This window comes from Azospirillum sp., assembly GCF_035627195.1.
Taxonomy (GTDB): Bacteria; Pseudomonadota; Alphaproteobacteria; order Azospirillales; family Azospirillaceae; genus Azospirillum.
The window spans coordinates 1-50986 of sequence record NZ_DASPMG010000278.1; the positions used below are offsets into that span (position 1 = coordinate 1).

At 70.4% G+C, this 50986-nt stretch carries 49 protein-coding genes and 1 rRNA gene; 31 read left to right on the forward strand and 19 right to left on the reverse strand.

Features of this window, described 5'->3' with window-relative positions; genetic code table 11:
• The 13 genes from VED21_RS25665 to VED21_RS25725 all read right to left on the reverse strand — a co-directional run.
• Window positions 1–1049: MFS transporter (locus tag VED21_RS25665; protein WP_324887404.1), on the reverse strand; the 1049-nt coding region annotated here is incomplete at its 3' end.
• Complete coding sequence (locus VED21_RS25670) at window positions 986–2356, reverse strand: FAD-dependent oxidoreductase (RefSeq protein ID WP_324887406.1); 1371 nt, start codon at window positions 2354–2356, stop codon at window positions 986–988. The genes VED21_RS25665 and VED21_RS25670, both read right to left, overlap by 64 nt.
• A gap of 70 nt (window positions 2357–2426) precedes the next feature.
• The gene (locus tag VED21_RS25675; RefSeq protein ID WP_324887409.1) at window positions 2427–2843 is read right to left on the reverse strand and encodes a PadR family transcriptional regulator; all 417 of its coding nucleotides are present in this window, start codon (window positions 2841–2843) and stop codon (window positions 2427–2429) included.
• A 60-nt stretch (window positions 2844–2903) separates the two neighbouring features.
• Window positions 2904–3134 (reverse strand): DUF1127 domain-containing protein, encoded by a 231-nt coding sequence (locus VED21_RS25680; protein ID WP_324887411.1) that lies wholly within the window; start codon window positions 3132–3134, stop codon window positions 2904–2906.
• A 492-nt stretch (window positions 3135–3626) separates the two neighbouring features.
• Window positions 3627–4712: a 1,2-phenylacetyl-CoA epoxidase subunit PaaE gene (gene paaE, locus VED21_RS25685; RefSeq protein WP_324887413.1), complete on the reverse strand. Its 1086-nt coding sequence runs from the start codon at window positions 4710–4712 to the stop codon at window positions 3627–3629.
• A gap of 28 nt (window positions 4713–4740) precedes the next feature.
• Window positions 4741–5283 carry a 1,2-phenylacetyl-CoA epoxidase subunit PaaD gene (gene paaD / locus VED21_RS25690; RefSeq protein WP_324887415.1) on the reverse strand — a complete coding sequence of 181 codons (543 nt, stop codon included), beginning with the start codon at window positions 5281–5283 and terminating at the stop codon, window positions 4741–4743.
• A 4-nt stretch (window positions 5284–5287) separates the two neighbouring features.
• Complete coding sequence (gene paaC, locus VED21_RS25695) at window positions 5288–6046, reverse strand: 1,2-phenylacetyl-CoA epoxidase subunit PaaC (protein WP_324887417.1); 759 nt, start codon at window positions 6044–6046, stop codon at window positions 5288–5290.
• 14 nt (window positions 6047–6060) lie between these two features.
• Window positions 6061–6348, reverse strand: a complete 288-nt coding sequence (gene paaB / locus VED21_RS25700; RefSeq protein WP_324887419.1) for a 1,2-phenylacetyl-CoA epoxidase subunit PaaB — start codon at window positions 6346–6348, stop codon at window positions 6061–6063.
• Window positions 6349–6476: 128 nt separating this feature from the next.
• A complete protein-coding gene (gene paaA / locus VED21_RS25705) occupies window positions 6477–7478 on the reverse strand; it encodes a 1,2-phenylacetyl-CoA epoxidase subunit PaaA (protein ID WP_324887420.1) in 1002 nt (333 codons plus the stop codon).
• 170 nt (window positions 7479–7648) lie between these two features.
• Entirely contained in the window at window positions 7649–8434 is a 786-nt protein-coding gene (locus tag VED21_RS25710; protein ID WP_324887422.1) for an SDR family oxidoreductase, read from the reverse strand.
• 4 nt (window positions 8435–8438) lie between these two features.
• On the reverse strand, window positions 8439–9140 hold the full coding sequence (locus VED21_RS25715; RefSeq protein WP_324887424.1) for a GntR family transcriptional regulator: 702 nt from the start codon (window positions 9138–9140) through the stop codon (window positions 8439–8441).
• A gap of 97 nt (window positions 9141–9237) precedes the next feature.
• Window positions 9238–9543: a 2Fe-2S iron-sulfur cluster-binding protein gene (locus VED21_RS25720; RefSeq protein WP_324887426.1), complete on the reverse strand. Its 306-nt coding sequence runs from the start codon at window positions 9541–9543 to the stop codon at window positions 9238–9240.
• 347 nt (window positions 9544–9890) lie between these two features.
• Entirely contained in the window at window positions 9891–10919 is a 1029-nt protein-coding gene (locus VED21_RS25725) for a catechol 2,3-dioxygenase (protein ID WP_324887428.1), read from the reverse strand.
• A gap of 215 nt (window positions 10920–11134) precedes the next feature.
• On the opposite strand from VED21_RS25725, the gene VED21_RS25730 reads away from it, so the two are divergent.
• The 7 genes from VED21_RS25730 (at window position 11135) to VED21_RS25760 (ending at window position 17090) form a co-directional block, all read left to right on the forward strand.
• Window positions 11135–11968, forward strand: coding sequence for a hypothetical protein (locus tag VED21_RS25730; protein WP_324887430.1), 834 nt, complete (start codon window positions 11135–11137; stop codon window positions 11966–11968).
• 29 nt (window positions 11969–11997) lie between these two features.
• Window positions 11998–12390 carry a carboxymuconolactone decarboxylase family protein gene (locus VED21_RS25735; protein WP_324887432.1) on the forward strand — a complete coding sequence of 131 codons (393 nt, stop codon included), beginning with the start codon at window positions 11998–12000 and terminating at the stop codon, window positions 12388–12390.
• 67 nt (window positions 12391–12457) lie between these two features.
• Window positions 12458–13621, forward strand: coding sequence for an ABC transporter substrate-binding protein (locus VED21_RS25740; protein WP_324887434.1), 1164 nt, complete (start codon window positions 12458–12460; stop codon window positions 13619–13621).
• Between the two features lie 36 nt (window positions 13622–13657).
• On the forward strand, window positions 13658–14521 hold the full coding sequence (locus VED21_RS25745) for a branched-chain amino acid ABC transporter permease (protein ID WP_324887436.1): 864 nt from the start codon (window positions 13658–13660) through the stop codon (window positions 14519–14521).
• Between the two features lie 64 nt (window positions 14522–14585).
• Window positions 14586–15587: a branched-chain amino acid ABC transporter permease gene (locus tag VED21_RS25750; RefSeq protein WP_324887438.1), complete on the forward strand. Its 1002-nt coding sequence runs from the start codon at window positions 14586–14588 to the stop codon at window positions 15585–15587.
• Window positions 15584–16339 carry an ABC transporter ATP-binding protein gene (locus tag VED21_RS25755; RefSeq protein ID WP_324887440.1) on the forward strand — a complete coding sequence of 252 codons (756 nt, stop codon included), beginning with the start codon at window positions 15584–15586 and terminating at the stop codon, window positions 16337–16339. Before VED21_RS25750 ends, VED21_RS25755 begins: the two co-directional genes overlap by 4 nt.
• Entirely contained in the window at window positions 16332–17090 is a 759-nt protein-coding gene (locus VED21_RS25760; protein ID WP_324887442.1) for an ABC transporter ATP-binding protein, read from the forward strand. The genes VED21_RS25755 and VED21_RS25760 overlap by 8 nt, the downstream gene beginning before the upstream one ends.
• A 176-nt stretch (window positions 17091–17266) precedes the next feature.
• Here the strand turns inward: VED21_RS25760 and VED21_RS25765 are convergent, their stop codons facing one another.
• Together VED21_RS25765 and VED21_RS25770 are read right to left on the reverse strand one after the other, a co-directional pair.
• Window positions 17267–17464, reverse strand: coding sequence for a hypothetical protein (locus VED21_RS25765; RefSeq protein WP_324887444.1), 198 nt, complete (start codon window positions 17462–17464; stop codon window positions 17267–17269).
• The gene (locus VED21_RS25770) at window positions 17461–18372 is read right to left on the reverse strand and encodes a helix-turn-helix domain-containing protein (protein WP_324887446.1); all 912 of its coding nucleotides are present in this window, start codon (window positions 18370–18372) and stop codon (window positions 17461–17463) included. Before VED21_RS25770 ends, VED21_RS25765 begins: the two co-directional genes overlap by 4 nt.
• A 151-nt stretch (window positions 18373–18523) precedes the next feature.
• On the opposite strand from VED21_RS25770, the gene VED21_RS25775 reads away from it, so the two are divergent.
• The 12 genes from VED21_RS25775 to cueR all read left to right on the forward strand — a co-directional run bounded on the left by VED21_RS25775 (window position 18524) and on the right by cueR (window position 29917).
• Window positions 18524–19687: a cytochrome P450 gene (locus tag VED21_RS25775; RefSeq protein ID WP_324887448.1), complete on the forward strand. Its 1164-nt coding sequence runs from the start codon at window positions 18524–18526 to the stop codon at window positions 19685–19687.
• A gap of 20 nt (window positions 19688–19707) precedes the next feature.
• Complete coding sequence (locus VED21_RS25780; RefSeq protein WP_324887450.1) at window positions 19708–20031, forward strand: 2Fe-2S iron-sulfur cluster-binding protein; 324 nt, start codon at window positions 19708–19710, stop codon at window positions 20029–20031.
• Window positions 20031–21260 (forward strand): NAD(P)/FAD-dependent oxidoreductase, encoded by a 1230-nt coding sequence (locus VED21_RS25785; RefSeq protein WP_324887452.1) that lies wholly within the window; start codon window positions 20031–20033, stop codon window positions 21258–21260. Before VED21_RS25780 ends, VED21_RS25785 begins: the two co-directional genes overlap by 1 nt.
• Window positions 21261–21432: 172 nt before the next feature.
• On the forward strand, window positions 21433–22905 hold the full coding sequence (locus VED21_RS25790) for a 2-hydroxymuconic semialdehyde dehydrogenase (RefSeq protein WP_324887454.1): 1473 nt from the start codon (window positions 21433–21435) through the stop codon (window positions 22903–22905).
• 28 nt (window positions 22906–22933) lie between these two features.
• The gene (locus VED21_RS25795; RefSeq protein ID WP_324887456.1) at window positions 22934–23728 is read left to right on the forward strand and encodes a 2-keto-4-pentenoate hydratase; all 795 of its coding nucleotides are present in this window, start codon (window positions 22934–22936) and stop codon (window positions 23726–23728) included.
• Complete coding sequence (locus VED21_RS25800; RefSeq protein WP_324887458.1) at window positions 23725–24669, forward strand: acetaldehyde dehydrogenase (acetylating); 945 nt, start codon at window positions 23725–23727, stop codon at window positions 24667–24669. The genes VED21_RS25795 and VED21_RS25800 overlap by 4 nt, the downstream gene beginning before the upstream one ends.
• A gap of 11 nt (window positions 24670–24680) precedes the next feature.
• Complete coding sequence (dmpG, locus tag VED21_RS25805; RefSeq protein WP_324887460.1) at window positions 24681–25703, forward strand: 4-hydroxy-2-oxovalerate aldolase; 1023 nt, start codon at window positions 24681–24683, stop codon at window positions 25701–25703.
• Window positions 25696–26466, forward strand: a complete 771-nt coding sequence (locus VED21_RS25810; RefSeq protein ID WP_324887462.1) for a 2-keto-4-pentenoate hydratase — start codon at window positions 25696–25698, stop codon at window positions 26464–26466. The genes dmpG and VED21_RS25810 overlap by 8 nt, the downstream gene beginning before the upstream one ends.
• 4 nt (window positions 26467–26470) lie before the next feature.
• Window positions 26471–26665, forward strand: coding sequence for a 2-hydroxymuconate tautomerase family protein (locus VED21_RS25815; protein WP_324887464.1), 195 nt, complete (start codon window positions 26471–26473; stop codon window positions 26663–26665).
• Window positions 26666–26732: 67 nt separating this feature from the next.
• Window positions 26733–26924: a heavy-metal-associated domain-containing protein gene (locus tag VED21_RS25820; protein ID WP_324887465.1), complete on the forward strand. Its 192-nt coding sequence runs from the start codon at window positions 26733–26735 to the stop codon at window positions 26922–26924.
• Window positions 26925–27062: 138 nt separating this feature from the next.
• Window positions 27063–29483, forward strand: coding sequence for a heavy metal translocating P-type ATPase (locus VED21_RS25825; protein WP_324887467.1), 2421 nt, complete (start codon window positions 27063–27065; stop codon window positions 29481–29483).
• Between the two features lie 23 nt (window positions 29484–29506).
• Complete coding sequence (gene cueR / locus VED21_RS25830; protein ID WP_324887498.1) at window positions 29507–29917, forward strand: Cu(I)-responsive transcriptional regulator; 411 nt, start codon at window positions 29507–29509, stop codon at window positions 29915–29917.
• Window positions 29918–29974: 57 nt separating this feature from the next.
• On the opposite strand, the gene VED21_RS25835 is transcribed toward cueR, so the two are convergent.
• The 3 genes from VED21_RS25835 to VED21_RS25845 form a co-directional block, all read right to left on the reverse strand.
• Window positions 29975–33718, reverse strand: a complete 3744-nt coding sequence (locus tag VED21_RS25835) for an AAA family ATPase (RefSeq protein ID WP_324887469.1) — start codon at window positions 33716–33718, stop codon at window positions 29975–29977.
• On the reverse strand, window positions 33715–34947 hold the full coding sequence (locus VED21_RS25840) for an exonuclease SbcCD subunit D C-terminal domain-containing protein (RefSeq protein ID WP_324887471.1): 1233 nt from the start codon (window positions 34945–34947) through the stop codon (window positions 33715–33717). Before VED21_RS25840 ends, VED21_RS25835 begins: the two co-directional genes overlap by 4 nt.
• A gap of 246 nt (window positions 34948–35193) precedes the next feature.
• Window positions 35194–37779 carry a glycosyltransferase gene (locus VED21_RS25845; protein WP_324887473.1) on the reverse strand — a complete coding sequence of 862 codons (2586 nt, stop codon included), beginning with the start codon at window positions 37777–37779 and terminating at the stop codon, window positions 35194–35196.
• 344 nt (window positions 37780–38123) lie between these two features.
• On the opposite strand from VED21_RS25845, the gene VED21_RS25850 reads away from it, so the two are divergent.
• The 10 genes from VED21_RS25850 (at window position 38124) to VED21_RS25895 (ending at window position 49007) form a co-directional block, all read left to right on the forward strand.
• Window positions 38124–38453, forward strand: coding sequence for an STAS domain-containing protein (locus VED21_RS25850; protein WP_324887475.1), 330 nt, complete (start codon window positions 38124–38126; stop codon window positions 38451–38453).
• Window positions 38450–38818: a response regulator gene (locus VED21_RS25855; RefSeq protein WP_324887477.1), complete on the forward strand. Its 369-nt coding sequence runs from the start codon at window positions 38450–38452 to the stop codon at window positions 38816–38818. Before VED21_RS25850 ends, VED21_RS25855 begins: the two co-directional genes overlap by 4 nt.
• Window positions 38815–40815, forward strand: coding sequence for a chemotaxis protein CheA (locus VED21_RS25860; protein ID WP_324887479.1), 2001 nt, complete (start codon window positions 38815–38817; stop codon window positions 40813–40815). The genes VED21_RS25855 and VED21_RS25860 overlap by 4 nt, the downstream gene beginning before the upstream one ends.
• An 11-nt stretch (window positions 40816–40826) precedes the next feature.
• Window positions 40827–41288, forward strand: a complete 462-nt coding sequence (locus VED21_RS25865) for a chemotaxis protein CheW (protein WP_324887481.1) — start codon at window positions 40827–40829, stop codon at window positions 41286–41288.
• 28 nt (window positions 41289–41316) lie between these two features.
• On the forward strand, window positions 41317–43542 hold the full coding sequence (locus VED21_RS25870) for a HAMP domain-containing methyl-accepting chemotaxis protein (RefSeq protein ID WP_324887483.1): 2226 nt from the start codon (window positions 41317–41319) through the stop codon (window positions 43540–43542).
• 24 nt (window positions 43543–43566) lie between these two features.
• On the forward strand, window positions 43567–44058 hold the full coding sequence (locus VED21_RS25875; protein WP_324887485.1) for a chemotaxis protein CheW: 492 nt from the start codon (window positions 43567–43569) through the stop codon (window positions 44056–44058).
• Between the two features lie 16 nt (window positions 44059–44074).
• Window positions 44075–44917, forward strand: a complete 843-nt coding sequence (locus VED21_RS25880; protein WP_324887486.1) for a protein-glutamate O-methyltransferase — start codon at window positions 44075–44077, stop codon at window positions 44915–44917.
• Between the two features lie 8 nt (window positions 44918–44925).
• Window positions 44926–46020: a chemotaxis response regulator protein-glutamate methylesterase gene (locus tag VED21_RS25885; protein ID WP_324887488.1), complete on the forward strand. Its 1095-nt coding sequence runs from the start codon at window positions 44926–44928 to the stop codon at window positions 46018–46020.
• Between the two features lie 79 nt (window positions 46021–46099).
• Window positions 46100–47869, forward strand: coding sequence for a hypothetical protein (locus tag VED21_RS25890; RefSeq protein ID WP_324887490.1), 1770 nt, complete (start codon window positions 46100–46102; stop codon window positions 47867–47869).
• Window positions 47853–49007: an HD domain-containing phosphohydrolase gene (locus tag VED21_RS25895; protein WP_324887492.1), complete on the forward strand. Its 1155-nt coding sequence runs from the start codon at window positions 47853–47855 to the stop codon at window positions 49005–49007. The genes VED21_RS25890 and VED21_RS25895 overlap by 17 nt, the downstream gene beginning before the upstream one ends.
• A 12-nt stretch (window positions 49008–49019) precedes the next feature.
• Here VED21_RS25895 and VED21_RS25900 read toward each other — a convergent pair whose 3' ends face one another.
• Complete coding sequence (locus VED21_RS25900; RefSeq protein WP_324887494.1) at window positions 49020–49250, reverse strand: SlyX family protein; 231 nt, start codon at window positions 49248–49250, stop codon at window positions 49020–49022.
• Window positions 49251–49393: 143 nt separating this feature from the next.
• Here VED21_RS25900 and VED21_RS25905 point away from each other — a divergent pair, with 143 nt between their 5' ends.
• Together VED21_RS25905 and VED21_RS25910 are read left to right on the forward strand one after the other, a co-directional pair.
• Window positions 49394–50014: a class I SAM-dependent methyltransferase gene (locus VED21_RS25905; protein ID WP_324887496.1), complete on the forward strand. Its 621-nt coding sequence runs from the start codon at window positions 49394–49396 to the stop codon at window positions 50012–50014.
• Between the two features lie 729 nt (window positions 50015–50743).
• A 16S ribosomal RNA gene (locus tag VED21_RS25910) occupies window positions 50744–50986 on the forward strand; the annotation flags it as partial.

The window sequence follows — 50986 nt, forward strand, 5'->3', positions numbered from 1 at the left end:
GCGGCGCCATAGACCACCGCGAACACCGCCAGCGACGCGAAGCCCGCCGGCAGCGCCAGAAGCAGCAGCAACGCCACCGGCAGGCCGAGCACGGTCATCGCCCCCACCGCGCGTATCGAGCGCCGGCTTGCCAACAGCCACACCGCCACGCGGCCGGCGACCTGCGCCGGACCGACCACGGCGATGGCGCCGACCACCGTCGCCGCGTCGTAGCCGCGCTCCAGCAGCAGCGGGTAGAGGTGGAAGGTCAGGCCGGAGAAGACGCCGTAGTACACCGTGAAGGCGACCGCCAGCCCCCAGAACGCCGGCCGGCGCAATGCCCAGCCCACCGCCTGCCGTCCGGCCATCGGCGCCGCGGCCGGGGCGGGCGCGTCGGCGTCGGCGTCGATGGCCAGCCGGTTGGGCAGGGCCGCGAACAGCAGGGTCAACCCCGCCAGGGCCAACAGCGTGCCGCGCCATCCGGCGTGGTCGATCAGCAGTTGGATGAGCGGCACGAAGACGGTGCTGGCGAAGCCGCCCCACAGGGTGAGCGCGGTGATTCCGGCGCGCGCGTCGGCGCCGTAGCGCCGCGCCACGACGGCGAAGGCCGGCTCGTACAGCGTCATCGCCTGCGCCAGGCCGATGCCGGCGAACAGCGGGTAGAGTGTCCACAGCCCGCCGGCGAACGACCACGCGCACAGCAGCAGGGCGGCCAGGAGCGCCCCTCCGGCCATGACGGCGCGACCCCGCCCCCGGTCGATGGCCGCCCCCACCGGATAGGCGGCGAGGCCGGCGACGACCAGTCCCAGCGTCGCCGCCCCGTACACCGCCGGTTTGCCGACGCCGAATTCCGCGGCCATCGGCCCGGCCAACAGCGGGAAGCTGTAGTAGAGCGTGCCCCAGGCGACGATCTGTCCGACACCCAGGGCGGCGACGAACCGCCGCCGGCTCCAGCGTCGCCCCCAGCCCGGTCCAGGGCGCGGCGTGGTGTCGGCGGCGGCGTCCATCAGGCGACCTTCGCGCAGCAGCCGGAAGGCTTTGCCGGCGCCGGGGCCGGCGTGCCGCAGCATCCGGCTGCCGTCGTCTCGCCTTCGGCAAGCAGAGCGTCGGTGCTGCACACGCCGGTTTCCGGCAGCACGAGGTGGACGTCGCGCGCCGCCTCGTGGTCGCCGGCGATCTCCGCCATCACGGAGCGCACCTGCTCGTACCCCGTCGCCATCAGGAAGGTCGGGGCGCGACCGTAGCTCTTGCCGCCGACGATGTAGAAGTTGGGTTCGGGGTGCGCCAGTTCCTCCACCCCATGCGGCGGAACGGTGCCGCAGGAGTGCAGGTTGGGGTCGATCAGGGGGGCCAGCTTCGGCGGCGCCTCCACCAGCGGATCCGGATCGACCCGCAGCTCACGCAGGATGGACAGGTCGGGGCGCAGGCCGGTGGCGACCACCACGCGCTGCACCTCCACGACATGGGGCTGCCCGCCCAGGCGCCCGACGATGCGCAGGCCGTCGGTGGCGGGCTCGACCCGCTCGGCGGCGTAAGGGCTGAGCAATTCCAGCCGGCCTTCCTCGATGGCCTTGGTGGCGGCGACGCCCAGCGCGCCGCGCGCCGGCAATTGGTCGTTCAGGCCGCCGCCGAGCAGCCGCGCCAGCCGGTTGCGGCGCAGCGCCCACAGCACCCGCGTGCCCGGCGCCTCGTCCTGCAATGCCAGCAGGTCGAGCACCACGTTCATCGCCGAATGCCCGGAGCCGACCACCAGGACCGTCGCCCCGGCGTAGGCCCCGCGCGCCGCACCCCGCACGTCGGGGATGCCGTAGGCAATGCGGTCGGTGGCATCGCGCTCGCCGGGCACCGGCAGGCCGTCCACGCCCATCGGATTCGGCGTGAACCACGTGCCCGAGGCGTCGAGCACGGCGCGCGCCGCTGTCCGCTGCTCCACGCCATCGCGGTCGCGCCAGCTCACCACGAGGGGGGCGGCGGCGCGGCCGGGCGTGGTGAGCTTGTCGAGGCCGGCGCGGGTGATCGCCAGCACCTCCGCCCCCAGGCGCAGGTGCGGTGCGATGGCGGGGTGCGCGGCCAGCGGCTCCAGATAGTCGCGAACGATCCCGCCGCCGGTGGGCAGGGCGTCGTCGTCGGGCGCCGTCCAGCCGGACTCCTCCAGAAGCGCGCGGGCGGCGGCGTCGATGTTGTAGCGCCAGGGCGTGAAGACGCGGACGTGCGCCCAGTCCCGCAGGGAGGCGCCGACGGCGGCGCCCCGCTCGAACAGGACGGGTGTCAGGCCGCGCCGCACGGCGTGCGCGGCGGCGGCGAGGCCGACGGGACCGGCGCCGATGATGGCGACCGGGAGATCGGCGGGAAGATCGGAGATGGAGCGGTCGGACATTCTCGGGGGCCTCCTTACACCTTGGTTGTCGATGCCTCGATGGGCAATGCATGAAGCCAAAAAAAGGGGCTCAGGAACAGCAGCCGCCGGACGGCGGATCCGTGACGCGCTTGCTGTCGACGAGGATGCCGGTGATTTCCATCCAGGCATCGACGGCGACCTTGAAGGCTTCCCGGCCACGGTCGGTGAGCGTGTAGACCTTGCGCTCGCGGCCCGACACCACCTCGGCTTCCGAGGTGACGTAGCCGCCCTCCTCGAACTCGCGCAGGGCCGGATAGATGGTGCCCTCGGTCGGCGAGCAGCAGCCGTTGGTGGTGCGCTCCACGGCGCGGGCGATGTCGTAGCCGTGCATCGGCCGCTGGTGCAGGACGCTGAGGATGAAGAACTTCGACAGGCTCATCTTGATCGTGCCGTTCCAGTAGGCCCGGCTGGTCAGGTCCGGGGCGGGCTTGGAAACGGGACGGGGGCGTGAGGCTGCGGTGCTCATGGCGATCCTATATACCTTGGTGAGCGATGCATCAAGGGGAAACAGCGCGGTTTGCGCGCATCAGAACGGCTTCCGGATCTCCTGCGCAACGTCGTAGCGGCTCACGCCCATGTCGCGCAGCATGCGGTCGTCGAGGCTGGCCAGTTCGTTGCGGACCCGGCGGCGCTCCATCAAGGCCTTCACCCTGGAGAGAGCGGTCGTGAGGACGGGCAGCGTGCGCGCCAGCGTTTCCCAGAGCGCTTCGAGCGTGGTGGCTGGCGGGGTGCTGCGTAAATGGAGATGCTTAATCATGGGGGACTCCGTTGCTGCCGCCTTACCCCTCGATGGGCAAGGCATGGCTCAACCATATACCTTGCCGACCAATGCATCAAGGGGGAAAGGCCGACGGCAGCTGGAACAAGCACCGGCACGACCGAACTCCGGCATTCCTCGGAACAGATGGCAGACGGCTCCAACCGCCTACGTCTTCAGAAGGGGGGCAACGCGCGAGAAACTGTAACATGGCGTGCGTATGGTCGCGCCCATCGCAACCAGCCACGAACAGTTCCATGCACCGTCCGACAACCCAGAGCCGCCCGCTGTACTGCACCTGCTGCGGCCGGCCGTTCCATCGCCCCAGCCTCCGTGGCCCGGCGCCGCTCTACTGCTCCGACGATTGCCGGACGCAGATGCGCGTGCGGGCGCGCGTGTGGGGGAAGCGGGCGGATGTCGGGTTTCAACCCAACCTACGGAGACGTGCCGCGTAGGTTGGGTTGAGCAAAGCGAAAACCCGACGACAGGACGTTACGGCGCGTCGAAGTCGATGACGACGCGTTCGGTCAGGGGGCGCGACTGGCAGGTGAGGACGTAGCCGGCCTCGACCTCCCAGGGCTCCAGCGAATAGTTCTGCGCCATCTCCACCTTGCCCTCGACCACCTTGGCGCGGCAGGTGCAGCACACGCCGCTCTTGCACGAATAGGGCAGGTCGGCGCCGGCCCGGTGGGCCGCGTCCAGGATCACGTCGGTGCCGTAGGGCAGGGCGAAGCGACGCTGCTTGCCGTCCAGAACCACCGTTACGTCGCAGGCGTCGGTCAGCGCCTCTACGGGCTGGTGCTGCTGCACGGGTGCGCGGCGGGTGGTGTCGATGCCGGTGGTGAACAGTTCGACGTGGATGCGGTCGGGCGGGGTGCCGTGCTCGATCAGGGTGGCGCGCACCGTCTCGATCATGCCCTGCGGCCCGCAGACGAAGACGGCGTCGAGGTCCGCGGGATCGACCAGCGTGCGGCAGGCCTGCTCCACCAAGTCCTTGTCGATGCGGCCGGAGAGCAGGCCGGACTCGTCCGGCTCGCGGCTCAGCACGTGGTGCAGGCTGAGGCGGGAGAGGTAGCGGTCCTTCAGGTCCTCCAACTCCTCGCGGAAGATGATGGAGGGCACGGTGCGGTTGCCGTAGACCAGCACGAAACGGCTCTTCGGCTCGCGCGCCAGCACGGTCTTCAGGATCGACATGACCGGCGTGATGCCGCTGCCGGCGGCGAAGGCCAGGTAGGTGCGCGATGCGTTGGGATCGACGGGGACGGTGAAGCGGCCCATGGGCGTCATCACGTCCAGCGCGTCGCCGGACTTCAGCGCCTCGTTGGCCCAGGTGGAGAACAGGCCGCCGGGCACCTGCTTGATCGCCACGCGCAGCTCGCCGTCGTCCACGCCGGAGCAGATGGAGTAGGAGCGCCGCACCTCCTCGCCCCCGATGTGCGTGCGCAGCGTCAGGTACTGGCCGTGCGCGTAGGTGTAGGCGTCGCGAAGATCGTCGGGGACGGCGAAGGCGATGGAGACGGTGTCGTCGGTCTCCCGCCGCACGTCGGCGACGGCGAGGGAATGGAATTTGGGCGTCATGGACTCTGCCTTCCTGAGGGGGCGGCTCTTAAATGCATTTGAAGGAATCGAAGGGTTCCAGGCAGGAGCGGCAGCGGTGCAGCGCCTTGCACGCGGTGGAGCCGAAGGCGCTGACCAGCTCCGTCTCGGTGGAGCCGCAGTGCGGGCAGGCGACCGTCTCGTCCGGCGCCACCAGGGCCCGCTTGCCGGCCCCGCGGGGCGGCGGGGCGATGCCGGATTCGGCCAGACGGGCGCGGCCCTCCTCGCTGATCCAGTCGGTGGTCCAGGGCGGGAAGACGGCCGTTGTCACCTCGGCGTCGTGGAAGCCGGCCATGTTCAGCGCGCGGGTGACCTCCAGCGTGATGATGCCGGTGGCCGGGCAGCCGGAATAGGTGGGCGACACGGCGACGCGCAGCCGGCCGCCGTCCGCCACCTCCACCGCACGAATCATGCCCAGGTCGACGACGCTGAGCACCGGGATTTCCGGGTCCATGACGGTGCGCAGCGCGTCCCACGCGGCGCGCACCGCCGGGCCGGCGCCCGGTTCCGGTCCCCAGACGGCCGGGTGGTCGGTCACCAGGTGTAGGGGCATGCCGTCACCACGTGGCGCCGGGGTAGGCGCGCTGCAGGTACTGCATCTCGGCCAGCAGGTAGCCGAGCTGCTCGCCGTGGCGGCCCTGGCGCCCGCCGGTCTGGCCGACCACGGCGGGGCGTGGCGGCAGCGTGGCCTCCGCCAGCACGCCGTCCACACGCGCCTCCCAGGCCGGACGCAGGCTTTCCGGATCGGGGGCGATGCCGGCGGCGGTGAGGGTGCGTTCCACCTCGTCCGCCTCAAACATTTCCGGTGTGAAGCGCCAGAGGCGGTCGAAGGCGTCGGCCATCCTGGCGTGGCTCGCGTCGGTGCCGTCCCCCAGGCGCACGACCCATTCGGCGCTGTGGCGCAGGTGGTAACGCTTCTCCTTTACCGCCTTGGCGGCGATGCCGGCGAGATTGGCGTCGGTGGAGGCCGTCAGGCGCTCGTACAACTCCAGCGCCCAGGCGTCGTGGAGGAACTGCCGCGCGATGGTGTGGCCGAAGTCGCGGTTGGGCTGCTCGACCAGCAAGTGGTTGCGGTAGTCGAAGACGTCGCGGTGGTAGGCGAGGCGGTCCTCGTCGCGGCCCTTCCCCTCCACCTCTCCCGCATAGGTCAGCAGCATCCGGGCGTGGCCGACGAGGTCGAGCGCCAGGTTGGTCAGCGCCACGTCCTCCTCAAGCTCGGGCGCGTGGCCGCACCATTCGGACAGGCGGTGGCCGAGCACGAGGCTGGTGTCGCCCAGGCGCAGCAGATATTGGAACAGGGCGTCTTGCTGGGTCATGATTCGGCGCCCGCTCAGATGTTCTTCACGTCATCGGGGATGTCGTAGAAGGTCGGGTGGCGGTAGACCTTGTCGTCGGCCGGCTCGAAGAAGGATTCCTTGTCGCCCGGCTCCGACGCGGCGATCGCCGCAGCCGGCACCACCCAGATGCTCACCCCTTCGCCGCGCCGCGTGTAGACGTCGCGCGCGTTCTCCAGCGCCATGCGCGGGTCGGCGGCATGCAGGCTGCCGACGTGCTTGTGGCTGAGGCCGTTCTTGGGGCGGATGAACACCTCGAACAGCGGCCATTCGTTGCGGGCCATGGTCTCGTTTCCTCGTGTTCGTTTCTTTGTAGGTTGGTTTGAGCCGCAGGCGAAAACCCAACGTGTCTGCCGTGTCGGCGATGTTGGGTTTTCGCTGGCGCTCAACCCAACCTACGGGGTTCGGTGGATCAGCCGGCCTTCCTCATGGCGCGCGCCTCGCGCTTCTTCGCGTGCGCCAGGGCGGCCTCGCGCACCCAGGCACCCTCGTCCCAGGCGTCGCGGCGGGCTTCCAGGCGTTCGCGGTTGCAGGGGCCGTTGCCCTTCAGGACCTGCTCGAACTCGGTCCAGTCGATGGCGCCGAACTCGTAATGGCCGGTCTCGGCGTTGAAGCGCAGTTCCGGGTCGGGGACGGTGAGGCCCAGGTACTCGGCCTGCGGCACCGTGGCGTCGACGAAGCGCTGGCGCAGTTCGTCGTTGGAGAAGCGCTTGATCTTCCACGCCATGTTCTGGGCGGAGTGGGCGGAGTGCTCGTCGTTGGGCCCGAACATCATCAGGGACGGCCACCACCAGCGGTTCAGCGCGTCCTGCGCCATGCGCTTCTGCTCGGCCGTGCCCTTGGCGAGCGTCAGCATGATCTCGTAGCCCTGGCGCTGGTGGAAGCTTTCCTCGCGGCAGATGCGGACCATGGCGCGGGCGTAGGGGCCGTAGGAGCAGCGGCAGAGCGGCACCTGGTTCATGATCGCCGCACCGTCCACCAGCCAGCCGATGGCGCCGATGTCGGCCCAGGTCAGCGTGGGGTAGTTGAAGATGCTGGAGTACTTGGCCTTGCCGCTGAGCAGCTGCTGCACCAACTCGTCGCGCGAGACGCCCAGCGTCTCGGCCGCGCTGTAGAGGTAGAGGCCGTGCCCGCCCTCGTCCTGCACCTTGGCCAGCAGGGCCACCTTGCGGCGCAGGCTGGGCGCGCGGGTGATCCAGTTGCCCTCCGGCAGCATGCCGACGATTTCCGAATGCGCGTGCTGGGAGATCTGGCGGACCAGCGTGCGGCGGTAGCCGTCTGGCATCCAGTCGCGCGGCTCGATCTTCTCCTCGGCGTCTACCCGCTCCTGGAACCGACGCTCCAGCTCACCCTTGTCCTGGGTCAGCGGTATCACGTCGCCTTCCGGCTTCTGGTCCAGGCCCTGCGTGTACATCCAGCGTCCCTCCCGCATTCCCGACTGCTTTGTTCGGCCATAGCCTGCGACAAAGTGACACGTCTTGCAACAGGCTTCTGCTGAAATTGTATCGCTTTGCCGCAGGTCAAGCCTCCGGCGCGCGCGGACGCGTGGCGTCCCCGCCCGAACAGTGGCTGCGGAAGCGGGGCTTAAACGCCCTTGGTCAGGCCGCCGTCGGCGTCCACGGCGGCCCCCTGGAGGTAGCCGGCGCGGGGCGAGGCCAGAAAGCAGGCGAGGCGGCCGATTTCTTCCGGCTTGCCGAAGCGGCTGACGCCCAAGGTCTTCAACAGGGCGGCGGCCGCATCCTCGCGCGTGATGCCCTGCGCCTGCGCGGTCGAATCGAGGCGGCGGGTCAGGCGGTCGGTCGCGATGAAGCCGGGATTGATGGCGTTCACCCGCACGCCGTCGCGGGAACCCAGGTCCGACAGCGCCTTGGTGAAGCTGAGGAGCGCCGAGTTGACCGAGCCGACGATCATCGCGTTCGGCATCGGCGTGCGCGAGGCAACGCCGATGATGGTGACCACCGCCCCGCCGGATGCTGCGAGGTGCGGCCACGCGGCGCGGCACATGCGCACCGTGCCGTGGAACTTCAGCGCGAAGCCGTCCTGCCAGTCCGCGTCGGTCAGCGCGAACAGGTTGCCGTGCGTGGTGGCGCCGGCGCTGTTCACCAGCACGTCCAGCCGGCCGAAGGCCGCCACGGCCCGGGCGACCACGTCGTCGGCCGCGCCGGCGTCGCGCAGGTCGGCGGGGATGGCGATGGAGCGCCGGCCGGTTTCGGCCGCGATGGATTCCGCGGTGCGGGCGGCGGTGTCGGCGTCTCGGCCGACCAGGATGGTATCCGCGCCCTCGCGCGCCAGTTCCAGCGCGGTGGCGGCGCCGATGCCGCGGCTGCCGCCGGTGACCAGCGCGACCTTGCCCTCCAGCCCGAGGTCCATGGGACTACGCCGCCGCCGGATGCTTGCGGAAGACGGAGGACTGGCTGGCGATCTGGTAGACGCGCTCGATGTGGTCGGCCAGAAGCGCGCAGGCTTCGTCGGGCTTGCGGGCGACGACCAACTCCATGATGCGCTTGTGGTCCTCGTGCACCTGCTGGGGCACCTGAACCTTGGGCAGGTAGAGGCGGCGGTAGCGGTCGGCCTGGTCGTACAGCAGCTCCTGGAAGCGTTCCAGCCAGGGGGAGTTGGCGCCCAGGTTGAGGGCGCGGTGGAACTCGCGGTGGCGCTGTTCCCACTCCGCACGCACGGCCGGGTCCTTGCCGGCCAGCCGTTCCTCGACGCGGGAGAGGCGGTAGTAGGCGGCGACGACGGCGGATTCGAACTCCTCGTCCGCGCGCTCGATGGCGGCGCGGAGTGCGGCGCACTCCACCAGCTTGCGCTGGTTGGTGACGTCGCGCAGGTCCTCCAGCGACACCGGCGGGATGCGGAAGCCGCGGTTCTCCTCGCTGATGACGAAGCCTTCGGAGGTCAGGCGCGACAGCGCCTCGCGGATGGGTGTGGGGCCGATGTCGTAGCGGGCGCGCAGCGCGTCGATGCGCAGCCAGCTGCCGGGCTCCAGCCCGCCAGACAGGATGTCCTCGCGCAGGGCGTGGTAGGCCTGCTGCACCAGGGTGCGGGCTTCCGGTTTCGACGGGTCTGCGGCCACGGGAGGAGTCCTTTTTCTAGCCGTGCATAGGCAATATGGCATTTGCGGAAATGGCGGACAAGATCATCGGCCGGGAGCTGGATTATCGATTTTGCCGTTATGGTTTTTGGCCGCGCCGGCAGGCCAAGGCCCAGCGGAAGGGCACGTCGAGCACCTGCATGCCGGGTTCCACCTTCACCACGCAGGCGTACTCGCGCTTCAGGGCCGGGTCGCCGGGCAGGCGGTAGGTGGTGGCGCACTCCCCGCAGGCACCCACCCGGCAGCCGCAGCCGGCGAGGTACGGCCGCCCCGCCTTGCGCAGCGCGTTCAGCAGGGTGACACCGGCCGGCACCGCATGGACGGTGCCGAGCACGGTGATGGGGACGAGGTCGTCCGTATCGTCGTCGGTGGTTTCGTCGGTCATGGGGCTGGCCTGAAAGCCCCTCCCCCAGCCCCGCTGGGGGAGGGAGGGGCCCGCGAAGCGGGAGGGTGGGGGCTGCGGCCTTCGTGGCGGGCGGGGGGCGGCTGGCGGGGCCGGTGCGGATCAGAAAATCAGAGATTGAGAGATGAAGAGAGGTTCGATTAGGCCGTGGCGTTGTGCGGAGTTGATCCTGTCGCAAGATCTCTCTGTCTCTCAGTCTCTGATTTTCTGATCCGTACTGATGCCGTCAGCTGATGCGCCGATGATTCTCGGCAGCAACCAGCCCCCACCCTCCCACGCTTCGCGTGGGTCCCTCCCTCCCCCGCCAGGGGCAGGGGAGGGTTTAAGCTTTAAAGAGGATCAATCGCCGGAACCTTGGCTTCTTCGCCCGCGGCGGCCGGTTCGAGCGGCACGGGCGGGGTGGCGTACTGGCCGAAGCTGGGGGGGAGCGGCTGGCCCCAGTAGACGCCGGGGCCGCGCTCCTCTTCATTCCATGTCACCGGCTGGTAGTCGGGGGCGAAGACGAGATAGCCGCCGGAATAGACCTCGATCCGGTTGCCGCCGGGCTCGTAGGCGTAGAGGTAGAAGGCCTGTGACAGGTTGTGGCGCGACGGACCGGCCTCGATGTAGATGCCGTTCTCGCGGTAGAGGTCGGCGGCGCGCAGCACGTCGTCGCGGTTGTCCACCCACATGCTGAAATGGTGCAGGCGGCCGCTGCGCCCCTTGGCGGCGGCGTCCTTGACGTAGGCGATGTTGTGGTGGATCGGCGTCACGCTCATCCACGAGCCGATCTCGGTCTTGCCCTCGTTGAACAAGACCTGCTCCCGCAGCTGGAAGCCCAGCGTGTCGATCATGAACTCCCGGTTCTTCTCCACGTCGCCGCACAGGACGGCGAGGTGGTCGATGCGCTTCACGCCGACGCCGCGCCCGGTGAAGCGCGCGGGCTGGTTCTTCAGGGCCGAGCGCATCTCGTCCAGCGGCGCGTAGCGCTGCTGCTCGAAGAAGATCTCCATCGGGTGGCCGTCGGGATCCTCGAAGCGGAAGGTCCGGCCGAAGCCGAGGTCGCCGTCGCACCAGCCGCGGCCCAGCCCCTGCGCCTCGATCGCGGCGGCGCGGCGCTCCAGCGCCTGGGGGCTCACCACGCGCCAGCCGATGCGGGCGATGCCCGGCTGCTTCGCCGCCGTCAGCTTCAGCGAGTAGGTCTGATAATCGCCGTAGCAGCGCAGATAGACCGAGTTGCCGGTGCGGTGCACCTCCTCCATCCCCAGCACGTCGTGGAAGAACCACAGGCTCTCCTCCGGCTTGGGCGTCAGCAGTTCGACGTGGTCGAGATGGGCGATGTCGAGAATCGGTTCGCGGGCGTCGGCGGCGGTGGGCATGGGCGGGGCTTCCTCCTGGAACGGGACGCGCGCCTGTGCCGGCGCGTTCTGTCGGTCGTTATGCCCGCACTCTAAGCGGGGTGATCCAGCGATGTCAAACCGAATCATCGATAATTCTGTGTTGCGCCGACAATCCACCTCCGTTATCGTTTCCGTCATCGAGGGGGGACGGGGCGCCACAAGCCCCGCGACGGAACCACAAACGGGAAAACCGCATGTCCGCCGGACTGATCGCCACCGCCGTGGTCGCGCACACGCCGCGCATCGGCATCGAGGAGAACGCGCCGCCGTTCCAGCACGGCCTGATCCGTGGCCTGCGCGAGTTGGGCCGCGACCTGCGCGCCATGAAGCCGGACCTGTTCGTCCTGCAGTCCGCGCACTGGGTGTCCACCTTCAACTGGTACGTCACCGCGCACGCCGTGCACGAGGGCGTGTGCATCGCCGACGAGGCACCTGACCTGATCCCCGGCGTGCCCTACCGCCGCGCCGGGGACCCGGAGTTCGCGCGGGCGTTGGCCGCCGCCATGCGCGACGGCGGCATCCCCGGCAACGCCACGGACAGCGAATACCTGGCCTGGGACTACGCGTCCTACGTGCCGCTGAAGTACCTGGACCCGGAGGCCGAGGTGCCGGCGGTGATGCTGCCGACGGTCATCTGCTCCGACCTCACCGAGAACCGCCGGGTGGCGCGCATGGTGCACCAGACCGCCCGGGCGCTGGGCAAGCGCGTCGTCTACCTGTCCAGCTGCGCCTTGTCGCACGCGGTGGAGCGCGGGCCGGAGCGCTGGCCGACGCCGGAGCGCATCGACATGGACCGCCGCTTCATCGAACTGGCCACCGCCGGACAGGTGCGGGAGTTGCTGGACTGGAGCCCCGTCTACTGCCGCGCCGCGGTAGCCGAGATGGGCGGGCGGACGATCAGCGGCATGCTGGGGGCGGCCGAGGTGCTGGCCCTGGAACACGGCGCCGTCACCGGGCGCCAGTACGGCGACTACGCGCAAAGTTCCGGCAGCGGCAATGCCAACATCTGCCTGACCCCCGCCGCCTGACGCGGGATTTGAAAAGACGGGAGAGCGACGTGAGCACCAAGGAAGAGTACGAGAAGATCTACACCGACCTCATCGGCTTCGTGCCGCCGCGCATCCAGCAGCGCATCCGCGCCGGGCTAGAGTGCGATCCGGAGCTGCTCGACATGGTCGAGAAGATCCGCGAGAAGGCCATGTACCCGGCGGACATGGATGTCAAGGTGGCGCAGATGATCCTGTTCGGAATCCTGCTGTCGCATGTGGCGCCGGCCGCCGAATACCATGGCCGCGCCGCCATGCGCGCCGGTGCGACCAAGAAGGAGCTGCACGACGTGGCGGGCCTCGCCTTCCTGTTCCGGGGCCTGCCGGCGTTCAACCTGGCCGGCGAGATCCTGAACAAGATCTACGATGAGCAGGCCGCTGCCGCTCCGGCTGCTGCCGAATAACGACAAAACCAATCCGGTGGCCGGCCAGCGCGCCGGTCCGCCAACGCTCCTGTGGGAGGAGATGTCCATGACCAGCACGCGCTTTGTGGGTGCGTTCGCCGGTGTCCTGTTCGCGGCGACCGCCGCGCAGGCCGCCGACCCCGTCAAGATCGGCCTGATCCTGCCGTTCTCCGGCCCGTTCGCCGACTATGGCCGGCAGATCGACAACGGCATCCAGCTGTACCTGAAGCAGAACGGCGACACCGTGGCCGGCCGCAAGATCGAGCTGATCCGCAAGGACTCCACCGGTCCGGCCCCGGACATCGTCAAGCGGCTGGCGCAGGAACTGGTGGTGCGCGACAAGGTCGACCTGCTGGCCGGCTTCGGCTTTACGCCCAACGCCTTCGTCGGCGCGCAGATCGCTACCGACGCCAGGAAGCCGATGGTCGTCATGAACGCGGCGACGTCCAGCATCACGGCCAAGTCGCCGTACGTCGTGCGCTTCTCCTTCACCCAGGCGCAGATCAATGAGCCGTTCGGCGCCTGGGCGGCGCGCGGCGGCGTGCAGTCGGTCTACACCATCGTGTCCGACTACGGCCCCGGGCACGATGCCGAGGCCGCCTTCAAGAAGGGCTTCACCGCGGCCGGCGGCAAGGTGGCCGGCGAGGTGCGCGTGCCGCTGAAGAGCCCGGAGTTCTCCGCCTACATCCAGAAGGTGAAGGACACCAAGCCGGAGGCGGTCTTCGTCTTCCTGCCGGCGGGCGAGCAGGGCAACGCCTTCGTCAAGACGTGGCGGGAATACGGCCTGCCGCAGGCCGGCGTGAAGCTGCTGGCGGCCGGCGACCTGACCGACGACGGGCTGATCGAATCGCTGGGCGACGCCGCGCTGGGGCTGATCACCAGCTTCCACTACTCCTACGCCCATGATTCGGCGGTGAACAAGGCCTACACGGCGGCGTACGAGCAGGCGTTCCCGCAGGTGCGGCCGAACTTCATGTCGGTGGCCGGCTACGACGGCATGGCCGCCATCGCCGCCGCCATCAAGGCGCAGGACGGCAGGGTCGACCCGGACAAGACGGTCGAGCTGCTGAAGACCACGAAGATGGAAAGCCCGCGGGGGCCGATCTCCATCGATCCCGAGACCCGCGACATCGTGCAGACCGTCTACATCCGCAAGGTCGAGCGGGTGGGCGGCAAGCTCGTCAACGTCGAGTTCGACAAGATCGAGCAGGTCAAGGACCCCGGGAAGTGATCCGTACCCGCATTCGGGAATAGGGAAGGCTGACCCATGTTGGAGAGCGTTCTGGGCGTCCTGTTCAACGGGGTCGCCTATGGGGTGTTGCTGTTCCTGATGGCCGGCGGGCTGTCGGTGACCATGGGCATGATGGGGTTCGTGAACCTCGCCCACGGCGCCTTCGCCATGCTGGGCGGCTATCTGGCGGTGACGCTGATGGGGGCGGCGGGCTGGCCGTTCCTGGCCACGTTGCCCGCCGCCTTCGCCGCCACCGCCGCCGTCAGCGTGGTGGCGGAGCGCACGCTCTACCGCCGCCTGTACCGGGCGGGGGAGCTGGACCAGGTGCTGTTCACCATCGGCCTCGTCTTCATGTCGGTGGCCGGCGCCACCTTCGTGTGGGGGCCGTCGCAGCAGCCGGTGCAGATGCCGCCGTACCTGTCGGGGCAGGTGTCCCTGTTCGGGTTCGAGGCGAGTGCGTACCGGCTGTTCCTGATCGTCGTCAGCGGCATCGTCACCGCCGCGCTGGTCTTCGGGCTGGAGCACACGCGCTTCGGCGCCCAGGTGCGCGCGGCGGTGGACAACCGGCGCATGGCCTATGGGCTGGGCATCGACGTGAATCTGGTGTTCTCCGCCACCTTCGCGGTGGGCAGCGGGCTGGCCGGGCTGGGCGGCGCGCTGGGCATCAACCTGATCGGCCTGGATCCGGCGTTCCCGATAAAAAACATGGTGTACTTCCTGCTGGTCGTGTCGGTGGGTGGGCTGGGGTCCATCAAGGGCACGCTGGTGGCGGCGCTGCTGCTGGGCATCTGCGACACGGCGGGCAAGTACTATGTGCCGGAAGCCGGCGCCTTCACGCTGTACGCCGTCATGGTCGGCGTCCTGCTGTGGCGCCCGGCCGGCCTCTTCGGACGGAGGTAGGGCCGTGACCGCGACCCCAATGACCGCGACAACTGAAAACGACCAACCGGCGGGAGCCAAGGCCATGGCCACGTTCGTTCGCGCCGAGAACCCTGTCTCATCCGTCCTGGACAAGGGCCGCTGGCGGGCACCGGAGATCGCCTTCTGGGCCTTCGCGGCCGGCGCGTTCTTCCTGTTTCCCGACCATTTGATGCTGGGTGCCCAGGTGCTGATCACCGGGCTGTTCGCGCTGTCGCTCGACCTGCTGGTCGGCTACACGGGGCTCGTGTCGCTGGGCCACGCGGCTTTCTTCGGCGTGGGCGCCTACACCGCCGGCCTGCTGGCGCAGGCCGGGTGGGGGGAGCCGTTCAGCGGGCTGGCCCTGGCGGCGCTTGCGGCGGCGGTCGTCGGATACGCCAGCAGCCACCTGATCGTGCGGGTGCACGGCATCGCCATGCTGATGATCACCATGGGCGTCACCATCCTGCTGCACGAGCTGGCGAACCGCCTGTCGTGGATCACCGGGGGCGACGACGGGCTGCAGGGCGTCACCATGGCGCCGGTCTTGGGGCTGTTCGGCTTCGACCTGTTCGGGCGGACCGCCTACCTCTACACGCTGGGCGTGGTGTTCGCGATGTTCTGTCTGGCGCGGGGGCTGGTGAACTCGCCCTTCGGCCTCAGCTTGCGCGGCATCCGCGAGAACGGGCGGCGCATGCCGGCGATCGGTTCGCCCATGCGCACCCGCATCCGCACCGTCTACACCATGTCGGCCGCACTGGCCGGCGTGGCGGGGGCGCTGCTGGCGCAGACCACCGAGTTCGTCTCGCTGGAGGTGCTGAGTTTCCAGCGCTCGGCCGAGGTGCTGATCATCCTGATCCTGGGCGGCACCGGGCGCCTGTACGGCGCGCTGATCGGGGCGGCGGTCTTCATGGTGGGACGCGACCTCCTGGCCTCGGCCAACCCGCAATACTGGTTCTTCTGGCTGGGCCTGATGCTGGTGCTGGTGGTGATGTTCGCCCGCGGCGGCATCCTGGGCGGGCTGGAGAACCTGCTTCGCCTCGTTCAGCGCCGGGGGAACGTCCGATGAGCAGCGCGGCTTTGGCCACCGAAGGCCTGTTCATGAACTTCGGGTCGCTGGCGGTGACCCGCAACGTCACCTTCTCCCTGCCCGTGGGCGCGCGGCACGCGCTGATCGGCCCGAACGGGGCGGGCAAGACGACCTTCATCAACCTGCTGACCGGCGTCTACCGGCCCAGCGCCGGCCGCGTCCTGCTGGGCGGCGCCGACGTGACGGGCACGGCGGCCGACCAGCGGGTGAAGCGCGGCCTGTCGCGCACCTTCCAGATCAACACGCTGTTCCCCGACCTGACGCCGCTGGAGGCCGTCACGCTGGCGGTGTGCGAGCGGCGGGGCCTGGGCGGCGCGTGGCACTTCGGCCTGAAGCGATGCCGCACGCAGGTGGAGGAAGCCTACGCGCTGTTGGAGCGGCTGGGGCTGGGCAGCGACGCCACCCGCCGCACGCGCGAGCTGGCCTACGGCCGCCAGCGCCTCGTGGAGATCGCGCTGGCGCTGGCGGCGGAGCCCAGGGTGCTGCTGCTGGACGAGCCGGCGGCCGGCGTGCCGGCGCGCGAGAGTGCCGAGCTGTTCGAGGTGATTTCCGCCCTGCCGGGCGACATCGCAATCCTGTTCATCGAGCACGACATGGACCTCGTCTTCCGCTTCGCCGAGCGGATCACCGTGCTGGTCGCCGGCGAGGTGCTGTGCGAGGGCACGCCCGACGAAATCGGCGAGGACCAGCGCGTGCGCGACGTCTACCTGGGGAGTGGCGGACATGCCTGAGATGCTGCTGGAGGTCGCGGACCTCGACGCCGGCTACGGCGACGCGCTGGTGTTGGAGGGGGTGAGCTTTTCCATGGCGCCAGGCGACACGCTGGCGTTGCTGGGCCGCAACGGCATGGGCAAGACGACGCTGCTGGCCACGCTGATGGGGCACACGCGCGTGCGTGGCGGGTCGGTGAAGCTGCTGGGGCGCGAGCTGCTGAGCTTGGCCCCGCACGCCCGCGCGCGGGCCGGACTGGGCTGGGTGGCGCAGGAGCGCGACATCTTCCCCTCGCTGACGGTGGAAGAGAACCTGACCGTGGCGGCACGCCGGGGGCGGTGGGATGTGGAGGCGGTCTACGGCCTGTTCCCCCGCCTGAAGGAGCGGCGGCGCAACATGGGAAACCATTTGTCGGGCGGCGAGCAGCAGATGCTGGCGCTGGGCCGCGCGCTGATGACCAACCCGTCGCTGCTGCTGCTGGACGAGCCGATGGAGGGCCTGGCCCCCGTGATCGTCGAGGAGATCCAGGCCTGCATCCGCCGCATGGTGGAGGAGGAAGGGATGGCGGTGATCCTGGTGGAGCAGCACGCGCACTTGGCGCTGCGGCTCACCCGGCACGCGGTGGTGCTGGAGCGCGGGATGGTGGCGCACGCCGCGCGCAGCGCCGACCTGCTGGCGGATCATGCAACGCTGGACCGCCTGATCGGCGTGCGCAACGGCGGGCAGGGGCGCCGGCCCCCGGCGGCGGAGGGGATGGGGGCGGTGGCGTGAGGGGCGGAAAGTCCAAATTATGCAACGTGTTGCCCCCTCCCTAACCCTCCCCCGCTGCGCAGGGGAGGGAACTCCGCCGCTTCGACAGAAAAACCCTCTCCTGCGAAGCGGGGGAGGGTGGCTGAGCGTCAGCGAAGCCGGGTGGGGGCAAAACGCTGCGGGGATGAAGCGGGCGTCTACGCAGGGGCTTGCTCGTAATCGTGCCAAATCGAAACAGCATCGATGAACGCCTGATCCTCGGATGCACGGGAACTGCGCGCGACGACCATGGACTGCCGGTGCGCGTCGGCCTCGAACGCCTTGTCGGCCCCGTGACTCGTGGCATTCAACACCGGCAAGCAATCCCGGAAAGTCGTGATCCGATAGCGGCTCATCTTGCTTCCTCCCGATTATCATACCCACTCCTTTCCCGTTTCCGGAACGCGGCCGGGGTCTCGCCGGTCAGCTTCTTGAAGAAGCGGTTGAAATAGGCGGGGTCCTGGAAGCCAAGCTCGTAGGCCAGCAGCGACACCGGGGCGGCGATGTAGATCAGCCGCCGCCGCGCCTCCAGCAGCAGGCGGTCCTGCGCCACCTCGAAGGCGGAGCGGTTGACCAGCGTGCGGCACAGGCGGTTCAGCCGCCGCTCGGTCAGGCCCAGCGCCTCGGCGTAGCAGGGGACCGGCCAGTGTTCGGCATAGTGCTCCTCCACCAGGGCGCGGAAGCGCGCGAACAGCTCGGTGCGTACGCGCTCCGACCGGGTGCCGCCGGATGAGGCGGCGCGCTGGCGCTCCAGCAGCAGCAGGACGCCGCGCACCAGCCACTCGCACATCATCGCGCGGCCGAGCTGCGGAAAGCGGAACTCCGCCATCAGCTGGTCCAGCAGGGCCGCGACGCGGGCCGCAGAGGCCGGTTCGCGGGCGAGGTCGAGGAGGCAAGCCTCCAGGAACAGCGCCTCGAACAGCGGGCGGCTGCGGGCGTTGGCGCCGTCGAAGAGCATCGCCTCGGCCACCGTCAGCACAAAGCCCTGCGTGCCGGGCAGGAACTGGAAAGCGTGCACGACGGCTGGCGGGATGACGATGGCGCAGGGCCCCGTCACTTCCGCCGTGCGGTCGTCGAGCTGGACGCGCGCCCCGCCTTCGAGCACCACCACCGTCTGGAACAGGCCGCGGTGGGCGTGCGAGCGGATTTCCCAATTGTACAGGCGGCTGCGGCTCTGAATGTCCTCGATATGGACGAACTCGGCGTCGGCGGCGTGTGCCTCCTCGCCGTAGAGGGCGAAGAGCGGGACGGCGGTAGCTCTCATGCCGCGAATCTTCCGGATCATCGATTTTGTCCGGATAGTACAATTTTATGGCCCCTTCGTCCATTCCGGATCGGGGGTGCGCGGACTATCCTTGGCGCCAACAAAGCGACAAGAACCCCCGCATCCGGGGAGCGATGGAGGAAACCGCGCCATGTTCCGCTTCGATCCGTATTCGCCGGCCGTCGACGCCGACCCGTTCCCCTTCTACAAGACGCTTCGCGACGAACACCCGTGCTTCTGGAGCGAGGAAGCCAACATGTGGGTGCTGTCGCGCTACGACGACATCGTCACCGCCCTGAACGACTGGGAGACCTACTCCTCGGCCAAGGGCAACCTGATGGACGAGCTGCCCAACCGCGCCGGGGCTACGCTGGGCACCACCGACCCGCCCCGGCACGACCGCCTGCGCGGCCTCGTCCAGTTCGCCTTCACCAAGAAGGCGGTGGAGGGGCTGGTGGAGCCGGTGCGGGCGTCCGCCAACCGGGCGCTGGACGCGGTGAAGGGCGAGAAGAGCTTCGACTTCGTCGCCGACTTCTCCAGCAAGGTCACGGTGGACGTGCTGTTCGGCCTGTTCAACCTGCCGCGCGAGAACGAGCGCGAGGTGCGCGACAAGGCCGTGCTGATGGTGCAATCCGACCCCAAGACCCGCCAGAAGGGGCCGGAGCACATCGCCGCCTTCCAGTGGATGGGCGACTACGCCCGCCAGATGGTGGAACTGCGCAAGCGCGAGCCGGGCGACGACCTGATCACCGCGCTGATCCAGGCGGAGATCGACGGCGAGAAGCTGGCCGACCGCGAGGTGCAGATGACCATCACCACGCTGATCATGGCCGGCATCGAATCCCTGTCGGGCTTCCTGACCATGTTCGCGCTGAACCTCGCCGACCATTCCGACGCTCGCCGCCGGCTGGCGGCCAACCCGGCGCTGATCCCGGATGCCATCGAGGAATCGCTGCGCTTCAACACCTCGGCCCAGCGCTTCCGCCGCTGCCTGCAGAAGGACACGGTGGTGCACGGCCAGACCATGCGCGAGGGCGACTTCGTCTGCCTTGCCTACGGTGCGGGCAACCGCGACGAGCGGCAGTTCCGGAACCCCGACGTCTACGACATCGACCGCAAGCCCAAAGGGCACCTGGGCTTCGGCGGCGGCGTGCACGCGTGCCTGGGCACGTCCTTCGCGCGGCTGGCCACCCGCGTGGCGTTCGAGGAGTTCCTGAAGCGCGTGCCGGAGTTCGCGCGCGTGCAGGAGCACCTGCCCTGGATGCCCTCCACCACCTTCCGCAGCCCGACGCGCCTGGACCTGGCGGTCGCGTAACGACATCGGGGAGAGAAAAAATGGCGAAGGTCACCTTCATCGAACACGGCGGGGCCGCGCAGACCGTCGACATCCCGGAGGGGTGGACGGTCATGCAGGGCGCCGTGCGCAACGGCGTCGAAGGCATCGAGGCGGAATGCGGCGGCTCCTGCGCCTGCGCCACCTGCCACTGCTACGTGGAGGAGGAGTTCCTCGACCGCCTCGCCCCGCCCAGCCAGACGGAGGAGGAAATGCTGGACAGCACCGCGTCGGAGCGGCTGCCGAACAGCCGCCTGTCCTGCCAGATCAAGGTGACGGCGGCGCTCGACGGTCTCGTCGTGCGTCTGCCGGAGGCGCAGAGCTGATGGGCGCGGCGGCCGACGATGCGGGTATGGTCGTCATCGGCGCCGGACAGGCCGGGCTGCAGGTGGCCGAGTCCCTGCGGGCGGAGGGGTACGTGGGGCCGGTCACCCTGATCGGCGAGGAACCGCACGCCCCCTACCACCGGCCGCCGCTGTCCAAGGCCATGCTATGCGGCGAGGCGGGCGAGGACCAGCTGACCATCCGCGGGCCGGAGGCGCTGGAGCGCAAGGGCATTGCGCTGGTGACGGGTGCGCGGGTGGAGGCGGTGGACCGCGTCGCGCAGCGGGTGTCATTGGCGGACGGGCGGGTGCTGGCCTACCGGGGGCTGGCCTTCGCCACCGGCTCCCGCGCCCGGCCGCTGCCGGTGCCGGGGGCGGAGCTGGAGGGCGTGCTGGCCCTGCGCACCCTGATTGACGCCCGCCGCATCGCGGCGGCGCTGGAGGGGGCGGAGCGCGTGGTGGTGATCGGCGGCGGCTTCATCGGGCTGGAGGTCGCGGCGGCGGCGCGCAAGCGCGGCCGGGCGGTCACCGTGCTGGAGGCGGCCGACCGCCTGCTGGCCCGCGTCGCAGCACCCCCGGTGTCGGCGTTCGTCGCCGACTTGCATGCGGAGCACGGGGTGGCGCTGGAGTTGGAGGCCGCTGTGACGGCGGTCGAGGGGGCCGGCGGGCGGGTGAGCGGCGTGCGCACCGCCGACGGCCGGCTGCACCCGGCCGACCTTGTCGTCGCCGGCATCGGCATCCTGCCCAACACCGAACTGGCGGAGGCCTGCGGGCTGGCGTGCGACCGGGGGATCGTCGTGGACGCCTGCGCGCGAACCTCCGATCCCCTGGTGGTCGCGGCCGGCGACTGCACGGCGCGGCGTGCGGGGGACGGGCTGCTGCGCCTGGAGTCGGTGCAGAACGCGGTGGAGCAGGGCAAATCAGCCGCTTCGGCGCTGCTGGGGAAGGAGCGGCCGTTCACGGCGGCGCCGTGGTTCTGGTCCGACCAGTACGACGTCAAGCTGCAGATGGTCGGGCTGTCGGCCGGCCACGACCATGTGGTGGTGCGCGGTTCGGTGGCCGAGCGGCGATTCTCCGTCTTCTACTTCCGGGATGGGGCGTTGGTCGCCATCGACTCCGTCAACCGGGCGCCGGACCACATGCTGGGCCGCAAGCTGCTGGACAAGGCCGTCGCCGTGACGCCGGAGCAGGCGGCCGACGAGGAATTCGCGCTGGCGACGCTGGTCCGCTGAGCTTCTTCCGGATCGAGAGGGCGTGGCATTCCCGCGCCCCGCCAAAATCTCGACTTTTTATTTGACATCCGGAGCCTCGATGGCTTCTCATAGATTCACGATGACAGCCGGCGCGCGGTGCTGTCTCAGCGCCCGCCGCGTCGCCTCACAACACACAGGGACAGGAACGCCCATGACCGCGACGGCCGGGAAGGTTCTGCATTTCATCAACGGTGAGTACACGGCGGGCACCGGCGCCCGGACGTTCGAGAACCGCTCGCCGGTCGACGGCTCGCTTATCTCCGTCGTGCACGAGGCCTCCAAGGCCGACGTCGATGCGGCGGTGACGGCCGCCCGCGCCGCGCTGAAGGGGCCGTGGGGCCGCATGACGCAGGAGGAGCGCTCGGCCATCCTGCACAAGGTTGCCGACGGCATCACCAAGCGTTTCGACGAATTCCTGGCTGCCGAATGCGCCGACACCGGCAAGCCGCGCTCGCTCGCCTCGCACATCGACATCCCGCGCGGCGCGGCCAACTTCAAGATCTTCGCCGACCTGGTGAAGAACGTCGCCACCGAGTGCTTCGAGATGGCGACGCCGGACGGCAAGGGCGCCATCAACTATTCCAAGCGCGGCCCGCGCGGCGTCATCGCCGTGATCAGCCCGTGGAACCTGCCGCTGCTCCTGATGACCTGGAAGGTCGGGCCGGCGCTGGCCTGCGGCAACACGGTGGTGGTGAAGCCGTCGGAGGAGACGCCGACCACCACGGCGCTGCTGGGTGCCGTGATGAACGAGGCCGGCGTGCCGCCGGGCGTCTTCAACGTGGTGCACGGCTTCGGGCCGAACTCGGCGGGCGAGTTCCTGACCACCAATCCCGGCGTCGACGGCATCACCTTCACCGGCGAGACGCGCACGGGCGAGGCGATCATGAAGGCGGGTGCCGTCGGCGTGCGCCCGGTGTCCTTCGAGCTGGGCGGCAAGAACCCGGCCGTGGTCTTCGCCGACTGCGACATGGACAAGGCGATCGAGGGCACCATGCGCTCGGTCTTCGCCAACTGCGGTCAGGTCTGCCTGGGCACCGAGCGCGTGTACGTCCAGCGGCCGATCTTCGACGAGTTCGTGGCGCGTCTGAAGGCTGGTGCCGAAGGGTTGAAGCTCGGACGACCGGAGGACAAGGACACCAACCTCGGCCCGCTGATCAGCCAGGAGCACCGCTCCAAGGTGCTGTCCTACTATAAAAAGGCCGTCGAGGACGGCGCCACGGTGGTGACCGGCGGCGGCGTGCCGGACATGGGCGGCGACCTCGCCAACGGGTCGTGGGTGCAGCCCACCATCTGGACCGGCCTGTCCGAGGACAGCGCGGTGATCCGCGAGGAGATCTTCGGGCCGTGCTGCCACATCCGCCCCTTCGACACGGAGGAGGAGGCGATCGAGCTTGCCAACGACACGCCCTACGGCCTCGCCGCGGCGGTGTGGACGGAGAACCTGGCGCGCGCCCACCGGGTAGCCGGGCAGATGGAGGCCGGCATCGTCTGGGTGAACTCCTGGTTCCTGCGCGACCTGCGCACGCCGTTCGGCGGCTCCAAGCAGTCGGGCATCGGCCGTGAGGGCGGCGTGCACGGCCTGGAGTTCTACACCGAGCTGAAGAACGTCTGCATCAAGCTGTAACGGCGGCCCCAAGGAGACGAGAGCCCACATGGACACCAATCCCCAGAACATCCAGGCCGCCGCCGATCGCCTGTTCCAGGCGCTGCAGAGCGGCACGGCGTGCGATCCCATCCGCGACCTGCTGATCGAGGGCGACCTCGACGCCGCCTACGCGGTGCAGGAGATCAACACCAAGCGCGCGCTGGACGCCGGCCGCGTGCTCACCGGCCGCAAGATCGGCCTGACGTCGAAGGCCGTGCAGAAGCAGTTGGGCGTCGACCAGCCCGACTACGGCATGCTGTTCGCCGACATGGCCGTTCCCGACGGCTGGGAGATCGCCCGCAACCGCCTGATCCAGCCCAAGGCCGAGGCCGAGGTCGCCTTCGTGCTGGGCCGCGACCTGGACAGCGAGCACATCACCGTCGCCGACGTGATGCGCGCGGTGGAGTACGTGCTGCCCGCCATCGAGGTGGTCGACAGCCGCGTGGCCGGCTGGAACATCCGCATCCTCGACACCATCGCCGACAACGCCTCCTCCGGCCTCTACGTGCTGGGCAACGAGCCGAAGAAGCTGGAAGGCCTCGATCTGCGGCTGTGCGGCATGGTCATGGAGGTCAAGGGCGAGCCGGTCACCACCGGCGCCGGCGTGGCCTGCCTGGGCCACCCGCTGAACGCGATGTGGTGGCTGGCCACCGTCATGGCCCGCGTCGGCCGCCCGCTGAAGGAAGGCGACACCGTGCTGTCCGGCGCGCTCGGCCCCATGGTGCCGGCCGCCTGGGGCGAGACCGTGGAAGCGCGCATCAACGGCCTGGGCTCCGTCCGCGCCGTCTTCGCCAAGGAATGACGAGAATGAGCAAGGCAAAAGTCGCCATCATCGGTTCGGGCAACATCGGCACCGACCTGATGATCAAGATCATGCGCAAGGCCAAGCACCTGGAGATGGGCGTGATGGTCGGCATCGACCCCGCCTCCGACGGTCTCGCCCGTGCCCAGCGCATGGGTGTGGTCACCTGTGCCGAGGGCATGGACGGGCTGGTGAAGATGCCGGAATGGAAGGACATCAAGGTGGTGTTCGATGCCACCTCGGCCTACGCCCACAAGAAGAACTCCGAGATCGCGGTGGCGGCGGGCAAGCAGGTCATCGACCTCACCCCGGCGGCCATCGGCCCCTACACGGTGCCGCCCGTGAACCTCGACGCCCATCTCGACCAGCCCAACGTGAACATGGTGACCTGCGGCGGGCAGGCCACCATCCCGATGGTCTACGCGGTCAAGCGCGTGTCCAAGGCGCTGCCGTATGCCGAGATCGTGGCGTCGATCTCGTCCAAGTCGGCCGGCCCCGGCACCCGCGCCAACATCGACGAGTTCACCGAGACCACCGCCCGCGCCATCGAGCAGGTGGGCGGTGCGGCGCGCGGCAAGGCGGTGATCGTGCTGAACCCGGCCGAGCCGCCGCTGATCATGCGCGACACCGTCTTCACCTTCTCGCAAGGCGCCGAGCCGGAAGAGATTGAGGCGTCGGTGGAGGCCATGGTCAAGGAGGTGCAGTCCTACGTGCCCGGCTACCGCCTGAAGCAGAAGGTGCAGTTCGAGCGCATCGGCGACAACGACCCGCTGCGCATCCCCGGCTACGGCGAGTTCTCGGGCCTGAAGTCGACCATCTTCCTGGAGGTCGAAGGGGCGGCGCACTACCTGCCGGCCTACGCCGGCAACCTCGACATCATGACCTCGGCCGCCATGGCCACCGCCGACCGCTGGGTCGAGCGCACGCTGCTGGTCGCCTGAGGGAGGAACGCATGAGCAAGCTCTACATCCAGGACGTGACGCTGCGCGACGGCATGCACGCGCTGCGCCACCAGTACTCCATCGACACGGTGGTCACCATCGCCAAGGCGCTGGACGCGGCCAAGGTCGACGCCATCGAGATCTGCCACGGCGACGGTCTGGCCGGTGGCACCTTCAACTATGGCTTCGGCAAGCACACCGACCACGAGTGGATCGCCGCCGTGGCCGAGGCCATCCACCACGCCAAGGTGACGGTCCTGCTGCTGCCGGGCATCGGCACCAAGGAGGACCTGGCGGAGGCCTACGCCGCCGGGGCGCGCAGCGTGCGCGTGGCGACGCACTGCACCGAGGCCGACGTCTCCAAGCAGCACATCGAGCACGCCCGCAAGCTGGGCTTCGACACCGTTGGCTTCCTGATGATGGCGCACATGATCCCGACGGCGCAGCTGGTCGAGCAGGCCAAGCTGATGGAGAGCTACGGGGCGCAGTGCGTGTACGTGGTGGACAGTGCCGGCGCCATGCTGATGGACGGTGCGGCGGAGCGGGTGAAGGCGTTCCGCGACGCGCTGAAGCCGGAGACGCAGGTCGGCATCCACACACATCACAACCTGACGCTGGGCGTGGCCAACGCCGTGGTCGGCGTGCAGAACGGCGCGGTGCGCGTCGACAGCTCGCTGGCCGGCATGGGGGCCGGTGCCGGCAACGCGCCGTTGGAGGCGCTGGTCGCCGTGCTGGACCGCATGGGCTACGAGCACGGCTGCGACCTGTTCAAGCTGATGGACGCGGCCGACGATCTGGTGCGTCCGCTGCAGGACCGGCCGGTGCGGGTGGACCGCGAGAGCCTGTCGCTGGGCTTCGCGGGGGTCTATTCCAGCTTCCTGCGGCACGCCGAGAAGGCGTCCAAGACCTACGGCATCGACGCGCGCGAGATCCTTATCGAACTCGGCCGGCGCAAGATGGTGGGCGGTCAGGAAGATATGATCGTCGACGTGGCACTGGATCTGGTGAAGGCGAAGGAGGCGGCGCATGCCTAATCTGGCGAAACTGGCCGAGGTGGTGGACGAGGCCGCCCGCACGGCGACGGAGATCCCGCAGCTGACCATCGCGCACCCCGACCTGACGGTGGAGGACGCGTACGCCATCCAGGCGCTGTCGCTGGCCCGGCGCTATGCCCGTGGCGAGCGTCGCGTCGGCATGAAGATGGGGCTGACCAGCCGCGCCAAGATGGCGCAGGTCGGCGTCAGCGAGATGATCTGGGGCCGGCTGACCGACTCCATGCAGGTGGAGGAGGGCTCGGTCGTCGACCTCAAGCGCTACGTCCACCCGCGCGTGGAGCCGGAGGTGGCGTTCCTTCTGAAGGCGCCGCTGTCGGGCAACGTGACCCCGGCGCAGGCGATGGCGGCGGTGGGCGCGGTGGCCCCGGCGCTGGAGATCATCGACAGCCGCTACCAGGACTTCAAGTTCGCGCTGCCGGACGTGGTGGCGGACAACAGCTCCTCCTCCGGGTTCGTGGTGGGCGGCTGGCGGTCGCCGGACGTGGACGTGGCGAATCTGGGCCTCGTCATGGAACTGGACGGGCAGGCGCGGCAGGTGGGCTCCACCGCGGCGATCCTGGGCGATCCGGTGCGGTCGCTGGTCGCGGCGGCGCGCCTTGTGGCGCAGTGGGGCGAGCGGCTGGAGGCCGGCTGGATCGTGCTGGCCGGCGGCGCCACCGCGGCCGAGCACCTGACGCCGGGCGCCAGCGTGCGTCTCGTCATGCAGGATCTCGGGTCGGTTTCGTTCCAGGTGGGGAAATAAGGCCATGCCGATCATCACGGCCCTGCTGATCGCCGGCCGCACGCCGGAGAAGAAGGCCGCCTTCATCAAGGCGGTGACCGACGCGGCGGTGACGTCGCTGGACGTTCCGCCAGACAGCGTGCGCGTCATCATCCAGGAAGTGCCGGGCGAGCACTTCGCCGTCGCGGGCGTGCCGAAGAAGCCGCTCGTGCCGGAGTGAAGGCGCTTGACCTTCCCACCGCTGGAAGCCGGACGCTCGGCCCATCCAAGCTTGTGAGGAGGATGTTATGCTGACGCTGAAGGTGAACGGAATGACCTGCGGCCACTGCGCCCAGGCGGTGACCAAGGCCGTGGAGGCCCTGCCGGACGTGGACCGCGCGCTGGTCGACCTGAAGGCCGGCGAGGTCGCCGTCGAGGGACGGGCCGATGCGGACGTCGTTCGCAAGGCCATCGTGGACGCCGGGTACGAGGTCGCCTGACCGTCTGTGGAACGGCGAAAAGCGGCGGAACGGGGACACCGTTCCGCCGCTTTTGCTTTTTCGGCAGATAAGCCCTTGACCTTCCAGTCGCTGGAAGCCCCATCTGTAAGGGCAGCCAGAGACAGACAGGAGGCAGCCATGGCCGCCCATGCTGCGGAGGAGCGGACAAGCACCGCGTCCGAGATCGACATCGGCATCGAGGGGATGACCTGCGCGTCTTGCGTGCGCCGCGTGGAGAAGGCCATCGCCGCCGTCCCCGGCGTGACGGAGGTGTCGGTCAACCTCGCCACCGAGAAGGCCCGCGTCGGCTTTGCCGATGCCACGCCCGACACCGGCGCCGTGGTCGAGGCCGTTACGAACGCCGGCTACGAGCCGGCGAAGGCGGAGTTCGATCTTCGGGTGGAGGGCATGACCTGCGCGTCCTGCGTGGCGCGCGTGGAGAAGGCGCTGAAGCGCGTGCCGGGCGTGGTCGAGGCCAGCGTGAACCTCGCCACCGAGCGCGCCCATGTCGTCGCCTACGCCGGTGCGGTCAACGCGGCACGGCTGGCCGACGCGGTGGAGGCAGCGGGCTACGGTGCCGCACCGGTCATCGAAGAGGGGAAGGGCGCGCCGGACGACACGGTCGGCCGCAGCCGGCGCGAGCTGGTTCACGTGCTGATCGCCGCCGCGTTCTCTGCGCCGCTGGTGGTGAGCATGGTGGGCGATCTGCTGGGCCTGCACCTGATGCTGCCGCCCTGGGTGCAGTTCGCGCTCGCCACGCCGGTGCAGTTCTGGCTGGGCTGGCGCTTCTACACGGCGGCCTACAAGGCGGTGCGCGCCGGGGCGGGCAACATGGACCTGCTGGTGGCGCTGGGCACCACGGCCGCCTGGGGCCTCAGCGTCTACATGATGCTGACCACGCACCCCGGCCACACGCCGCACCTCTATTTCGAGGCGTCGGCGGTGCTGATCACCTTCGTGCTGCTGGGCAAGTGGCTGGAGGCGCGGGCCAAGGGGCAGACGGCCGCCGCCATCCGGGCGCTGATGGACCTGCGGCCGGACACCGCGCGGGTGCGCCGCAACGGCGCCGAGGCCGAGGTGCCGGTGGAGCAGGTGCGCGTCGGCGACCTCGTCGTCGTCCGACCCGGCGAGCGCATCCCGGTGGACGGCCGCGTCGTGGAGGGAGCCGGCAGCGTGGACGAATCCATGCTGACCGGCGAGAGCCTGCCGGTGGAGAAGGCGCCGGATTCGCGCGTCACCGGCGGCTCCATCAACGTCGACGGGCTGCTGGCGGTGGAGACGACCGCCGTGGGGGCGGAGACCATGCTGGCGAAGATCGTCCGCATGGTGGAAGGGGCGCAGGCGTCGAAGGCGCCGATCCAGCGCACGGTGGACAAGGTCAGCGCCGTCTTCGTGCCGGTCGTCCTGGCGGTGGCGCTGGTCACCTTCGCCGCGTGGTGGCTGGCCACGGGCGACGTGGAGACGGCGATCATCACCGCCGTGTCGGTGCTGGTCATCGCCTGCCCGTGCGCGCTGGGGCTGGCGACGCCAACCTCTATCATGGTGGGAACCGGGGCCGCTGCGCGGCACGGCATCCTGATCAAGGACGCCGAGGCGCTGGAGCGCGCACACGCCCTGACCGCCATCGCCTTCGACAAGACCGGCACGCTGACCGAGGGCAAGCCGCGGGTGACCGATCTGGTTCCCGCGGAGGGCGTCGGGGAGGCCGAGGTGCTGCGCCTCGCCGCCGCCCTGCAGGCGGGCAGCGAGCATCCGCTGGCGCACGCCGTGCGGCAGCGGGCCGAGGCGGACGGGGTTGTGCCGGCGGCACCCGGCGACTTCAAGGCGCTGGCCGGGCGCGGCGTGTCGGGCACGGTGGACGGCCGCGCCGTCCTGCTGGGCAGCCGGCGGCTGGCGGCCGAGAACGGCTTGGCCGACGCGGCGCTGGAAGTCCGCGCGGCGGCGCTGGAGGCGAGCGGCCACACGGTGTCCTGGCTGGCCGAGGCGGCGCCGCAGCCGCGCGCGCTGGGGCTGGTGGCCTTCGGCGACACGGTGAAGGCGGCGGCGCGCGACGCGGTGCGGCGGCTGCAGGAGCAGGGCGTGGAAGCGGTGATGGTCACCGGCGACAGCCGGGGGGCGGCGCAGGCCGTCGCCGCCGAACTGGGCATCGGCCGCGTGTTCGCCGAGGTGCTGCCGGGCGACAAGGCCGACGTGGTGGCGGCGCTGCGCGGCGAGGGCAAGGTGGTCGGCATGGTCGGCGACGGCATCAACGACGCCCCGGCGCTGGCCGCGGCCGACGTCGGCATCGCCATGGCGACCGGCACCGACGTGGCGATGCACACGGCCGGCGTCACGCTGATGCGCGGCGACCCGGTGCTGGTGGCCGGCTCCATCGACGTGTCGCGCCGCACTTACGCGAAGATCAAGCAGGGTCTGTTCTGGGCCTTCGCCTACAACGTCATCGGCATCCCGCTGGCGGCGCTGGGGTACCTGAGCCCGGTGCTGGCCGGGGCGGCCATGGCCCTGAGTTCGGTCAGCGTCGTCGTCAACGCACTGACGCTGCGGGGGTGGAAGCCATGAACCGTTCGATAAACAACCTTTCGATGAACATCGGGGAAGCGGCCAAGGCGTCGGGCGTGAACGCCAAGCTGATCCGCTATTATGAGAGCATCGGACTGATCCCGGAGGCCGGGCGCACCGCGTCCGGCTACCGGGTCTACACGGCGCAGGAGGTGAACATCCTGCGCTTCGTCAAGCGCGCCCGCAGCCTGGGCTTCTCCATCGAGCGCATCCAGATGCTGGTCGGCCTGTGGCGCGACAAGCACCGCGCCAGCGCGGAGGTGAAGCGCATCGCGCTGGAGCACATCGACGAGCTGGAGGCCAAGATCGCCGAGCTGCAGGGGATGGCCGACACGCTGCGCGAACTGGCCGCGACCTGCCACGGCGACGACCGCCCGGACTGCCCGATCCTGAAGGATCTGGAGAGCCCGGGGTGTTGCCGCGAGGCTGTCTGAGGCGGGAGGTATTGCCCCCACCCCGACCCTCCCCCGCCGGGCGGGGGAGGGGGATTTTCACCCCGCCTCCGCCAACTCCACCAAAGCCGGTGCCGCCGTGGCGACCACGACGCGGCTGCGGCCCTGGCCCTGGGGGACGACGCGGACCTGGGCGCCGATGCGCTCCACCATCGCGGGCACGTGGCTGATGACGCCGACCTGCCGGCCGGAGGCCTGCAGCGCCTCCAGGCAGGAGAGCGCCACGTCCAGGCTGTCGGGGTCGAGCGTGCCGAAGCCTTCGTCGATGAACAGCGTGCCGATGCCGGCGCCGCCGTTGGTCGCCATCGACGACAGGCCGAGCGCCAGGGACAGCGACACCAGGAACATCTCGCCGCCCGACAGGCTGTGCACGCCGCGCACCTCGTCGCCCATCTCGCGGTCGACCACCTGGATCTCCAGGTCGGCGCCGGCCACGCGTTCCAGCCGGTAGCGGCGCGCCAGATCCTCCAGGTAGCGGTTGGCCTGCCCCAGCAGCAGGTCGAGGCTGAGGCTCTGGGCGAAGTTGCGCAGCTTCTGCCCGTCGCGCGAGCCGATCAGGCGGGACAGCGAGTCCCACACGGCGCAGGCGGTGCGCTGCGCCTCCCAGGCACCGGACAGTTCGGCGAGGCGGGCGCGGGCTTCGTCGTCGGCGCGGCGGCGGGCCTGGCATTCGCCCAGCCGGACGCGCGCTTCGTCCAGCGTGCGGGCCGTCTCCGTGGCCGCCGTGCGGGCGTCGTCCAGGGTGCCGGCGGGCATGCCGGCGGCGTGGTGTTCGGCGCGCAGGCGACGGCGTTCACCGGCCAGCAGGTCGGCCTCGCGGCGGGCCGATTCCAGCGCGGCGAGGGCCTGTTCCTCCGCGGCCAGCCACGCGTCGCCGCGGGCGAGGCGGCGGCGGGCGTCGTCCACGGTGACCGTGCGCTGGGCAGCAGCGTCGGCCAGCGCGGCGGCGGAGGCGGCCGCCTTCTCGGCGCAGCGGCGGGCGGCCTCGGTGCGGCCGGCGAGGGCTTGGTCGGCGGCGGTCAGGCGGCTGGTGGCTTCCTGGTGCGCTGTCACCGCCTTGTCGAGCAGGGCTTGCGCGCGCAGGCGGGCCGCCGCCAGCTCCTGCTTGACCTCGGCGACGGCGCGGCCCTGCAGCACGCCGGCGCGCTCCGCCTTCAGCGTGCGCAGGCGCTCGGCCACCTCGGCGGCGCGGCGGCGGGCGGCCTGTTCGGCGGTGCGGGCGCCGTCGCGTTCGGCGGCTTTGGCGGCGCAGCGGGTGAGGGTGTCGGCGATCTCGGTCGCAAGGCGCGCCTGGGCGGCGCGGTCGTCCAGGAATGCGGTGGCGCGGGCGGCATGGTCGCGGCGGAAGGCTTCCGGGTCGGCGCGCAACGCCTCGTCCCAGCCGGGGTGGGCGGCGAAGGGTTCGGCCAGTTCGCGCTTGGCCTCCTTGCCGTCGCGGACGGCCCGGTCGCGCTCGGCCTCGGCCAGTTCGCGCGCATGAGCCGCTTGGCTGACGGCGCGCTGGGCGGTCTCGACGGCCTCGGCGGCGGCGGCGCAGGCGGTGTCGCGCGCGGCGCGGGCCTGCTGGGCGGCGTCCAGGCGGGCCTTGTGGTCGAGCGACGCGCGTTCGGCGCGCTGCACCTCGGCCAGTTCGGCGTCCATGGCGGCGAGATGGCCGGCCACGGCGGCGCTGTCGGGTTCGGCCGGGAGGCCGTGGGCGGCGGCCCCGGCCGCCCAGCGTCGGGCCACGTCGGCGGACTCGCGCGCCAGTTCGGCGGCGCGGGTTTCCAGCGCGGCGATGCGTTCACGAGCGACGCGGGCGGCGGCTTCGTGGCCGCCGTGCGCCTTGCCCAGGGCGGCGACCTCGCGGCGCAGGGCGGTGACGCGCTCCTCCTGCTCCGTGGCGAGGCGGCCGAACGCGCCGCCGGATTCGGCCCAGGGGTGCTCCTCGGCGCCGCAGACGGGGCAGGGCTGGCCGTCGGTCAGCTGGGCGCGCAGGCCGGCCACGTCCTCGCGGCCGGCGAGGTGCAGGCGGCGCAGCGTGTCTTCCGCCTCCGCCAGCGTGGCTTGGCGAGCGTGCAGGTCGGCGGCGGTGGCGGCGGCCTGGGCGCCCTCGGTCTCGGCGAGGGTGGTCTGGCGGGCCTGTTCGTCGGCTATCGAGGACGTCTCGCGGGCAAGGCGGGCGGCCGTCTCGGCCAGAGTGGCGAGGGTGGCGAGGGCGTCGCGGCGAGTGGATAGCGCCGCGCGGCGGTGGCTGATCTCCTCCAGCGGGGTCACCGGCTCGGCGCGCAGGGCGGCCAGGGTGGCGTCGGCGTCGGCGAGGGCGGTGCGGGCCTGCGCCAGGGCGTCGCGGCGTTCCTGCAGGGCCTGTTCGTGCCGCTCTGCATCCTCGGCCAGGGTGCGCAACTGTGCTTGGGCTTGCGTGTGGGCGCGGGAGGCGTCGCGAAAGCGGGCGATGGCTGCCTCCCATCGCGCCCACTGCTCGGCCACCGGCGCGTAGGTGGCGCGGTCGGCAAGGGATTGCTCAAGGGTGGCGGCCTTGACGCGCAACGCTGTCAGGGCCTCGTCCAGTGCGGTCACCTCGGCGTCCAGGGCCGTGGCGCGCGTGGCGATGGCGGCGACCTCGCCGTCGGCAGTGCTGCACTCGGCGCTCAGGGTGGCGATGCCGCTGTCCAGCGCGGTGGCGCGCTCCAGCTCCGGTTCGGCCTTTTCCTGGCGAAGCGAGGCTTCCTCGAAGGCGCGGCGCGCCTCGGCGTGGCGGGCGGTAGTCTCCTCGACGGCACCCCGGGCGGTTTCGGCGGCGGTGGCGGCTTGGTCGCGGGCGGCCTCGGCCTCGGTGGCCTCGGCGGTGCAGCGGTCGGCCTCGGCCAGCAGGGGGCGGAGCGGCAGGACGGCGCGCAGGGCGGCGACCTCGGCCCGGCGTGGCTCGGCGTCGTGCCACGCCTGTTCGGCGGCGGCGCGGTGTTCGGCGGCCTGGGCTTCGGCCTTGGCGAGCCCGGCGTCGCGCTCGTGCCACGCAACGGCGGCGCGGGCGGTTTCGGCGCCGCGTTCACGCTCCTGCACCAGGGTAAGCGCGGTCTCCGTCTCGGTATCCAGGGCGGCACGCGCGTCGTCGGGCAGCACGCCGATGCCGCCGCGCTGCGCCTCCAGCAGCTTGAGCTTCTGCTGCTCCTCGGTGGCCCGGTCGTAGGCGGCGGTGGACAGGCGGGAGTAGATCTCGGTGCCGGTCAGCAGTTCCAGCAGCGCCGAACGCTCTTTGGCCGGCGCCTTCAGGAAATTGGCGAAGTCGCCCTGCGCCAGCAGGACGGAGCGGCGGAACTGCTCGAAGCTCAGGCCCAGGCGGCGGGTGATCTCGTCGAGCACGCCGCGCTTGCCATCGCCGAAGCGGCGGCTGCCGTCCAGGCTGGTCAGGTTCATTGTCTGCGCCTGGAGGGCGCCGCGCGCCTTCAGGCGGGCGCGGCGCAACTCCCAGCGGGCGCGGTAGGACTCGCCGTCGATGCCGACGAAGTCCACCTCCGCCCAGCCCGACGCGGCCCCCCGGCGCAGGATGCCGCGCACGTCGGTGGACAGCAGCGCGTCCGGGTCGTCCTCGCGACCCATGCGCACCCCTTTGCCGTCGGGCAAGCGCGGCATGGTGTCGAACAGGGCGAGGCACAGCGCGTCCAGCAGCGTGCTCTTGCCCGCCCCAGTCGGGCCGGTGATGGCGAACAGCCCGGCGCGGTGCAGCGGGCCGGCGTCCAACTCCACCGCGAAGGGGCCGTCGAGGCTGGCGAGATTGCAGCCGCGGATGGCGAGGATCCTCACGGCGTCGCTCCCTGCACGGTTTCCAGCAGTTCGTGGAAAGCGGCGAGCAGCGCCGCGTCCGGTTCGCCCTCGTGGTGGCGGGCGTAGAGGCGGAGGAACACGTCCTCGGGTGCGAGCGCCGACAGTTCGACGCCGGCGGCACTCTCGGCCAGCGTGTCGCCGCTGCCGGTCAGCGTGACGGAGAGCTTCAGCAGCCGCACGGGGCGGCCGGCCACCGCCGCCTCCACCTCCTCGCGCAGGGTGGGGCGCGGCTCGGGCAGGGTGACGGACACCTCCAGGAACGGCCAGTCGGCGCGGTCGGGGAGATCGTCCAGGGCGAGGGCCTGGAGTTCCGCCAGCGCGGCGTCGGGGGTGCCGGACACGCGGCAGATCTTTACGGCGCGCGGCACGTGCAGAGGCAGGTGGCTGACCAGACGCCCTTCGGCAAACTCGGCCAGCCTCACCTGATGCGGATAGGGGGCCTCGTCCAGCGCCAGGGGGATGGGGGAGCCGCTGTAGCACACGTGCGGCCGGCCGCCGACGGACTGCGCGCGGTGCAGGTGGCCGAGCGCCACGTAGGCCGCGTCCTCGGGGAAGACGTCCGCCGGCAGGGCGTGCAGGTTGCCGCCCAGGACCTTGCGCTCGCTGAGGTCGGACAGGGCGCCGCCGCTCATGTAGCAGTGGCCGGTGAGGATCAGCGCTTCGCCGGGGCGCAGGCGTCGACGGGCGGCGTCCGTGGCCTCGGCATAGACGCGGCGGACACCTTCGATCAGCGGGTCGACGTTGTCCCCGGTGACCGGCGGCAGGTCGGCGGGGCGCAGGTAGGGGAGTGCCACGCAGCGCGCGGCCACGGTGCCGTCGCGCTCCGTCAGGGGCAGCACCAGCGCGTCGGGGTCGAAGCGGCCCTCGGCGTCGCAGGGCAGGGCGCCCACCACGCGCACGCCCAGTTCGGCCAGCAGGGCCGACGGCGCCTCCAGCCGGCTGCCGCTGTCGTGGTTGCCGGCCAGAACGACCGTCTGCAGCCAGGGGAAGCGGGCGCGCGCTTCGGCCAGGAAGCGGTAGAAGCGGGCCAGCGCCGGCACCGGCGGGTTCTGCACGTCGAACACGTCGCCGGCGATGAGCAGCGCGTCCACGTCGTGCTCGCCGATGCGGTCGAGCAGCCAGCCGAGGAAGCGGGCGTGCTCGTGATCGCGCGGGCAACCGTGCAGCACCTGCCCGAGGTGCCAGTCGGCGGTGTGGATGAGGCGCATGGCGGCACGCGAGAGGCGGAGGGGCGCTCAATCTAGGCGAGCGCCGCCGCCGGCCGCAAGGGACGAAAAAAGCCCCTTTCCCGGATCGGGAAAGGGGCTGTGAAAGGGGCGGGGGAGAGGTAGGACACGCCCGGAGGAACGGGCGACGGCCGCCCCTGCCGGGCGCCTTCCGCCGGCAGTCCTCCTCTCCCCACGACCCCTCCCCCGCCTTCCGAGCTGAGGGGAGGGGTTTCCCGGGGTGGAGGGTTACGCGTTGACCGTCTGGCCGGCCGGCACGCTGTCAGGACGCGGGGCACGGGCCGGCAGCATGTCGCCGATGGCGAAGGCCACCGCCAGCAGGTTCGGCACCGCCATCGCCGCCAGCAGCACCGCCCAGAGCTGGAGCGACACCGTGCCCAGCGGGTTGGCCAGCGCCGCCGTGGCGGAGGCCGCGACCAGGGCGCCGGACAGGTAGGCCTCCGGCTTCGCGCAGAACTTCGACGGGGCGCGCTGGCCGCCCTTGGCGGTGACGCGGAAGGCGTCGCGCTTGCGGATCAGGCCGCGCAGGGCCGCCAAGGCGACGGTGGTGGACAGCGCCATGCCGACCGCGCACGCACCCAGCGCGTCCCGCCACGTGTTGCCCGACGCCCAGCGCGAGGCGGCGAGGCTGGAGCCGGCGCGCAGCACGAGCGCGGCAAGCACGGCGGCGGTGGCCTCCACCGGCGGCAGGTGCAGCGGCAGAACCAGCGACGCGAAGGTCCAGGTGACGGCGGCACCGGCGGCCGCGAGGCCCACCGCGTCCGACCACCAGCGCGCCCAGTTCAGCGCATAGCCCAGCTTCTGCCGCGCCGTCAGGCCCGTGAAGCCCGGCAGCAGCTTGCGCCAGTGGGCGCGCAGGATCTGCGTGGAGCCGAACACCCAGCGGTCGCGCTGCTTGCGGAACTGCATGAAGTTGTCCGGGGCCAGACCCTCGCCAAGCCGCTCGTCCGTGTAGGCGGCGCGCCAGCCGGCGGAGAGGATGCGGATGCCCAGTTCGGTGTCCTCGCAGATGCCGTCTTCCGACCAGCCGCCGACGTGGTCCATGGCGGAGCGGCGCAGCATGATCATGGTGCCGTGGCAGATGAACGCCTGGCTCAGCAGGCCCTCCTGCATGCCGACGTCGAAGAAGGGGCGGTACTCGGCGGTCATGGCGGCCTTCAGCAGGCTTTCATGGCCGTCGCGGTGCTCCTGCGGGGCCTGGACGATGCCCACCGACGGGTCGGCGAAGACCGGGGCCAGCTTGCTCAACCAATCGGGCGACACGGTGTAGTCGGCGTCCAGCACGGCGACGATCTCGGCCTCGGGTGCCGTGTGGCGCAACGCGGCGTTCAGCGCGCCGGCCTTGAAGCCGCTGATCTTCTTGTACCAGTGGAACTTGAACTTGGGGCCGAGCGCCTGGCACAGGTCTTCCACCGGGCGGACGAGGGCCTCGTCCTCGGTATTGTTGATCAGCACGACCACTTCGTAGTTGGGGTAGTTCAGCCGTGCCAGCGAGCGCAGGGTGGCGCCCAGCACGTCCGGCTGCTCGCGGCAGGCGGCCACGTGGATCGACACCATCGGCGTGTGCGTCGTGGCCGGCACCTCACGCGGCAGCAGGGCAGGCGCCCGGCCGGTGAAGATGCGGCGTACCACGTCCACCAGGTCGGCGAAGGCGACGCCGATCATCAGCGCACCCAGCAGGAAGGCGGAGCCCCAGGTCATGGCGGTGCCGAAGGTCAGGTACTCGCCCATCGCACCCGCCACGGCCATGCCGACCGACAGGCCGATGACGTTGGCGCCCACGGCGGCGCCCAGCGCGAACAGCGCGTTGGACCGGCGGCGGAAGGCGACCAGGGCGGACAGGCCCAGGCCCACCAGGACCGCGACCATGGCGGCCGTGCGCTCGTTCTTGGGGGCCGGGACAGCACCGGTCAGCGGCCACTTCGGCGCGCGGTCGGTGTCGAGCACGCCCCAGGTCGGGCCGGGCGAACCTTCGATGGTGGTCTTCCACGGGCCGTCGAACGCCTCGACCACATTGTAGGACAGGCCGAGCGCACCGGCCTCGGCGGCGAAGCCGCGCACCACCGCCGCCTGCGCCTCGACCGAGGGGAAGGCGTCGTGGAAGTTGTCGCCGCCGCTGGGCCAGCCCACCTCGCCGATGAACAGAGGCTTGCCGGGGTGCGCCTTGCGCACGCTGTCCAGGCGGTCGCGCACCCAGTACAGCGCGCGGTCGACGGGCACGCCTTCCCAGTAGGGCAGGACGTGGACGCCCATGTAGTCGGACGCCTTCACGGTTTCCTTGGCCTTGACCATCTCCGACCACACGTCGGCGGTGCCCACCTGGATGCGCTTCGGCACAGCGGCGCGCACGCGGCGGACGTAGGAGGCCAGTTCGGCGTCCGTCACGTCGGCGCGCAGCAGCGATTCGTTGCCGACGATAACGCGGGTGACGCCGCGCACGGACTTCGCCAGCGCGATGCCGCGGCGGATCTCCTCCTCGTTGCGGGTCTTGTCGCGGCTGATCCAGATGCCCAGCGACACGTCCAGGCCCTTGCGTGCGGCGATCGCCGGCACGTCGCCCTGGGCGCCCAGCGCGGAGTAGGTGCGCACCCCGTCGGCGAAGCCGACGATGGCGGACATGTCCTTCTCGATGCGCTCGACCGGGACGGCCGGCGCGTCGGTCGGGTCGTAGTCACGCCCCGACGGCGAGTAGGACACGGACTGGATGCGACCGGGCTCCGCCTCTATGGGCGTCGGCGCGTTGCGCCAGGACCAGAAGGACACATGGCCGGCGGTGACGGCCAGCATCGCGGCGGCAATCGCCGCGGACCGCATCGAACGCTTCGGGGATGTCATGGAGGTGTCGGCTCGGAAGGCTGTCGGGACGAAGGGTGGCGACGCCACCCGACACCGAGACGAACACGGTCCCGAAAAAACTATTCCACCGCATCGCACACTCTTCTTCGGGTTGCCGTTCGTCGGGTGATGCGTGGCGGATGGTATGTATGCGGCAGGTGTGAGCGGCTCCACCCAAGGTATCGAATCGCCGTTATGCCGCACCGCCATATGCATAAGCGACAGTCCATCATTGCCCGGCCTATCCTGAAGACAGCTTAGAAATAGGGCCTTTCGAGCCGCTGCCGCGGTGCGATCCGGTTATGAAAATGCGGAGGAAAGCCATGGAAAACGCGGCAGATCCTCGCGCTGTGCTCTTCAGCGGCGCTTTGACCATTCGGAACGCCGAAAGCATCCACGAGAAATTCTTGGAATTGCTGAGTCGGACCGGCGATCTTGTCGTCGACGCCTCGGACGCGGAGGAGGTCGACGTGAGCTTCGTGCAGCTGCTTCTGGCCGCCCGGCGCAGCGCGCGGGAGCAGGGCCGCGCCCTGTCCCTGGCCGCGCCCGCAGCCGGGCCGCTGCGCGAGGTGCTGGTGCGCGGCGGGTTCGCAGCATCCGACCCCGCCTTCTGGGGCCAGGCCCTCTGGGGAAAAGGAGGAGACACGCCATGACGAAGAGCATCCTCAGCGTCGACGACTCCGCCAGCATCCGCCAGATGGTGAAGCTCACCCTGGCCGGCGCCGGCTACCGCACCGACGAGGCGGCCAACGGGGCGGAAGGGCTGGCCAAGGCGCGGACGGCCGCCTTCGACATGGTGGTGACCGACCTGAACATGCCGGTGATGGACGGGCTGACGCTGATCCGGGAGTTGCGCAAGCTGCCGGCCTACCGCGGCGTGCCGATCATCTTCCTGACCACGGAATCGGACGCCGGGAAGAAGCAGGAGGCGAAGGCGGCCGGCGCCACCGGCTGGATCACCAAGCCCTTCGAACAGGACCAGCTGCTGGCGGTCGCCAAGAAGGTGCTTGGGCCATGAACGCGCATGCCCATCCCGACCCGGCCGACACCTTCCGCCAGGAAGCGCAGGACCTGCTGGAGCAGCTGGAACAGGCGCTGCTGGACCTGGAGCAGACGCCGGACGACCGCGCGCTGATCGACAGCGCGTTCCGGGCGCTGCACACCATCAAGGGCTCCGGCGCCATGTTCGGGTTCGAGGCGGTGGCGGCCTTCACCCACCATTTCGAGACCGCCTTCGACCGCGTGCGACGGGGCGAGGTGCCGCCGACCGGCGCGCTGATCGCCGTGGCGCTGGCCTCCAAGGACCATATCCGCAGCCTGATCGACAGCCCGGCCGAGGCCGACGGGGTGCGCGGCGCGGCCATCCTGAGCGACCTGCAGGCGATCACCGACGCGCCCGCCGCCGTGCCGGAGGCGCCGGCCGTGGCGGCGCCGCCGGACGGCGTGCCGGCCACGTGGCGCATCCGCTTTCGTCTGGCCAAGGACGCCATGGCGCTGGGCACCAACCCGCTGCTGCTGCTCGACGAGTTGCGCGACCTCGGCCCCTGCACGGCGACGGCGCTGACCGACGGCGTGCCGGCGCTGGAGGAGATGGAGCCGGACGCCTGCTATCTTGGCTGGGAGGTGACGCTGACCACCGCCCGCCCGCGCGCCGCCATAGAAGAAGTGTTCCTCTTCGTCATCGACGACATGGAACTGGCGATCGAGCGGGTGGACGGGGCACCGGCATCGCCGGTAGCCGCGGCGCCCGCCACGCCGGAACCGCGCGAGGAGGAACCGGCTACCCGCGAGCCGGCGCGCGAGGCAGCCCGGGGCGCCGCCGTCATCCGCGTGCAGGCGGAACGGCTGGACGAGCTGATGGACCGCGTGGGCGAGCTGGTCATCGCCCAGGCGCGGCTGACACAGCTGGCGGCCGGCAGCGGCGACGCGAACATCAAGGCCATCGCCGAGGAGGTGGAGCGGCTGGCGTCGGAACTGCGCGACACCTCCATGGGCATCCGGATGGTTCCCATCGGTTCCCTGTTCGGGCGCTTCCGCCGGCTGGTGCACGACCTCTCGCGCGACCTGGGCAAGGCCGTGGAGCTGGTCACCGGCGGCGAGGAGACGGAGCTGGACAAGACGGTGGTGGAGCGGCTGGCCGATCCGGTGGTGCACCTGATCCGCAACGCCGTCGACCACGGGCTGGAGACGCCGGAGGGCCGCGCCGCCGCCGGCAAGCCGCCGGCCGGCCGGGTGCGGCTGACGGCGCGTCACGCCGGGGCGGAGGTGCAGATCATCATCGCCGACGACGGGCGCGGCCTGGACCGCGAGCGCATCCGCGCGCGGGCCGAGGAGCAGGGGCTGCTGGCGCCGGGCGCCAAGCTGGCCGACGCCGACCTCTTCCAGTTCCTGTTCCACCCCGGCTTCTCCACGGCGCGGGAGATCACCGCCGTGTCCGGCCGCGGTGTCGGCATGGACGTGGTGAAGCGCACCATCGAATCCCTGCGCGGCGCCATCGACGTGACCACCACCGCCGGCCAGGGGACCGAGGTGACGCTGCGCCTGCCGCTGACGCTGGCGATCATCGACGGGCTCATGGTGCGGGTGGGCGACGGGCGCTACGTCATCCCGCTGTCGGCGGTGGAGGAGTGCGTCGAGCTGTCGGCGGCCGACGACGCGCGCTCGAAGGGACGCAGCTTCCTCAACATCCGCGGCGAGCTGGTGCCGTTCCTGCGCCTGCGCGAGCTGTTCAACGCGGCGACACCGCCGGCGCTGTACCAGAAGGTGGTGATCGTGTCGTCCGGCGACATGCGGGTGGGGCTGGTGGTCGACCAGATCATCGGCAGCCACCAGACGGTGATCAAGTCGCTGTCCAAGCTGCACGCCGACGTCGAGACCTTCTCCGGCGCCACCATCCTGGGCGACGGCACGGTCGCCCTGATCCTGGACGTCCTTCATCTGGTCGAGTTCGGCCAGGCGCGCGAAGAGCGCCTGAAGGCGCCCTGCCAAATGGCATCGTGCCAAATGGCATCGTGAAGGAGCCCGCCATGAACGCCCTATCCGGCGCCACGCCGCTCGAAGTGCTCACGCTGGGCTTGGGTGACGAGGTGTTCGCCGTCGAGGCGGCAGTCGTCCGCGAGATCCTCGACCTCGTTCCGGTGACCGAGGTGCCGAACGCCCGGCCCTTCGTCGGCGGGCTGGTGAACGTCCGTGGCAAGGTGGTGCCGCTGGCCGACCTGCGCGTGGTGTTCGGCATGGAGCGCACGCCGCCCACCGTCGACACCCGCGTCGTCGTCATCGAGGCCGACATCGACGGCGAGGCGACGCCCGTCGGCATCCTGGCCGACAAGGTGCACGAGGTGACGGAGCTTCCCGCCGCTTCGCTGGAGGAGACGCCGCGTATCGGGATGCGCTGGCGGCCGGAGTTCATCCGCTGCATCGGCAAGCGGGGGGACGCGTTCATCGTCGTCCCCGACATCGGACGGCTGCTGTCCGCGCACGCCGCCTGACACAAGCCCCTGAATTGGGAGAAGAGACATGCGCGCTTCCGTCAAGCTGAAGCTCGGCGCCGCCTTCGGGGTGGTGATCGTCCTGTCGGCCGCCGCCACCATGCTGGGCATCGGCAGCCTCGGCTCGCTCAACCAGTCGCTCGAAAGCGTGATCCGCGGCGATGTGCAGCGGCTGCGCCTGTCGCAGCAGCTCATCATCAACGTGCAGTCCGGCGTTCGGGCGGAGAAGAACCTGATTCTGGCCGTCACCGCCGAGCAGGTCGACCGCTACGACGGCGAGATCCTGCGGGCACGCGAGGCGATCCGCGCCGACGTGGACGCCTACCGCGCCATCGCCACCGACTGGGGCAAGCAGAAGATGGACGCGTTCGTCGCCGCCTGGGGACGCTACGCCGACGTGCAGGACAAGGTGCGCGACCTGTCCCGGCAGAACTCAGAGAACCGCGTGCGCGACCTGTCGCAGAAGACGGCCGCCACCGCCTTCGACCAGATGATGGAGCCGCTGGTCCAGCTGGGCGAGCGCCTGGAGCGCGAGCCATTCGCCGAGGACCGGGCGCGGGCCGCGCTGCTGGCCGCCCGCCTGTCGTCCCGGCTCCTGCTCGCGCAACGCAATGAGAAGGATCTGATAAACGCCGGCAGCCCTTCGGCGGCGATACCCTACGTCAACGGGATGGAAGCCGCGCTGGCCGAGGCCCGGCGCCTGGGCGAGGCGCTGCGTGGCCTGCTGCCGGACGCCGAGCGGCCCGCCTTCGACCAGTACGGCCAGCGCTTCAGCCGCTGGGCGACGATCCTGGACCAGACCGCGGCCCTGGGCCGGCAGTTTACCAACGCGCAGGCGTTCGAGTTGTCCGGCACGACGGGGCGGACGCTGCTGGAGCAGGCGCAGGTTCCGCTGGCCGAGATACTCGAACGCAACCTGGAGCGCATGCACCAGGCCGAGGACGCCGCCGAGGCCCAGTACGCCGAGGCGCGCACGCTGCTGATCGCCGCGCTGGCCGGCTCGCTGCTCATCGCCATCGGCGCGGCCGTCTGGATCGCGCTCAGCATCAGCCGCGGCCTGGGCAGCGCCGTGTCGCTGGCCAACGCGGTGGCGGTCGGCGATCTCGACCAGCAGGTGACCGTCAAGACCAACGACGAGATCAAGGATCTGGTGGACGCGCTGAACCGCATGACCGGCAACCTGCGGGCGACCGCCGAAGTGGCCAACGAGATCGCCACCGGTAACCTGACGGTGCAGGCCAAGCCGCTGTCGGACCGCGACACGCTGGGCATGGCGCTGGAGACCATGCTGGACAAGCTGCGCACCATCGTGGCGGACGCCGGGGTGGCCGCGCAGAACGTGTCGTCGGGCAGCCAGCAGCTGTCTGCCAGTGCCGAGGAACTGAGCCAGGGGGCGACCGAGCAGGCGTCGGCGGCGGAGGAGGCGTCCTCGTCGATGGAGCAGATGGCCTCCAACATCAAGCAGAACGCCGAGAACGCCGGGCAGACCGAGAAGATCGCGCGCCAGTCGGCCAAGGACGCGCAGGTCAGCGGCGAGGCGGTGGGGCGCGCCGTGCAGGCCATGCAGACCATCGCCGAGAAGATCACCATCGTGCAGGAGATCGCCCGCCAGACCGACCTGCTGGCGCTCAACGCCGCGGTCGAGGCGGCGCGGGCCGGCGAGCACGGCAAGGGCTTTGCGGTGGTGGCGTCGGAAGTGCGCAAGCTGGCCGAGCGCAGCCAGGCGGCGGCGGCCGAAATCAGCACGCTGTCGTCGGACACGGTGAAGGCGGCGCAGGAGGCGGGATCCATGCTGTCCCGGCTGGTGCCGGACATCAAGCGTACGGCCGAGCTGGTGGAGGAGATCTCCGCCGCCTGCCGCGAACAGGACATCGGCGCCGACCAGATCAACCAAGCCATCCAACAGCTCGACAAGGTGACCCAGCAGAACGCCTCGGCCTCGGAAGAGATGTCGGCGACGTCGGAGGAGCTGGCAGCCCAGGCCGAGCAGCTGCAGGCCACCATCGCCTACTTCCGCACCGACGATGCGGGCGCGCCGCGTGCCATGGTCCCGACCACGGTGCGGGAGGAGCCGAGGCACGCCGTGTCCGCCGCAACAAAGCCGACCAAGCGTGCCACGGCGTCGGCCGCGCGTCCGAACGGCAAGGCGGGCAAGCCGCAGGTGAAGAACGGCAAGGACCACGGCGCTGGCGGTTTCACGCTGGAACTGGCTGACGCGGGCGACGCGGGCGACGCGGCGTTCCAGCGCTACTGAACCGGAACGGGGGAGGGCAGGGCCATGACGGAGAGACCGCAGTACGTGACGCTGGGCGTCGGCCACGAGGTGTTCGCCCTGCCGGTGGAGGTGGTGCAGGAGATCCTCGATCCCCGCCCCATCGCCCACCTGCCGCAGGCGCCGGCCCACCTGTTGGGCATGATCGACGTGCGCGGGCGCGGCGTGCCGGTCATCGACCTGCGCCGCAAGCTGGGCTTGGCCCCGGCCGAAGCGGGGGCGTCGGGCGACGGCACGCGCATCCTGGTGCTGGAGGTGCCAGTGGCGGGGCGGGGCCTCGTCCTCGGCCTCGTCGCCGACCGGGTGTTCGAGGTGACGGCGCTGGACGAGGACCGGCTGGCGCCGCCGCCGGAGATCGGGGCGCGCTGGAACTCCGCCTGTATCGCCGGGGTGGGGCGGCGGGGCGGCGCCTTCGTCATCGTCTTCGACCTGGAACGGCTGCTGGCCGCCGACGCCGTCCTGTTGCCGGACGGCGCCGCGGCCGGGCTGGCGGCCTGAACGCGGGGAGACGGCCATGTTCGACCAGCTGAGCGAGCGCAACTACCAGCGCCTGGCCGAGGTGATCCACGCCCACAGCGGCATCCGCATGCCGCCCGCCAAGCGCACCATGATCGAGGGGCGCCTGCGCAAGCGCCTGCGCGCGCTGGACGTGCACAGCCTCGACGAATACTGCCGCATCCTGTTCGACCGCGACGGGCTGGAGGGCGAGTTCGTCCACCTGATCGACGCGGTGACCACCAACAAGACCGACTTCTTCCGCGAGCCGGACCACTTCCGCTATCTGGCGGAGGAGGCGGTGCCGTGCCTGCGGGCGGAGCGCCGGGCCGGCGCCGACCGGCCGTTGAAGGCGTGGAGCGCCGCGTGCTCCTGCGGGGCGGAGCCCTACACGCTGGCCATGGTGCTGGCCGAGCTGGAGCGTGGTCACCATCAGGGGACGCCGCGCATTTCCATCCTCGGCACCGACATCTGCACCCAGGTGTTGGAGCAGGCGGTGGCGGCGATCTACCCGGCCGAGATGATCGCCCCGGTACCGGCGGAGATGCGCCGCCGCTACCTGCTGCGCGCCCGCGACCCGGAGCGGCGCGAGGTGCGCATCGCGCCGGAACTGCGGCGCCACGTCCGCTTCGCGCGGCTGAACCTGATGGACGCGCGTTATCCGGTGGACCAGGACATGGACGTGATCTTCTGCCGCAACATCCTGATCTATTTCGAGAAGGACACGCAGCAGGCGGTGCTGAAGCGGCTGTGCCGGCACCTGCGGCCCGGCGGCTACCTGTTTTTGGGCCACGCCGAATCCATGATCGGCGGCGACCTGCCGGTGAAGCCGGTGGCCGCCACCGTGTTCCGCCGCGGATAGGTGCCGCCATGGGACATGAGCCGGAGCACAAGCCGGGACGCAAGCTGCGCGTGCTGATCGTCGACGATTCGGCCTCCGTCCGCCAGACGCTGGCCGACATCCTGGCGTCCGACCCCGGGATCGAAGTGATGGGCACGGCCGCCGACCCCTTCGTCGCCGCCCAACGAATCCAGCACGAGGTGCCGGACGTCATCACCCTGGACGTGGAGATGCCGCGCATGGACGGCATCACCTTCCTGCGCAAGCTGATGGCACAGCGGCCGGTGCCGGTGGTCATGTGCTCCTCCCTGACCGAGGAGGGCTCCCAGACGCTGTTGCAGGCGCTGGAGGCCGGGGCGGTGGACGTGATCGCCAAGCCGCGCACCGACACCCGCCAGTTCCTGCTGGAAGCGCGCGTGCGCATCTGCGACGCGGTGAAAGCGGCGGCGCAGGCCCGGGTCGGCGGGCGCCGCGCACCGGCGAACCCGGTGCCGGCCAAGCTGTCGGCCGATGCCGTCATGCCGCGTCCGACCTCCAGCCGCGCCATGGCCCGCACGACCGAGAAGGTCGTGTGCATCGGCGCCTCCACTGGCGGCACCGAATCCCTGCGCGCCGTGCTGGAGGCGCTGCCGGAGGACTGCCCCGGCATCGTCATCGTCCAGCACATGCCGGAGACGTTCACCGCCGCCTTCGCCCGCCGCCTGGACGGGCTGTGCCGGATCGAGGTGAAGGAAGCGGCGGACGGCGACGCCGTGCTGCCCGGCCGGGCGTTGATCGCGCCGGGCAACCGGCACATGCTGCTCCAGCGCAGCGGGGCGCGCTACACCGTGGCGGTCAAGGACGGGCCGCTGGTGTCCCGCCACCGCCCGTCGGTGGATGTGCTGTTCCGCTCCGCCGCGCAGTACGCCGGGGGCAACGCGGTGGGCATCATCATGACCGGCATGGGCGACGACGGCGCCCATGGATTGCTGGAGATGCATCAGGCCGGCGCCTTCACCATCGCCCAGGACGAGGAGACCTGCGTCGTCTTCGGCATGCCCAAGGAGGCGATCGGTCTGGGTGCGGCCGACAAGGTGGTGCCGCTGGGCACCCTGCCGGCCGAGATCATGCGGGTGCGGGCATGAGGAGGTATCGGTCATGAACGCCTGGCTCTCCCGTCAACCCGAAGGGGCTTTCGCTGGCTCAAGGCTTCCGGTGTTCGCCATGCCATCGGCCGACGCCAGTCTTGCCGCCACCCTGCGCGACGTTGCGGCGGCGACGACGGAGCCTTTCGTCCCGGCCGAGCGAGCCATCCTGGCCATCGGGGAGCGGCTGTGCGACGCCAGCGACGCGCTGGGCCGGCTGACGTCCGTCTTCGAGACGCTGCCGCACGAACTCGACCACGAGGACGTGCGCGACACCATGCAGCATCTGGGCGCCGTGGCCGGCACCCTGTCCGGCATCGCCGGCACGCTGGCCGACGAGCGCGCGGCGCTGGAGGATCTGGCGGAGCGTGCGAAGAGCGTCGGTGAGCGGGCGCAGCGGCTGCACAAGACGGTGGCGGCGGTCTCGGTGTTGGCGGTGAACGCGCGCATTGCCGCCGCTCACATCGAGGCGGAGCGCGAGGACTTCTCCATCTTCACGGTGGAGATCGCGCGGCTGACCGCCACCGCCTCCGGCACCATCGACCGCTTCGCCCACGAACTGGAGCGGCTGGGCGGTCAGTTGCGCTCGGCCGCCGCCAGCCAGGGCGCGTTCGAGCGGGCGCACGGCGCCGACCTGCGCGCCGCCGCCGCCCGGCTGGAGGCATGCCTGGACGCCGTGCGGCGGCGCCGCGACCAAGCGGCTGCGGCGGCGAGGGAGATCGGCACCCGTTCGCGCCGGATCGCCGAGGGGGTGAGCGCCGCAGTGCGGTCGCTGCAAATCGGCGACATCACGCGCCAGCGGGCGGAGCACGTGGGGCACGCGCTGGAGGTGCTGGCCGGCGCGCTGGCGCAGGACGGTGACGGCGGGTGGAGCGCCGCCCTATCGGAGGAGCAGCGCGCCGCCGTGGTGTCCGCCGTTTGCCGCCTGCAATCCACGCAGGCCGGGCGCGCCGCCGCCGAGTTCGAGCACGAAATTCGCAGCCTGACGATGGCCCTGCTGGGGCTCGCCGACGAATCCCGCGCCATCACCGGGTTGGGCGACCGGCTGTACGGGGCGGCGCAGCAGGGAGCCGGCACCTCCTTCCTTGCCGATCTGGCGGCCGAACTGGGCAAGGCGGAGGCGCTGATGGGCACGTGCGGGGAAGCGCGCGCCGAAGTGGATCGGGTGGCCGAAACGGCGTCACGCTCGCTGGCATCCCTGGTGACGGAGATCGAGGCGGTGCGCGGCATCGAGGTCGACATGCGTCTCGTCGGGCTCAACACCGCGCTGAAATGCGGGCGCCTGGGCACGCAGGGCCGGACGCTGAGCGTCATCGCGCAGGAGTTGCGGACCTACGCCAACCACACGGTCGAGGACGCGCAGGCGGTGATGGCTGGCTTGCGGGAGGTGGTGGGGGCGGCCGAGGCACTGCACCGTCGCGGCGTCGAGCAGAGCGCCTCCCGCATGGCGTTGCTGGGGCAAGAGACGGCCGCCGCCGTTGCCCGATTGGATGCCATCGGGGCAGGCCTGTCGGCGGCGCTGGCGACGCTGGAGGGGGAGGGTGGCCGGGTCGCCCGTGTGCTTGCCGATACGGCCGCCGGCATCACCCTGCACGAGGAAGTTGGCCGCGCGCTGCGGGCCGCCGCGCAACGGCTGGACGCGCTCGCCGCATCGGAGGCGGGTGGCGACGAGAACGCCGAAGTGGTGCGCGAGCGTGTGCTGGCCGTCCTGAAGGGACACTACACCATGGCCAGCGAGCGCGACATCCACGACCTGTTCACCGGCGCGGAGACGGTGGCGGGCCACGATCCGCCGAATGTGCCGCTGGCCGGAAAAGCGGAGGCGAACGTCGATGACCTGCTGTTCTGACACCGGTCGCTCCGACGCCGTGCCGGGCGGCCTTTGCCTGCCCGGCACGGCCCCTTCGGGCACGCCGACGCGCATCGTCATCGTCGACGACAGCGTCAGCTCTCTGGCGGCGCTGGAGGCGCTCGTGCGCGCCATTCCCGGCTGCGCCCCGCTGCCCTTCGCGCGCTCGGCCGAGGCGCTGGCATGGTGCCTGCGCAACGACTCGGACCTCATCCTGCTCGACTACCACATGCCGCCGCCCAACGGGCTGGAGTTCATCGCCGCCTACCGGCGCGAGGCGGCGCATCCGGACGTGCCCGTCGTCATGGTGACGACGTCCGGCAGCCGCGACGTGCGCCTGCGGGCACTCCACCTGGGCGCCACCGACTTCCTGACCAAGCCGGTGGACGAGAGCGAGTTCCTGGCCCGCATCCGCAACCTGCTGCGCCTGCACCAGAGCCACCGGATCCTGACCACGCGCTCGCAATGGCTGGCGGAGGAGGTGGCCCGCGCCACTTGCACGCTGGTGCAGCGCGAACGCGAGACGATCCTGTTCCTCTCCCGCGCCGCCGAGCACCGTGACCCGGAGACCGGAGACCACCTCGTGCGCATGGCCGCCTACGCCCGCATCATCGCCGAAGGGATGGGGCAGCCGGCGGACTTCGTGGAACTCATCCACACCGCCGCCCCCATGCACGACGTCGGCAAGATCGGCATCCCCGACCACATCCTGCTGAAGACCGGCCGCCTGACCGCGTGCGAAGTGGCGATCATGCAGCAGCACACCGTGTACGGGCACGAGATCCTGGCCGGCAGCAGTTCGCCCCTCCTGCTTCTGGCGGCGGAGATCGCGCTGAGCCACCACGAGCGGTTCGACGGAGCCGGTTATCCGCACGGCCTGCGCGGCGGGGACATCCCGCTGGCGGGCCGCATCACCGCGCTGGCCGACGTGTTCGACGCGCTGACCAGCGTGCGCCCGTACAAGGAGGCGTGGCCGGTGGAGCGGGCGCGCGCCTACGTGCTGGCGGAAAGCGGCGCGCATTTCGATCCGGCCTGCGTCGAGGCCTTCCGCGCCCGCTGGCCGGAGATCCGCGAGGTCGCCGCGCGGTACTCGGCCAATGCCGCTCCGGTGCCGGTCCGCGCCCCCGTGCATTCTTAATGCGGTGCATTCTTAATAGTGTGGGGGAGGGCGGTCGTCCTGCGGCGAGCGCTCGACTCCGGCTTCCAGGTCCGCCAGCCGCTCGCGCAGGCGGCGGACCTGCGCGGTCAGCAGGTCGATGGTGCGGCCCTGCTCGAACATCACCGTGGAGAGTTCCTCGGCCATGCGCTCGTGGTGGGCGAGGCGGGTTTCCAGGTCGATGAGACGGCATTCGAGCGAAGGGTCTTGTGCGGCGTCGGCCATGCGAAATCCTTAGGCTTGCGTGCGGGCTTGCGTGCAGACGATTGCTCCGCGAAGCGCTCTCTCCTACACCTGGAGGCCGAAGCGGTGCAAAGTGGCGCTGCAACGTCTCGCATATCAATCTCCGGACAATGGTAGGGGAGAGCATGGACACCGAGTCCATTCGCAAAGCGTACAAGCGCTACGCGCGCATCTACGACAACACGTTCGGGCACCTGCTGGCGCCCGGCCGGCATGCCGCCGTGGAGCGGATCAACGAGAAGGGCGGCCTGCGGGTGCTGGAGGTCGGCGTCGGCACCGGCCTGTCGCTGACGACCTACCGCAAGGACAACACCGTCACCGGCATCGACCTGTCCATGGAGATGCTGCGCGTCGCCCAGCAGCGCGTGGAGCGCGACGGGCTGACCAACGTCGAGGGCCTGCTGCAGATGGACGCCGGCAAGCTGGCGTTTGAGGACGGCAGCTTCGACCTCGTCGTCGCCATGTATGTCATGACCGTGGTCCCGGACCCGCAGGGCACCATGGCGGAACTGCTGCGCGTCTGCCGGCACGGCGGCGAGATCCTGATCGTCAACCACTTCGCCGACACCAAGCCCGGCATCCGCAGCTTCATCGAACGCGCGGCCGCCCCCTTCTCCAAGAAGCTGGGCTGGCGCCCGGACTTCACCATGGACGCGCTGCTGCGCGGCTGCCCGGTGACGGTGGAGGCGGTGCACAGCATGCCGCCGCTCGGGCTGTTCAGCCTTCTGCAGTGCCGCCGTGCCTGATCGGCAGGGCGTATGAAAAAAGCGCTGGACAGGGGGCGTGGGCATCCCATATAAGCCGCCGTCCCTGACGACGGCATGTTTGGCCACGGCGGGCGGCGTCAGACAAGACGCTGCTCCGATCAAGGTTCGAATGTAAACGTTGTTCATGGCTCGGCTCATCGCCAGAATTGGCAGAGGCACGCTCAAGTAGCGTTTAGATAAAACGCTGCGGAGTGTCTTTCGCCAATAATGGTTTTGCTGCCGGATTTGTTGGGTGGCTGGCGGTTTCGCCGGGCGCCGGACAAAAAAGAAAGAGCCGCTTCGATTTCTTGTTGACGCGGGGCGGCGGGATGATTAAGTTAGCTCTCATCGGACGGCGGCGGTGACGCCCCGGACGATCTCCTAGAGAGAGCCGACGATGCCGGGTCCGCCGATGGTGGGCCAATCGGTGTCGCTTTGGGTCTCTTCACCGAATGTCCGGTTTGTCGGGCCGCCCCTCTTGGGGTTGGTGGCAGCCGAGCGGCTCTCCAGGAGTTGCGGGTTCTTTGATAAATGAATATCGTTTCGAGAAGGGATGCGCAGGCGGCGAGACCTGCGGTTGGGGTCCTCCGGTGGAGGGGCCTGGCACAAAACGGGGTCGTTTGACCGCGCATTCCAAGCCAAGCAGAGATACAGAATCGAGCTTAGGTTGGTGTGTCGCTACAGGCGACCCCATCAATTGCCCTGGTCTTTCGGGACTTGTGGTGAATTGAACCTGAGAGTTTGATCCTGGCTCAGAACGAACGCTGGCGGCATGCCTAACACATGCAAGTCGAACGATGGCTTCGGCCATAGTGGCGCACGGGTGAGTAGCACGTGGGAACCTGCCTTTCGGTTCGGGATAACGTCTGGAAACGGACGCTAACACCGGATACGTCCTTCGGGAGAAAGTTTACGCCGAGAGAGGGGCCCGCGTCCGATTAGGTAGTTGGTGGGGTAACGGCCTACCAAGCC

Coding starts and splice junctions, on each gene's coding strand:
- VED21_RS25855 (WP_324887477.1), top strand. CDS start 38,450: ATGACGAAGAGCATCCTCAGCGTCGACGACTCCGCCAGCATCCGCCAG.
- VED21_RS25870 (WP_324887483.1), top strand. CDS start 41,317: ATGCGCGCTTCCGTCAAGCTGAAGCTCGGCGCCGCCTTCGGGGTGGTG.
- VED21_RS25790 (WP_324887454.1), top strand. CDS start 21,433: ATGACCGCGACGGCCGGGAAGGTTCTGCATTTCATCAACGGTGAGTAC.
- VED21_RS25885 (WP_324887488.1), top strand. CDS start 44,926: ATGGGACATGAGCCGGAGCACAAGCCGGGACGCAAGCTGCGCGTGCTG.
- VED21_RS25860 (WP_324887479.1), top strand. CDS start 38,815: ATGAACGCGCATGCCCATCCCGACCCGGCCGACACCTTCCGCCAGGAA.
- paaE (WP_324887413.1), bottom strand. CDS start 4,712: ATGACGCCCAAATTCCATTCCCTCGCCGTCGCCGACGTGCGGCGGGAG.
- VED21_RS25785 (WP_324887452.1), top strand. CDS start 20,031: ATGGGCGCGGCGGCCGACGATGCGGGTATGGTCGTCATCGGCGCCGGA.
- cueR (WP_324887498.1), top strand. CDS start 29,507: ATGAACATCGGGGAAGCGGCCAAGGCGTCGGGCGTGAACGCCAAGCTG.
- VED21_RS25750 (WP_324887438.1), top strand. CDS start 14,586: ATGGCCACGTTCGTTCGCGCCGAGAACCCTGTCTCATCCGTCCTGGAC.
- VED21_RS25710 (WP_324887422.1), bottom strand. CDS start 8,434: ATGGACCTCGGGCTGGAGGGCAAGGTCGCGCTGGTCACCGGCGGCAGC.
- VED21_RS25780 (WP_324887450.1), top strand. CDS start 19,708: ATGGCGAAGGTCACCTTCATCGAACACGGCGGGGCCGCGCAGACCGTC.
- VED21_RS25775 (WP_324887448.1), top strand. CDS start 18,524: ATGTTCCGCTTCGATCCGTATTCGCCGGCCGTCGACGCCGACCCGTTC.
- VED21_RS25840 (WP_324887471.1), bottom strand. CDS start 34,947: ATGCGCCTCATCCACACCGCCGACTGGCACCTCGGGCAGGTGCTGCAC.
- VED21_RS25725 (WP_324887428.1), bottom strand. CDS start 10,919: ATGCCCACCGCCGCCGACGCCCGCGAACCGATTCTCGACATCGCCCAT.
- dmpG (WP_324887460.1), top strand. CDS start 24,681: ATGAGCAAGCTCTACATCCAGGACGTGACGCTGCGCGACGGCATGCAC.
- VED21_RS25875 (WP_324887485.1), top strand. CDS start 43,567: ATGACGGAGAGACCGCAGTACGTGACGCTGGGCGTCGGCCACGAGGTG.
- VED21_RS25740 (WP_324887434.1), top strand. CDS start 12,458: ATGACCAGCACGCGCTTTGTGGGTGCGTTCGCCGGTGTCCTGTTCGCG.
- VED21_RS25730 (WP_324887430.1), top strand. CDS start 11,135: ATGTCCGCCGGACTGATCGCCACCGCCGTGGTCGCGCACACGCCGCGC.
- VED21_RS25895 (WP_324887492.1), top strand. CDS start 47,853: ATGACCTGCTGTTCTGACACCGGTCGCTCCGACGCCGTGCCGGGCGGC.
- VED21_RS25765 (WP_324887444.1), bottom strand. CDS start 17,464: ATGAGCCGCTATCGGATCACGACTTTCCGGGATTGCTTGCCGGTGTTG.
- VED21_RS25770 (WP_324887446.1), bottom strand. CDS start 18,372: ATGAGAGCTACCGCCGTCCCGCTCTTCGCCCTCTACGGCGAGGAGGCA.
- VED21_RS25760 (WP_324887442.1), top strand. CDS start 16,332: ATGCCTGAGATGCTGCTGGAGGTCGCGGACCTCGACGCCGGCTACGGC.
- paaA (WP_324887420.1), bottom strand. CDS start 7,478: ATGTACACGCAGGGCCTGGACCAGAAGCCGGAAGGCGACGTGATACCG.
- VED21_RS25815 (WP_324887464.1), top strand. CDS start 26,471: ATGCCGATCATCACGGCCCTGCTGATCGCCGGCCGCACGCCGGAGAAG.
- VED21_RS25670 (WP_324887406.1), bottom strand. CDS start 2,356: ATGTCCGACCGCTCCATCTCCGATCTTCCCGCCGATCTCCCGGTCGCC.
- VED21_RS25745 (WP_324887436.1), top strand. CDS start 13,658: ATGTTGGAGAGCGTTCTGGGCGTCCTGTTCAACGGGGTCGCCTATGGG.
- VED21_RS25865 (WP_324887481.1), top strand. CDS start 40,827: ATGAACGCCCTATCCGGCGCCACGCCGCTCGAAGTGCTCACGCTGGGC.
- VED21_RS25755 (WP_324887440.1), top strand. CDS start 15,584: ATGAGCAGCGCGGCTTTGGCCACCGAAGGCCTGTTCATGAACTTCGGG.
- paaD (WP_324887415.1), bottom strand. CDS start 5,283: ATGCCCCTACACCTGGTGACCGACCACCCGGCCGTCTGGGGACCGGAA.
- VED21_RS25845 (WP_324887473.1), bottom strand. CDS start 37,779: ATGCGGTCCGCGGCGATTGCCGCCGCGATGCTGGCCGTCACCGCCGGC.
- paaC (WP_324887417.1), bottom strand. CDS start 6,046: ATGACCCAGCAAGACGCCCTGTTCCAATATCTGCTGCGCCTGGGCGAC.
- VED21_RS25880 (WP_324887486.1), top strand. CDS start 44,075: ATGTTCGACCAGCTGAGCGAGCGCAACTACCAGCGCCTGGCCGAGGTG.
- VED21_RS25720 (WP_324887426.1), bottom strand. CDS start 9,543: ATGACCGACGAAACCACCGACGACGATACGGACGACCTCGTCCCCATC.
- VED21_RS25810 (WP_324887462.1), top strand. CDS start 25,696: ATGCCTAATCTGGCGAAACTGGCCGAGGTGGTGGACGAGGCCGCCCGC.
- VED21_RS25825 (WP_324887467.1), top strand. CDS start 27,063: ATGGCCGCCCATGCTGCGGAGGAGCGGACAAGCACCGCGTCCGAGATC.
- paaB (WP_324887419.1), bottom strand. CDS start 6,348: ATGGCCCGCAACGAATGGCCGCTGTTCGAGGTGTTCATCCGCCCCAAG.
- VED21_RS25820 (WP_324887465.1), top strand. CDS start 26,733: ATGCTGACGCTGAAGGTGAACGGAATGACCTGCGGCCACTGCGCCCAG.
- VED21_RS25900 (WP_324887494.1), bottom strand. CDS start 49,250: ATGGCCGACGCCGCACAAGACCCTTCGCTCGAATGCCGTCTCATCGAC.
- VED21_RS25800 (WP_324887458.1), top strand. CDS start 23,725: ATGACGAGAATGAGCAAGGCAAAAGTCGCCATCATCGGTTCGGGCAAC.
- VED21_RS25680 (WP_324887411.1), bottom strand. CDS start 3,134: ATGATTAAGCATCTCCATTTACGCAGCACCCCGCCAGCCACCACGCTC.
- VED21_RS25850 (WP_324887475.1), top strand. CDS start 38,124: ATGGAAAACGCGGCAGATCCTCGCGCTGTGCTCTTCAGCGGCGCTTTG.
- VED21_RS25905 (WP_324887496.1), top strand. CDS start 49,394: ATGGACACCGAGTCCATTCGCAAAGCGTACAAGCGCTACGCGCGCATC.
- VED21_RS25675 (WP_324887409.1), bottom strand. CDS start 2,843: ATGAGCACCGCAGCCTCACGCCCCCGTCCCGTTTCCAAGCCCGCCCCG.
- VED21_RS25795 (WP_324887456.1), top strand. CDS start 22,934: ATGGACACCAATCCCCAGAACATCCAGGCCGCCGCCGATCGCCTGTTC.
- VED21_RS25890 (WP_324887490.1), top strand. CDS start 46,100: ATGCCATCGGCCGACGCCAGTCTTGCCGCCACCCTGCGCGACGTTGCG.